This is a genomic window from Klebsiella sp. JN_Kp122 (genome assembly GCF_040062085.1).
GTDB lineage: Bacteria > Pseudomonadota > Gammaproteobacteria > Enterobacterales > Enterobacteriaceae > Klebsiella > Klebsiella aerogenes.
In genome coordinates, this window is sequence record NZ_JBEAHW010000019.1 from 1 (window position 1) to 57,671 (window position 57,671).

Genomic DNA, 57,671 nt, shown 5'->3' on the forward strand with positions numbered 1-57,671 from the left:
TCCGATTGAGAGTTTACTCACTTAGTCCCGTGTCCACTATTCATGGGTAGGATCAAACAACAGGTAAATAACAATCTGGTAGGAGTCAGTACCGATGAGGCCAGTTTTCTTCAAAGAAACTATGGAATGATTGCCGGAATAACGACTGCAGGAGATAAAATTTTTGGTGCTGTCGGGGATGCTGGAGAAAAATACTTCAAAGCTATAGAAACCACGCTAAAAAAAATAGAGGCCAGCTATCAAAATCAGTTTCGGACACAAGGTACGCTTATAGGACAACAGTTCTTTGTTGAGAGAAATCAACTACTGGCTGAACTTAAAATATTAGTTAATAAACCTATTATTAAATATTTAGCAAAACACTCAATCAAATTCCGACCATATGAGGATATGCGAAGAGCATTAAACCTATCCAGTCGTTCAATTGTCCATGAATGGTCAACGGTTGGAGTAGGTGCTATCCCTGGATATGCCACCTATACCGGTAATGCTGCCAGAGCGGCCCGTTTTTTAAAGTATGGCGGATATATTGGCATTGCATTTTCGTTTGCTGGGGCAACAAATAACGTTATAAAATCTTGTACTACTGGAAGAGAAAGTGAATGTGGTAATACAGCATTTAAAGAATATTTTAAATTTGGTGCAAGTACGACGTTAGGTTTAGCCGGAGGTGCTTATGGCTCCACCGGCGCAGTAGCCCTTTGCGTGGGCGTAGGGCTAGCAACAGCTGGAACAGGGGCATTGCCATGCGCGATTATCGGGGGTCTTGCCGGAGGATATATAGGTGGTAAGTTTGGCGAGTACTCGTCAAAAAAAATATTGGAATTAACAGGATACTAGTAATATGCAATACCTGAGCTATGCGTTATTGATTTGTTGTGTGATAGGCATCCTGTTAATGATCGTCTCGTATTTCATATTCATTTCTCACAGAAAAGAATATAGTGCCATCTTAGAAAGTTATTTAGCAAGCAAGCTTGAATTTCCAATGCTATACAACATCCAATCGATGACTGGTTTTTTTGGAGCTTATCCTGTATCACGTTTCTTTCTGGGATTAAAAGAAAATAAAAAAATCCTTTTCATCACAAAAGAAAGCAACGCATATTCATTCTTCTTACAAAAACCAACATTATCAATAGAATGGATGAAGAAATTCTGTTTTTTCTGGAAGACATCTGTAATGTTAGTTCTTATTCCTTGTATTACCGCTTCAATTATTCACGTACTAAGTTTGGCATAACTTTCGTTTTCTTCACCATCAGTAAAGCGCCAGCAATGTTTCCAGCAGGTTTAAGTCAAAGCCACTTTCAGCGAAAATGGCTTTGACGATGGCGACAACAATGTTAGCCGCTTACAAACGCCCCTGCGCCTGTAGCCATTCACGCACCAGAAACAGCGCGCTGACGTTACGCGCTTCATTGAAGTCTTCTTCTTCCAGTAGCGACATCAGCTGCGACAGCGGCCAGCGCACCTGCGGCAGCGGTTCCGGCTCATCGCCCGGCAGCGATTCCGGATAGAGATCTTCCGCCACCATAATGTTCATTTTGCTGGAGAAATAAGATGGCGCCATGCTGAGCTTCTTCAGGAAGGTCAATTGACGGGCGCCGAAACCCACCTCTTCTTTCAGCTCGCGGTTGGCGGCTTCCATGGCCGTCTCGCCGGGGTCGATAAGCCCTTTGGAGAAACCCAATTCGTAGGATTCGGTACCGACCGCATATTCGCGGATTAAAATAATGTGGTCGTCAACAATCGGCACAATCATTACGGCTTCACGCGCGGTGGGCCGCATGCGTTCATAAACGCGACGCACGCCGTTGCTGAACTCCAGGTCCACGCTTTCAACATTAAAAAGACGCGAACGCGCTACCGTTTCAACGTTGAGAATGGTGGGTTTTTGTAATGATTTGCTCATTGTCATCGGTCTATGCTGTGATTACAGAAGTCATTGTGCGATACGCAGCACGGTTTCGGCAATCCAAATTGCCACTAATTTACATAGTTGCAACGTTTTGCTTGCAATGCAAAGATTCATAAAGATAAAAAAGTCAATAGGTTGAATTTGTTTTGAGAATTTACCGATTCCTGAGTTTTCCCGTTTTTGATAAGCTTACATGCTGCTGCATTGCACAATAAAATTTCCTGCATTAGACAACATGTGCCGATAAACAATTAAAATTACTATGACGATGGGATGGGCATGGGCACCTTTCTGACCTTTTTCACAGCTCTGCTACTCTGTGTCTTGCTTATCGGGTGGTGGTATCGATCTCATGCCAGACGTCGTCGCCTCCCCTTACTGCAAGCCTTTAGCGACGCGACGACCCGCAAGCTTTCTGATGATGAACGCCAGGCGGTCGAAAAGTATCTCGATGGCCTCAGCCAGTCGCAACAGGTACCGGCGACCGGCGCCAGCGTCGCGCCTGTCGCCCTGAAACTGAATGAGCAGAGCGACACCGTTTATACCGTCACCCGCGCCGTCACCCGCTATGGCATTTCGTCTGATGAGCCCAACAAATGGCGATACTTCCTCGACTCGGTGGAGGTTCACCTGCCGCCGTTCTGGGAACAGCATATCAACGACGAGAACAGCGTCTCGCTGATCCCAACCGACAGCCTGCCGCTGGTGATTGTTCTCAATGACCACACCTTGCGCGACTATCCGCAGGAAGCCCGCAGCTACGCGCTTGAACGCGCATCGGCTACCCAGGCGTCGATTCGCGGTGAGGAGAGCGAGCAGGTCGAGCTGCTGAACATCCGCCAGGAAACTCAGGAAGAGCATGCTCTCAGCCGTCCTGACAGCCTGCGCGAAGGGATTATGATCGTCGCAGCCTTCCTGCTGTTCTATTGCTGCCTGATCTCCCCTGACGTCTTTGCGCCGTGGCTGCTCGGCGGCGGCGTACTGTTGTTGGCAGCGGGCTTATGGGGCATCTATGCGCCGCCGCTGGCCGGTTCGCTACGCGAGATCCACTGCCTGCGCGGAATGCCGAAACGTTGGGGACTGTTTGGCGAGAACGATCAGGAACACGTCAATAATATTTCGCTGGGGATTATCGACCTTATCTATCCGCGCCACTGGCAACCGTGGATCGCCCAGGACCTGGGGCAGCAAACCGATATTGATATTTATCTTAACCGCCATGTGGTTCGCCAGGGGCGCTTCCTGTCGCTGCACGATGAAGTGAAAAACTTCCCGCTGCAGTACTGGCTACGCAGCGCGATTATCGCCGCCGGCGCGCTGCTGGTCGTCATCATGCTGTGGATTAGCGTCCCGCTGAATATGCCCTTTAAATTCACGCTCTCCTGGCTTAAGGGGGCGCAGACCATCGAAGCCACCACCGTCGGCCAGCTTGAGAAGGCGAAAGTCCGCATCGGCGACACGCTGCAGTTAAAAGGTACCGGAATGTGCAACATCCGTACGCCGGGCGCCTGGAGCGCGAAAGAAGCCTCACCGTTTACGCCGTTCGATTGTTCGCAGATCATCTGGAACGACGCGCCTCCCCTGCCGCTGCCGGAGTCCGATATCGTCGGTAAAGCCACGGCGCTGGTCCAGGCGGTACAGCGCCAGTTGCATCCTGACCCGGACGACGATTCACACGTTAGCCCGGCATTACGTTCGGCAATTCAAAAATCAGGAATGGTACTGCTGGATGACTTCGGCGATATCGTGCTGAAAACCAACGAGCTCTGTTCGGCGAAAGATGATTGCGTGCGTCTGAAGAACGCGCTGGTCAACCTTGGCAATACCCGCAACTGGGAAGCGCTAACCAAACGCGCCACTGCCGGTAAGCTCGATGGGGTAAACGTGTTGCTGCGGCCGGTGAGCGCCGAATCGCTGGAGAATCTGGTGACCACCTCAACCGCGCCGTTTGTGATGCGTGAAACCTCCCGCGCGGCGCAGGCGCTAAATAGCCCGGCCCCTGGCGGATTCCTGATCGCCAGCGATGAAGGCAGCGAACTGGTCAATCAGCCGTGGCCGGCTATCAGCCTGTACGATTATCCCGCCCACGAGCAGTGGGGCGAGCTGCAGCGTCTGGCGGGTATGCTGATGCATACACCATTCCATGCGGAGGGGATTGTCACCAATCTTTATACCGACGCCAATGGCACCCAGCATATCAATCTGCACCGCATTCCCGATCGCAGCGGGCTGTGGCGCTATCTTGGCACCACTCTGCTGCTGCTGGCGATGCTTGGCTGTATGTCGTGGCACGGCGTGCAGGCGATCCGCCGCTATCAGCGCCAACGTCAGCGCATGGAAGAAATTCAAAAATATTATGAAAGCTGCCTGAATCCGGTTCTCATCCCTTCCCCGGATCATCAAGATTAATTCCTACGCGGCAGGGTGTGATACCCTGTCGCGCATTTCCCCCCTCGCTGGAGACTCACCATGCAAATCAATATCGCGTGGCAGGAGGTTGATACCGTTCTGCTGGATATGGATGGCACGCTGCTCGACCTCGCCTTCGACAACTACTTCTGGCAAAAACTGGTCCCGGAAACCTGGGGCGCCGCGCGCGGACTCAACCTGCAGGAAGCCAAAGCGGCAATGCATCAGGAGTATCACGCCGTGCAGCATACGCTAAACTGGTACTGTCTTGATTACTGGAGCGAGCGACTGGGTTTGGATATTTGTGCGATGACCAGCGAGCAGGGGCCGCGGGCAAAACTGCGGGAAGATACCGTGCCATTCCTTGATGCGCTGCGGGCCAGCGGCAAGCGCCGCATCCTGTTGACCAATGCGCACCCGCATAATCTGGCGGTGAAGCTCAAGCACACCGGTCTGGACGCGCACCTTGATTTATTACTTTCCACCCACACATTTGGTTATCCGAAAGAGGATCAGCGCCTGTGGCGCGCGGTGGCGGAAGAAACCGGACTTGATGCGCGCAAAACGCTGTTTGTCGATGACAGCGAGGCTATCCTGGACGCGGCGGCGCAGTTCGGCATTCGTTATTGCCTGGGCGTCACCAATCCGGATTCAGGCCTGGCGGAAAAACAGTATACCCGCCATCCCGGCGTGAACGATTACCGGCGGCTGATCCCTTCCCTGACTCCGGAGGAGAGGCCATGAAAGATAAGCCCGCAGAAAGCGTCAGGCTGGACAAATGGCTTTGGGCAGCCCGCTTTTATAAAACCCGCGCCATCGCGCGCGAGATGGTTGAAGGCGGCAAGGTGCACTACAACGGACAACGTAGTAAGCCGAGCAAAATCGTCGAGCTGAATGCCACCCTGACTCTGCGTCAGGGCAACGACGAGCGTACCGTTATCGTCAAAAGCGTTACCGAACAACGCAGGCCAGCCAGCGAAGCCGTTATGCTGTACGAAGAGACGGCGGAGAGTATTGAGAAACGCGAAAAAGTGGCGCTGGCGCGTAAGCTGAATGCGCTAACGATGCCGCACCCAGACAGACGTCCGGACAAAAAAGAGCGCCGCGACCTGATGAGATTTAAACACGGTGACAGCGAATAGCGCTGCCGCCAGCAAGAGAGATGATTATGACTCAACACGATCAATTACATCGTTATCTGTTTGAAAACTATGCCGTGCGCGGTGAACTGGTCACCGTATCGGACACGTTGGAACAGATCCTGGCCAACCATAGCTACCCGCAGCCGGTGAAAACCGTTCTGTCGGAGCTGCTGGTCGCCACCAGCCTGCTGACCGCCACGCTGAAGTTCGCCGGCGATATTACCGTTCAGCTGCAGGGCGACGGCCCGCTCTCGCTGGCGGTGATCAACGGCAATAACCAGCAGCAGCTGCGCGGCGTCGCTCGCGTTCAGGGCGAAATCCCGGAAGGCGCGGACCTGAAAACGCTGGTCGGCAACGGCTACCTGGTCATTACCATCTCTCCACAGGAAGGCGAGCGCTATCAGGGCGTTGTTGGCCTGGAAGGCGATACCCTGGCGGCATGCCTGGAAGATTACTTCCAGCGTTCCGAACAGCTGCCGACCCGACTGTTCATTCGTACCGGCGAGCACGACGGTAAAGCGGTGGCTGGCGGCATGCTGTTGCAGGTGATGCCGGCTCAGGACGCGCAGCTTAACGACTTCGAGCATCTGGCGACCCTGACCGAGACCATCAAGGCGGAAGAGCTGTTCACCCTGCCGGCGACCGATGTATTATGGCGCCTGTACCATGAGGAAGAGGTGACGGTATACGACCCGCAAGACGTCGAGTTCAAATGCACCTGTTCTCGCCAGCGCTGCGCCGATGCGCTGAAGACGCTGCCGGATGAAGAAGTCGACAGCATCCTCGCCGACGAAGGCGAAATTGATATGCATTGCGACTACTGCGGTAATCATTATCTGTTCAACGCGATGGATATCGCCGAGATCCGCAATAACGCCTCGCCGGCGGATCCGCAGGTACACTAATTGCCCCTCTCGCCGGGCGTTGCCGGGTTTTTCTGGCCCGCCGCGCCTGGCGTCAACTATTTCGACCGCGTGTTGAATCGATTTTCACTGAAAGAGTTACGTAACTTTCTTTCAAGAAAGCGATTACATTCACATTTCAGCAGTTTTTTTAATTACTTTTTAACCATTCGGAAACATCTATCGCCACCTGCGGCCGTTTTCCTGAGATAATCACGCGCACTTCGTGACAGGAGTCACTGTGTTTTTCGTAAGAAAGGCGTTTGTCGAGATACGTAAATCTATGAGCCTGGTCGCGGTCTATTCCCTGAAAGAAACCCTACAATTTAAAGCAGTACATATTGGCTAAGGAGCAGTGACATGCGCGTTAATAGTTTAACCCCGCAGGATCTCAAGGCTTACGGTATCAATGACGTCCAGGAAATTGTCCACAACCCGAGCTTCGATACGCTGTATCAGGAAGAGCTCGACCCAAAACTGGAAGGTTATGAGCGTGGCGTATTAACCAATCTTGGCGCCATCGCCGTCGATACCGGCATTTTCACCGGCCGTTCGCCGAAAGATAAATATATCGTCCGTGACGATACCACTCGCGATACCGTGTGGTGGTCTGATAAAGGCAATGGCAAGAACGACAACAAGCCGCTCTCCCAGGAAACCTGGCAGCACCTGAAAGGCCTGGTGACTCACCAGCTGTCGGGCAAACGCCTGTTTATCGTCGACGCCTTCTGCGGCGCCAACGCCGACACCCGCCTCAGCGTGCGCTTCATTACTGAAGTCGCCTGGCAGGCACACTTTGTTAAGAACATGTTCATTCGCCCGAGCGAAGAAGAACTGGCAGCCTTCGAGCCGGACTTTATCGTCATGAACGGCGCGAAGTGCACCAACCCGCAGTGGAAAGAGCAGGGTCTGAACTCCGAAAACTTCGTGGCTTTCAACCTGACCGAGCGCATCCAGCTCATCGGCGGCACCTGGTACGGCGGCGAAATGAAGAAAGGGATGTTCTCGATCATGAACTACCTGCTGCCGCTACAGGGCATCGCTTCGATGCACTGCTCCGCTAACGTCGGCGAAAAAGGCGATGTCGCCGTGTTCTTCGGCCTCTCCGGCACCGGTAAAACCACCCTCTCCACCGACCCGAAACGCCGCCTGATTGGCGATGACGAGCACGGATGGGATGATGACGGCGTATTTAACTTCGAAGGCGGCTGCTACGCGAAGACCATTAAGCTGTCGGAAGCCAACGAGCCGGATATCTATCACGCGATCCGCCGCGATGCGCTGCTGGAAAACGTCGTGGTACGGGCTGACGGCACCATCGATTTTGATGACGGTTCGAAGACCGAGAACACCCGCGTCTCCTACCCGATCGACCATATCGAAAATATCGTTAAGCCAGTGTCGAAAGCCGGTCACGCCACCAAGGTTATCTTCCTGACCGCCGACGCCTTTGGCGTATTGCCGCCGGTTTCACGCCTGACCGCTGACCAGACTCAGTACCACTTCCTGTCTGGCTTTACCGCCAAGCTGGCCGGTACCGAGCGCGGCGTCACCGAGCCGACCCCAACCTTCTCCGCCTGCTTCGGCGCCGCGTTCCTGTCGCTGCACCCGACGCAGTACGCTGAAGTGCTGGTGAAACGCATGCAGGCTTCCGGCGCCCAGGCTTACCTGGTCAACACCGGCTGGAACGGTACCGGCAAACGTATCTCAATTAAAGATACCCGCGCGATTATCGACGCTATCCTCGACGGTTCGCTGGATAACGCCGAAACCTTCACTCTGCCGATGTTCAACCTGCAGATCCCAACCGAGCTGCCGGGCGTCGATACCCATATCCTCGACCCGCGTAATACCTACGGTTCTCCGGAGCAGTGGCAGGAGAAAGCCGATCAGCTGGCGAAACTGTTTATTGAGAACTTCGAGAAATATACCGATACCCCGGCCGGCGCTGCGCTGGTTGCGGCCGGTCCGAAGCGTTAATCAGGTCACAGAGACAACAAAGCCGGGCGATGCCCGGCTTTTTTATTTTTATACGCTAATCAACTCTCTTTCGCAGGCTTCGCCGGCGACAGCGCGCGATGCACCGGAATTGGTAGCCAGGCGCGGATCAGCAGGCCGCCGCGTTCGCTGGTGCCAATCTCCAGGCGACCGTTATGATTGTCGATAATACGCTGCACTATCGCCAGCCCCAGCCCGGTGCCGCTGGTGCTACGGGCGCTATCGCCACGCACAAACGGCTGGAACAGATGTTCGCGCTGTTCCGGTTTAATTCCCGGGCCGTCATCTTCCACCTGGAACCAGGCACGGCTGGCTTCGCTGCCGCTGCTGACTTTAATCCAGCCCTTACCGTAACGAGCGGCGTTCACCACCATATTGGCTAGCGCGCGTTTAATCGATAGCGGATGCAGGCGCAGCGGAATTTCTCCGGCCTGCAGATCGGTGGCGATTTCCCGCTCGTAGCCGCTTTCGGCGGCGATCACTTCGCCTAACACGGCATTGAGATCCGCAAGCTCCATCGGCATCTCCTGGCCGGTGCGCAGGTAATCAATAAACTGCTCGATGATGGCGTTGCACTCTTCGATATCTTTATTGATCGACTCGGCAAGATAGCCGTCCTGTTCGCCCATCATCTCCGTCGCCAGCCGGATCCGCGTCAACGGCGTGCGCAAATCGTGGCTGACCCCGGCCATCAGCAGCGTACGGTCATCCGCCAGCTGTTTGACCCCGGCGGCCATATGGTTGAAGGCGCGGGTTACCGAACGCACTTCCGACGCGCCGTACTCGCGTAGGGGCGGCGGAATAATCCCACGTCCGACCTGCAGCGCGGCGTGCTCCAGATCGACCAGCGGCCGGTTCTGGATACGGATGAATAGCCACGCGCCGCCAATGGCCAGCAGCATTATCGCCAGCGTATAACGGAATAGCGGCGAGAAATCGCCCTGATGGATTTCAGTCAGCGGCACCCGCACCCAGATATTCGGCGAAAGCCAGGTCTTCAGCCACACCACCGGCGAGCTTTTGTTGACCTCAACCCGCACTTCGGTCGGCCCGCCAAGCTGGTGCGCCATCTGCTGGCTTAAGAATTCATAATGCTGCGCCCAGCGCAGCCCTGCGTCTTCCGCCGCCTCATTGGAATAGAGCGAAATCCCCAGCTCGCGGTAAATTTCGCGGCGAAACGCCGGCGGAACCACCAGTTGGGTGCCGTCTTCCAGCTGCAGTTTATCGGTCATCAGCATACGGACTTCGTATGCCAGCACCTTATTAAACTGCTGCAGACTCGGCAGGATCGCGAAATTCAGCACCACCAGATAGGTCGTCACCAGGCTGACGAACAGCAGGGTGACGATCAGTAACAGGGTGCGGGCAAATGAGCTTCGCGGCGAAAAACGCACGCGCTTCATGCCTTAGAACCGTCCGGCACGAAGACGTAGCCCAGTCCCCAAACGGTCTGGATGTAGCGCGGATGCGCCGGATCTTCTTCCACCATGCGGCGCAGGCGGGAGATTTGTACGTCGATGGAACGCTCCATCGCCGAGTACTCGCGGCCGCGGGCAAGGTTCATCAGCTTATCGCGGGACAGCGGTTCACGCGGATGGCTAACCAGCGCTTTTAATACCGCGAACTCACCGCTGGTGAGCGGCATCGGCTCATCTTCACGGAACATCTCGCGGGTGCCGAGGTTCAGTTTAAATTTGCCAAAAGCGATCACCGCTTCTTCTTGCGATGGCGCGCCCGGCAGCTCGTTCGCCTGGCGGCGCAGCACGGCGCGGATACGGGCCAGCAGTTCACGCGGGTTAAACGGTTTAGGAATGTAGTCATCGGCGCCGATTTCCAGCCCCACGATACGATCCACTTCTTCCCCTTTCGCCGTCACCATAATGATCGGCATCGGGTTGCTCTGACTACGCAGACGGCGGCAGATAGATAAACCATCTTCGCCCGGCAGCATCAGATCCAGCACCATCAGGTGGAAGGATTCACGGGTCAGCAGGCGATCCATTTGTTCAGCGTTCGCCACGCTACGAACCTGGAAGCCCTGCTCGGTCAGATAACGTTCCAGCAGCGCGCGCAGGCGCATGTCGTCATCCACAACCAGAATCTTATAATTCTCTTGCATTGTTTGTACTCCCAAAGGTTCACTGCAATCGTTAGTGCGTATTCTTAAAAACCCACGCTAATACGACCAGCCAAATCTGGTATATATTCTAGTCGAAATTGTTACAAAGCATATTAAACAGCAATTTATACCCGTCATTCTTCAAGTTGCACGTGCGTTGGCTGCGTGCGCTCACCCCAGTCACATAGTTATCTATGCTCCTGGGGATTCACACACTTGCCGCCTTCCTGCAACTCGAATTATTTAGGGTAAACCCGTCATTCTGAGCAAAATTTACCACCGGCGCGACAAAAAAGAAAAAGGCGGAGGGTCTCCTCCGCCTTTTTAGCTAATTTTGCCGCTTACGCGCGTCGTTGGCTCATGCCGTACCACAGCACCACCAGGAAGCATAGCAGCGGCAACCCATAGGCCAGCGCGGTGCTGTAGCGGTCGGCCAGCGCCCCCATAAAGTAAGGCATAATCGCCCCGCCGACGATGGCCATAATCATAAACGAGCTGGCGCGTTTGGTATGGCTGCCCATATTTTTAACGCCCAGCGCGAAAATGGTCGGGAACATAATCGACATAAAAAAGAAGACCGCAATCAGCGCCACCACCGACACGCCGTCGATACTCATCATCACCAGACCGCAGAGCACGATATTGACCAACGAATACACCATCAGCAGCGTCGCCGCCTGCACCCGCCCCATCAGCCAGGTACTGAAGAAACGACCGACCATAAAGCTAATCATCGCAATCGACAGCAGATAGGAAGCGTGCTGGTTTGTCACGCCATGCCAGTGCTCGGTCGCATAGTTGATAAAGAACGCACCCACGCCGACCTGCGCGGCAACATAAAAGAACTGGGCGATAACCCCGCCGGTAAAGTGGCGATGCTGCCACAGCCCCTGCGCCGCTTCTTGCTGACTGCCCTCCTCTTCGCGAATATCCGGCATCGGCGTGCGGCGGAACAGCAACGCGATGGCCAGCACCAGCACGGCGATAGCGACATAGGTGATTTTTACCGAGCTCTGATCGCCGGTATCGCCCTGAGTAGCTGAAAAGAACAGCGTGCCGCCGATCAGCGGGCCAATAAATTGCCCCAGTCCGTTAAACGACTGCGCCAGATTCAACCGCCGCTCGGCGCCTTTACTATCGCCAAGTACCGTCGCATAAGGGTTCGCCGCGGTCTCAAGACAACCTAATCCACAGGCAATCACAAACAGCGCGAACAGGAACAGCGCAAAGCTATTCACGCTCGCCGCCGGCACAAACAGCAGCGCGCCAAGCGCATACAGGCACAAGCCGACCAGGATCCCCGCTTTATAACCGCGTTTATCCATAAAGTAGCCGGCGGGCAGCGCCACCAGGAAGTAGGCGCCAAAATAGGCCGCCTGCAGTAAACCGGACTGCGCTTTGGTGACGTGCAGGGTCTCCTGAAAATGTTTATTGAGAACATCGAGCAGGCCGTAAGAGAGCCCCCACATAAAGAACAGGCTGGTGACCAGCATAAATGCCCAGCGCAGATTAGGGGTCGCCCCGGCGCGGGCCGCCAGCGGCTCCGCCGTTTTATTCACTAGCATGGTGAGATCCTCAGTAGAGTACAGAGTTGTTTTATTGATCCTGCAAAGAGAATATGCGCTCCATCGACACCCATTTTTCGCCTGCCGGCGTCCAGGGGGTGGGAACCTGGTATTGCCACATCAGCGCTTCCCAGCGCTGAATGACCGGGTGGTTCAGGCTGTGCTGAGCAAAGCGTTCGCCATCGAAATCCCCGGCGACCTCCATCACCATAAACAGCCGCGTGCCAAGCCGGTAAATCTCCATATCCAGCACGCCATGGGCGCGCAGATGCCCGGCGACTTCCGGCCAGATACGTTCATGCAGACGCTGGTATTCGGCAATTTTCTCCGCCGAATCGACCAAATCCAACGCCTGACACAGTCGCCGCCGCGCGGCGGTAACGCTCATGACAGCGCCCTATCGAGATGCAAATATCCGCCGTCCACCGATAGCCACTGCCCGGTAGTGTGCGACGCACGCGAGGAGATAAGAAACACCACGGTATTGGCGATCTCTTCCGGCGTGGTCATGCGTTTGCCCAACGGGATGCGTTGGTTAATCGCCGCCATCTGCCGCTGCGGGTCAGGGAAGGTATTTATCCAGCGCTGGTACTGCGGCGTCAGCACTTCTGCCGGCACCACCGCGTTGACCCGCACGCCGCTCTCGCGCAGCGATACCGCCCATTCACGGGTTAATGCCAGCACCGCCCCTTTCGCCGCGGTATAGCCGCTGGTGCCGCCCTGGCCGCTGAGCGCGGTTTTCGAGGCGATATTGACGATAGCCCCCCGCGCCACCTCTAACGCTTCGCGGCATAGGTGGGCCATCTGATAGTAGTGGATCAGGTTTTTTTCAAGCGATCCGAGAAACGCCTCACGCCCGGCCTCGAGCCCTACGCCATCGTTCACTCCGGCGTTATTCACCAGCGCATCAATACGACCAAAGCGCACCAGCACCTGGCTCACCGCCCTGGCGCATTCAGCCTCCTGGCACAGGTCGGCGATAATCAGCTCACTTTGCGGCGCGATTTGCTTCAGCCTATCCATAAACCCCTGCTCTGGCTGGGCGTTAGTGACGATGACCGGCACCGCCCCCTCTTCCGCCAGCAGTTGCGTTACCGCCGCGCCGATCCCCGAGCCGCCGCCGGTGACGATAACCACTTTGTCTTTAAGAAATAGATCCACGCTTCGCCTCCGTTAAACCATAAACCCGACAGGCAGTGCCGCCCCAGATAGCTGACCGCTGCGTTTCCGTCAGCGGGGCCAGCGCCGTTTCGCACAGCTGGTAAACCTGGCGGTACTCCGCCGCCAGCAGGCATACCGGCCAGTCGGAACCAAACATCAGCCGCTGCGGGCCAAACAGCTCCAGCGCGGCGTCGAAGAAAGGCAGCAGTTGCTGCTCGGTCCAGCATCCGCCCGCGGCCTCGGTCACCAGACCAGAAAGCTTAAGCGCCACGTGCGGTAGCGCCGCCAGCGGCCGCGCCTGTTCAGCCCAGTAGGCCGCGCCGCGCGCGATATCCGGCTTGCCGAAATGGTCGAGTACCAGCCAGTGATCATCGTGGCGGGCGGCAAAGCGTGCCGCCGCCGCGAGATGACGATGGGTAACCAACAGATCCCAGCTATAGCCCTGGCGCTGCAACTGCTGCATTCCTCGCGAGACCGCCTCGCGCTCAAGCCACGCTGCCGGATCGGCTTCATCCTGCACCTGATGGCGCAACCCGCACAGCTGGTCGCGCCACTGCGTCAGCTTGTCCTCGAGATCCGCGGCGGTAATATCCAGCCAGCCCACTACGCCGCATACGCCAACCGCCTGAGAAACCTGCGCCACCAGCCAGGCGGTTTCGTTTTCATCATGACGCGCCTGCACCACCACCGCGCCATCGAGCCGGTGCTGCGCCAGCAGCGGCTGGAGCTGCGGGGGGTAAAAATCCCGGCGCAGTTGCGGCATGTCGTCATCAATCCACGGGTAATCCTGTGGCTGATAGCGCCAGTAGTGGTGGTGGGCGTCAATGCGCAACATGCGCTTCTCCACGGTAGCGGTACTGCTCGATAGAAGCCTGATGCATTTCAATCGAGTAGCCCGGCGCCTGCGGCGGCATATAAGCTGCGCCGCGGATTTCGCAAGGGTGCAAGAAGTGCTCGTGCAGATGGTCAACAAACTCAATCACCCGCCCTTCATGGGTACCGGCGATGCACAGGTAGTCAATCATCGACAGGTGCTGGACGTATTCGCACAGTCCGACGCCGCCGGCGTGCGGGCAAACCGGCAGGTTGTACTTCGCCGCCATCAGCATCACCGCCAGCACTTCGTTGACGCCACCTAACCGGCAGGCATCGATCTGCACCACGTCAATCGCGCCGCGCATAATGAATTGTTTGAACATAATCCGGTTCTGGCACATCTCGCCGGTGGCGACCTTCACCGCGCCGATGTTTTCGCGGATCTTGCGGTGGCCTTCGATATCATCCGGGCTGGTCGGCTCTTCGATAAACCACGGGTTGGCGAAGGCCAACGCTTTGACCCATGGAATGGCGGCGTCCACTTCCCATACCTGGTTGGCGTCAATCATCAATTTCCGCTCGGGGCCAATCACTTCCCGGGCGATGCGCACGCGGCGGATGTCATCTTCAATGTCGCGCCCGACCTTCAGCTTGATATGCGAGAAACCGGCATCAACCGCCTGCTGACAAAGACGACGCAGTTTTTCATCACCGTATCCCAGCCAGCCCGCTGAGGTGGTGTAGCACGGATAACCCTGCGCCTGTAGCTGTTCGAGACGCTGGGCTTTGCCCTCCTCACGGCTTTCCAGCAGGCGCAGCGCCTCCTCCGGGGTAATGCAGTCGGTGATGTAGCGAAAATCGATACAGCGCACCAGCTCGGCCGGGCTCATATCGGCGACCAGTCGCCAGACCGGTTTGCCTTCGGCCTTCGCCCACAGATCCCACACCGCATTGACCACCGCGCCGGTCGCCAGGTGAATCGCCCCTTTGTCCGGGCCAATCCAGCGCAGCTGGCTATCGCTGGTAAAGCGCCGCCAGAAGGCGCCCATATCGGCGGCGATCGTCTCGAGTTGCTCGCCGACGATTAAATGCTCCAGCGCCTGAATCGCCGCGCAGCAAATTTCGTTGCCGCGGCCTATGGTGAAGGTCAACCCGTGACCGGTGAGCTTAGGATTGTCGGTTTCGAGGATCACGTAGGCGGCGGAGTAATCCGGGTCGGGATTCATCGCATCGGAGCCGTCCAACTGCTGCGAAGTGGGGAAACGAATATCCTCTACCCGCAGGGCGGTAATTTGCGTCATTGTTTGTCCTCCACGGTCAGCTGCTGCTGTTCGCCCAACCCTTCAATGCCCAAACGAATAGTCTGGCCGGCGCGTAAATAAACCGGCTGCGGTTTCTGGCCCATACCCACCCCCGGCGGCGTACCGGTGGAGATGACATCGCCCGGCTGCAGGCTCATAAAGCGGCTCAGGTAGCTGATGATATAGGGCACTTTGAAAATCATGGTGCGGGTGTTGCCGTCCTGATAGCGCTTGCCATCGACCTCCAGCCACAGGTTAAGCGCGTTGGGATCGGGGATTTCATCAGCGGTGACCAGCCAGGGGCCGGTCGGCCCGAACGTGTCGCAGCCTTTGCCCTTATCCCAGGTGCCGCCGCGCTCGATTTGATACTCACGTTCGGAGACGTCATTAATCACGCAGTAGCCAGCAACGTGCTGCATGGCGTCGCGCTCGTCGATATAGCGCCCACCTTTGCCAATCACTACCCCTAATTCGACTTCCCAGTCGGTCTTTTGCGAACCGCGCGGGATAATCACGTTGTCGTTAGGCCCGACCACCGCGCTGGTCCACTTGCTGAATACCACCGGTTCCTGCGGAATATCGGCGCCGGTCTCCGCGGCGTGATCGGCATAGTTCAGGCCGATGCAGATAAACTTACCGATACCGCCAACGCAGGCGCCAATACGCGGATTGCCTTCAACCAGCGGCAGGCTGTAGAGATCCAGCTGGCGCAGACGCGCCAGACTCTCCGGCAGCAGCGCGTCGCCGCGCAGGTCGCTAATATATTGCGATAGGTCGCGCAAGCGGCCGTCGTTATCGAGTACGCCCGGACGCTCGCTGCCGGGATTGCCAAAACGAAGTAATTTCATGCGTTTTCCTGATAGTGAAATAAAGCGCCGCGCGGTTAGTTGCTCCAACCGCCGTCAATAATCTGCACCGTGCCGGTGGTGTAGGCGCTGGCGTCGGAAGCCAGGTACAGCGCCAGTTGGGCGATCTCTTCCGGCTTGCCGATGCGGCCAATGGGCTGGCGGGCGACAAACGCCTCATAAACCGCCTCTTCGCTCAGCCCCTGCTCGCGCGCCTGCTCGGCAATACGTCCGCGTAGGGAAGGTGAATCGACGGTACCCGGACAAATCGCATTACAACGAATGCCCTGGGTGACGAAATCCGCCGCTACCGAGCGGGTCAGGCCAATGACCGCCGCTTTACTGGCGCTGTAGGCGAAGCGGTTAGGTACTCCTTTCACGCTGGAAGCCACCGATGACATGTTGATAATCGAGCCGCCGCCGCGGGCGATCATCGCCGGCAAAAAGGCGCGAATCGTGTGGAACATGGCGGTGACGTTCAGATCGAGGGCGAACTGCCACTCCCGCTCGCTACATTCAAGAATGCTGCCGCTATGTACCACCCCGGCGCAGTTGAACAACACATCCAGCGGGCCCAGCGTTTCCGCGGCGGCGGCAATCGCATCCGCGCGGGTGACATCCAGCTTCAGCGGCTGTACGCCGGGGATATCGCTCAATCCGGCAATGTTGATATCGCTGGCAATCACTTCCGCGCCGGCGGCGGCAAATAGCCGCGCGCAGCTATTGCCAATCCCCTGCCCTGCGGCGGTAATCAGAACGCGTTTTCCGGTTAGTTCCATTTCTCTCCCCTGGTCTAAAGGACTAATGGTCAGGCCATTGGTGGTAGTCAAAGGCCTGACCTTTCGCATGACAAGTCAGGCATAACCCGCTATCGTGAAGCTTAGATGTTGCAAAAACGGCCACAAACGGCACATTGGTTAACCAATTAATTACACTCGACTAACAAACACTCAAGTGTGCTGGCCAATATTTGTGCGCTTTATCACTGTCTATCGCATGAGCAAAGGTGAAACATGCCGATTACCAGACTGGAAAACCCAAGGATTTACAGACAGATAGCAGACCAACTCAAGCGATTAATTGAGAACAACGAATTTCCGCCCGGCAGTCGTCTTCCGTCTGAGCGAGATTTAGCCCAGCAATTGAACGTCAGCCGCGCATCGGTGCGCGAAGCGCTGATTGCGTTGGAGGTGATTGGCCTGGTGGACGTGCGCGTCGGCAACGGGGTAATCGTCAAATCGCAAACGCCGCTCGTCGCCACCAAAGAGCCGGTGATGGCGCAGGCCGGTCGCGACCAGTGGACGGAGATCGACGACGAACTCAACATAGACCTCGATTTTAACGCCGAACTACCGCCCTTTTCTCTGCTGCAGGCGCGCCTGTTAATCGAACCGGAAACTGCCGCGCTGGCGGCACGCCACGCCAGCCCCGAAGAGCTGGCCGCTATCCGCGAGGCCTTTGAGCAAAACTGTCGCGATAACCGCGCCGGTTCGACCACCCATCCCGGCGACCGCCTGTTCCATATCCGTATCGCTCAGGCCAGCGGCAACCCGGCGTACGCGTTTATCATCGGCCACCTGCTCGGCCACCGCTATGGCAGTATGTTCCGCATGCTGCAGCGCCATTACACCCCGGACGATATGCCGCATCGCTCGGAACAGGAGCATCGCGCGATCCTTGAAGCCATTGAGGCCCACGACGTCCGTGCGGCAAAGAAAGCAATGAAAAATCATATTGATCAGGTGATTACCATTTTTACCCGCAGCCAGTAGCCGTGATTTCTGCGCCTGGCGCTTTACCTTGCCGAAACGGCTGGTTAAGGTACGGCGGGACGAGATTATTTTGGATGAACCACAGATGAAAACGCCGCTGATCACCCGTGAAGGGTATGAAAAACTGAAGCAAGAGATGGATTACTTGTGGCGTACAGAGCGCCCGGAAGTCACCAAGAAAGTGACCTGGGCGGCGAGTCTTGGCGACCGCAGTGAAAACGCCGATTATCAGTACAATAAAAAGCGCCTGCGCGAAATTGACCGCCGGGTGCGTTATCTCACCAAGTGTCTGGAAAATCTCAAAATCGTCGATTATTCCCCGCAGCAGGAAGGCAAAGTGTTCTTCGGCGCGTGGGTGGAGATCGAGAACGACGATGGCGATACCAAGCGCTTTCGCATTGTCGGCTACGATGAAATCTTCGGCCGCAAAGACTATATCTCCATCGATTCGCCAATGGCGCGCGCTTTACTGAAGAAAGAGGTGGGCGACCTGGCTATCGTTAACACTCCGGCGGGCGAAGCCAGCTGGTACGTCAATGAAATTGAATACGTGAAATAGCGCCGGAACATTCCGAGAGAACCCGGTCGCGGCTGGCATTTTAGCCTGGCAGCCCGTATAACTATCCCCTGATTTTTGACCCTAATGATGAATAAAACCGATGATGAATGATTCGCTCTGCCGCATTATTGCGGGTGAACTTCAGGCCAGAGCCGAACAGGTAGAAGCTGCCGTTCGCCTGCTTGATGAAGGGAACACCGTGCCGTTTATTGCACGTTATCGTAAGGAAGTCACCGGCGGTCTGGATGACACGCAGCTGCGTAATCTGGAAACTCGCCTCGGGTATCTGCGCGAACTGGAAGATCGCCGCCAGGCGATCCTCAAATCGATCGGCGAACAGGGCAAGCTCAGCGAAGCGCTGGAAAAAGCCATCAACGCCACCCTCAGCAAAACCGAGCTCGAAGATCTCTACCTGCCGTACAAACCTAAACGCCGCACCCGCGGGCAAATCGCCATTGAAGCCGGTCTCGAACCGCTGGCCGATCTGCTGTGGAATGAGCCTTCCCACGATCCGGAAACCGAAGCGGCAAACTATATCGATGCCGATAAAGGCGTGGCGGATAGCAAAGCCGCTCTCGACGGCGCGCGCTATATCCTGATGGAACGCTTCGCGGAAGACGCCGCCCTGCTGGCGAAAGTACGTGATTATCTGTGGAAAAACGCCCATCTGGTGGCCAGCGTCGTCAGCGGCAAGGAAGAAGAAGGCGCTAAATTCCGCGATTACTTCGACCACCATGAACCGATCGCTTCCGTGCCGTCGCACCGCGCGCTGGCGATGTTCCGCGGGCGCAATGAGGGCGTGCTGCAGCTGTCGCTCAACGCCGACCCGCAGTTTGATGAGCCACCGAAAGAGAGCCACTGCGAGCAGATCATTATCGATCATCTCGGCCTGCGCCTGAATAACGCCCCGGCGGACAGCTGGCGCAAAGGCGTCGTCAGCTGGACCTGGCGCATCAAGGTGCTGATGCACCTCGAAACCGAATTAATGGGCACCGTGCGCGAACGCGCGGAAGACGAAGCGATTAACGTATTCGCCCGTAATCTCCATGACCTGCTGATGGCCGCGCCTGCCGGCCTGCGCGCCACCATGGGACTTGACCCAGGCCTGCGTACCGGCGTCAAAGTGGCGGTAGTCGACGGCACCGGCAAACTGGTGGCCACCGATACCATCTACCCGCATACCGGCCAGGCGGCTAAAGCCGCCGTCGTGGTGGCGGCGCTGTGCGAGAAACATAACGTTGAGCTGGTGGCTATCGGCAACGGTACCGCTTCCCGCGAGACCGAGCGTTTCTTCCTCGACGTGCAAAAGCAGTTCCCGAAAGTGACCGCCCAGAAAGTGATCGTCAGCGAAGCCGGCGCGTCGGTCTACTCGGCTTCCGAACTGGCGGCGCAGGAGTTCCCGGACCTCGATGTTTCCCTACGCGGCGCGGTCTCTATCGCCCGCCGTCTGCAGGATCCGCTGGCCGAGCTGGTGAAAATCGATCCGAAATCAATCGGCGTCGGTCAGTATCAGCATGACGTTAGTCAGACGCAGCTGGCGCGTAAGCTGGATGCGGTAGTAGAAGACTGCGTAAACGCCGTTGGCGTCGACCTTAACACCGCCTCGGTGGCGCTGTTGACCCGCGTCGCGGGCCTGACCCGCATGATGGCGCAGAATATCGTCGCCTGGCGCGACGAGAACGGCCAGTTCCACAACCGCCAGCAGTTGCTGAAGGTAAGCCGTCTGGGGCCAAAAGCCTTTGAACAGTGCGCCGGCTTCCTGCGTATTAACCACGGCGACAACCCGCTGGACGCCTCAACCGTTCACCCGGAAGCCTACCCGGTGGTCGAGCGTATTCTGGCCGCTACCCAGCAGGCGCTGAAAGATCTGATGGGCAACAGCAGCGAGCTGCGCAACCTGAAAGCCTCTGATTTTACCGATGATAAGTTCGGCGTGCCGACGGTATCCGATATCATCAAAGAGCTGGAAAAACCGGGCCGCGATCCGCGCCCTGAGTTTAAAACCGCTCAGTTCGCCGACGGCGTTGAGACGATGAACGACCTGCTGCCGGGGATGATTCTGGAAGGTGCGGTCACCAACGTCACCAACTTTGGCGCCTTCGTCGATATCGGCGTGCACCAGGATGGCCTGGTCCACATCTCTTCGCTGTCGAATAAGTTCGTTGAAGACCCGCATACCGTGGTCAAAGCGGGCGATATCGTCAAAGTGAAGGTGATGGAAGTGGACCTGCCGCGTAAACGCATCGCGTTAACGATGCGCCTCGATGAACAACCGGGCGACAGCAACACGCGCCGCGGCGGCGGCAACGATCGCCCGCAGGGTAACCGCCCGGCGGCAAAAGCGGCGAAGCCGCGCGGTCGCGATGCTCAACCAGCCGGCAACAGCGCGATGATGGATGCGCTGGCGGCCGCGATGGGCAAAAAACGCTAATCCTTCCCTGCCCCTCTTCGAGGGGCAATTTTCCGCTTTTTAATGCCTGAGCCTCGATTAATATATTCCAGTAACCTTTCAATAAGTTCGAAATTTATAAAGTTTCATTCTGTTAACTAATGAAACCTTTATTAAACATTAAGTGAATAAATTAATTTTTGACTTATTTTTGGCTACAACAGGGTTCTTGCGTCATATCAAAAAATAAGCAAATACCTATGAAAAACGCATTTATTATCCATGCCATGTATTGATGATACAAACCATTCTCATTATCATCGTTATCAATGACGTTTTATTCTTCTTCGTTGGCTATAGTCCCCAGCGCCGCTTTAATAGCCGCGCCTGGAAATTCTCTTTTCGGTTAGCGATAACAAGTAGGCCCTATGCAATTCACTCCTGATAGTGCGTGGAAAATCACCGGTTTTTCCCGCGATATTAGCCCGGCTTATCGGCAGAAACTGCTCTCCCTGGGAATGTTGCCCGGCTCTTCGTTTCATGTCGTGCGCGTGGCGCCGCTGGGCGATCCTATTCATATTGAGACCCGGCGCGTGAGCCTGGTATTACGTAAAAAAGACCTCGCGTTAATTGAACTGGAAGCGGTTGCGCAATAACACCTGACCCGGCACTAAGAGTCTGAAAAATGAAAAAATTAACCGTTGGTTTAATTGGTAATCCTAATTCCGGCAAAACAACGTTATTTAATCAGCTAACCGGCGCGCGCCAGCGGGTGGGTAACTGGGCGGGGGTCACCGTTGAGCGTAAAGAAGGCGCCTTCACCACCACCGACCACCAGGTTACTCTGGTTGACCTGCCGGGCACCTATTCGCTGACCACCATCTCCTCGCAAACATCGCTCGATGAACAAATTGCCTGTCACTATATTCTCAGCGGCGATGCCGACCTGCTGATTAACGTCATCGACGCCTCGAACCTGGAACGTAACCTCTATCTGACCCTGCAGCTGCTGGAGTTGGGTATTCCCTGCGTCGTCGCGCTAAACATGCTCGATATTGCCGAAAAACAGCAAATCCGCATCGACGTCGACGCGCTGGCGGCCCGTCTCGGCTGCCCGGTGATTCCGCTGGTCTCCACCCGCGGTCGCGGCATCGAAGCGCTGAAAATGGCGCTTGACCGCCATGAGCAAAATCAGCCGCTGGAACTGGTGCACTATCCGCAATCCCTGCAGCGCGAAGCCGATATGCTGGCGCAGGCGATGCCTGCTGATATGCCGCTGCGTCAGCGCCGCTGGCTGGGGCTGCAGATGCTGGAAGGCGATATTTATAGCCGCGCCTTTGCCGGCAACGCCGCCGACAAACTGGATCTGGCGCTGACCAACCTGAGCGGCGAGATGGACGATCCGGCGCTGTATATCGCCGATGCCCGCTATCAAAGTATCGCCGCGGTATGCGATGCCGTCAGTAACACCCTGACCGCTGAGCCAAGCCGCTTCACCACGGCGATGGATAAAATTATCCTTAACCGCTTCCTCGGCTTACCGATCTTCCTGTTCGTGATGTACCTGATGTTCCTGCTGGCTATCAACATCGGCGGCGCCCTGCAGCCGATTTTCGACGCCGGCTCGGTGGCTATCTTCATCCACGGCATTCAGTGGTTGGGCTACACTCTGCACTTCCCGGACTGGCTGACCGTGTTCCTCGCGCAAGGGCTGGGCGGCGGTATCAATACCGTGCTACCACTGGTGCCGCAAATCGGCATGATGTACCTGTTCCTCTCTTTCCTTGAGGACTCCGGGTATATGGCGCGCGCGGCCTTCGTAATGGACCGCCTGATGCAGGCGTTAGGCCTGCCGGGGAAATCCTTCGTGCCGCTGATCGTTGGTTTTGGCTGTAACGTGCCTTCCGTTATGGGCGCCCGTACGCTGGATGCGCCGCGTGAACGGCTGATGACTATCATGATGGCGCCGTTTATGTCCTGCGGCGCCCGATTGGCGATTTTCGCGGTCTTTGCCGCCGCCTTCTTCGGCCAGAACGGCGCGCTGGCGGTCTTCTCACTGTACGTACTGGGCATCGTGATGGCGATCCTCACCGGCCTGATGCTCAAATACACCATTATGCGCGGTGAAGCCTCGCCGTTCGTGATGGAGCTGCCGGTGTATCACGTACCGCACATCAAGAGCCTGGTTATCCAGACCTGGCAGCGCCTGAAAGGCTTCGTCCTGCGCGCCGGTAAGGTCATTGTGATTGTCAGTATTTTCCTCAGCGCGCTGAACAGCTTCTCGCTCAGCGGCAAAGTGGTCGATAACATCAACGACTCGGCGCTGGCTTCGGTTAGCCGAGTGATTACCCCGGTGTTTAAGCCCATTGGCGTGCACGAAGATAACTGGCAGGCAACCGTCGGCCTGTTTACCGGCGCGATGGCGAAAGAAGTGGTGGTCGGTACGCTGAACACCCTCTACACCGCGGAAGATATCCAGAATGAAGAGTTTAACCCACAGGAGTTTAGCCTTGGCGACGAGCTGTTAGCCGCCGTCGATGAAACCTGGCAGGGGCTGAAAGACACCTTTAGCCTGAGCGTGCTGGCGAACCCGATTGAAGCAAGCAAAGGCGACGGCGAAATGGAAACCGGCGCCATGGGGGTGATGGGCAGTAAATTCGGCAGCGCCGCCGCCGCGTACAGCTACCTGATCTTCGTCCTGCTCTATATTCCATGCATTTCCGTGATGGGAGCGATTGCCCGTGAGTCCAGCCGCGGTTGGATGATGTTCTCGGTGTTGTGGGGGTTGAATATCGCCTACTCGCTATCGACGCTGTACTACCAGACCGTGAGCTTTAGCCAACACCCGCGCTACAGCCTGGTGTGTATTCTGGCGGTAATTCTGTTTAACGTCGTGGTCTTTGGCCTGTTGCGTCGGGCGCGTAGCCGGGTGGATGTTTCCCTGCTGGCGACGCGTAAAACCCCGACGTCCTGCTGCCAGAGTCCGGCCGGCGACTGCCACTAAGGAGCAATCATCATGGCATCGTTAATTGACGTTCGCGATATGCTGGCCCTGCAGGGGCGCATGGAAGCCGCACAGCTGAGCGCCCGCCTGCATACGCCACGGCCGCTGATCGACGCCATGTTAAGCCGCCTGGAAGCAATGGGAAAAGCGGTCAAGATGATCGAAGATGCCGATGGCTGCCTTTCCGGCAGCTGTAAAAGCTGCCCGGAAGGGAAAGCCTGCCTGCGGGAGTGGTGGTCTTTGCGCTGAATGGATATCCCCGGATAGCGACTAGCTCCTTATCCGGGGAGCACCTGATTTACTTATACACGTCGGCGTTCGCGTGAACCGTCTTCTCGTTCTTCTCGCCGGCAATCACTACGAAGTACTTACCACCCAACTCATCCGCTTTCTTCGACAGATCGCGCTTCGCGTCCATCGGCGACGTGGTACGGGAAGTCGTGATGCTACCGACCTTGGTCAGATTCATCTTCGCGACTTCATCTTTTTGAATCTCTTTCGCCGCGAACGCGCCAAAAGAGAGGGAGCCTATCACCAGAGATGCAACAATACCTGTAACAAGTTTCATAGCCTTTACTCTCCATAAGGTTGTTATTTTTAGTTTGCGGCGGCAAAAACGAAATAATCAACCACCGCAACAACCTAAGTATTGCCCGATCCTGATGATTTACCACGCAGCGCTAAAAATAATTATTCAGCCGGTTTTTCAGCGCGATGAGAGGCTCACAGAATGGCTGGGGATGCGAAATAAACGGTGCGTGGGCCGCCTTTTCGAAGACAACAGACTCACTTTGCGGCCACAGCTCATCCAACAGAGGAACGATTTTACGCGGCACCAGCCCATCCAGTCGGCCATAGAGGCGCAAAAACGGCATGGTCAGCGCGGCGAGCGGTTGACGCAAATCGGCGGTTTTGAGGATTTCCAGCCCGCCGTTGAGAACCTCAGCAGGCGGCATCGGCAGCGACAGAACGGTGCTTTTCAGCGCCCGGGCGTCCTGGCGCGCGCTTTCGGTGCCCATGGTTTGCAGGGCGAGAAAACGCTCGACGGTACGCTGGAAATCTTCACTCAGCTGTTGCTGGAAGCCGCTCAGCACTTCCGGTTTAATCCCCGGCCACTGGTCGCGCGCGCCAAAACACGGCGAAGAAGCGACGGTCACCAGCGCCTGCACGCGTTGCGGGTGCTGCAGCGCCACCAGGCTCGCTACCAGCCCGCCCAGGCTCCAGCCAAGCCAGATAGCCTGCTCCGGCGCTTTTTCAACGACCTGCTGCGCCATCTCTTCAAGCGTTAAGGCGCCAAAACCACCGCTGCGGCCATAGCCCGGTAAATCCACCAGGTGAAGGGTAAAATGCGTAGCCAGTTCCGGCGTGATGCAATCCCATACGTTGGCATTCAGCCCCCAGCCGTGCAGCAGCACAAGATGACAATTTCCTTCGCCCGTGGTTTGCCACCAGATGTCATTCATCAGTTACTGTTCTCTTTCCATCACTATGAGGGGAATTATGCTAACAGCACACAGCTTATGCTGGCTATGCCAAATGCCGCTGGCCATGGCTCACTGGGGGATGTGCTCTCGCTGCACCGCCTCGCTGCTCGTCACGCCATCGCTCTGCCCGCAGTGCGGTTTACCGGCATTGGCGCCCGCCTTGCCCTGTGGACGCTGCCTGCAAAAACCACCGCCCTGGCAGCGGCTGGTGACGGTGAATAGCTATGCCCCACCGCTAAGCGGGCTGGTACACCAGTTTAAGTTTGCCCGTCATCCGGAACTCGCGGCGGCGCTGGCGCGACTGCTTCTTTTACGCCTGCGCCTTAATTGCGGGCTGCCGCCAGTGGATCGGATTGTCAGCGTGCCGCTGTGGCAGCGCCGTCATTGGCGTCGGGGATTTAACCAAAGCGAGGCGCTATGTCGCCCGCTGGCGCGCTGGATGGGCTGCGCCTGGCGCGGCGATGCGCTGACGCGAAGCCGGCGTACCGCAACGCAGCATCAGTTAAGCGCCAGATTACGTAAGCAGAACCTGAAAAATGCTTTCCAGGTTGAATTATCCGTTCGGGGCCTCCATATCGCCATTGTGGATGATGTCGTCACAACCGGAAGCACCGTCGCCGAGATTTCCCGCCTGCTTTTGCGAAACGGCGCCGCGACGGTTCAGGTATGGTGTTTGTGCCGTACCTTGTAGACCCCCGCTGATGGGCGTATTATAACCCAGTAAAATAGTCAACTATTAGGCCAACGCTATGATCCGTATTTCCGATGCTGCACAAGCGCACTTTGCCAAACTGCTGGCAAATCAGGAAGAAGGGACGCAAATTCGCGTATTTGTGATTAATCCCGGCACCCCAAACGCTGAGTGCGGCGTATCCTATTGCCCACCGGATGCGGTGGAAGACACCGACACGGCGCTGAAATTTGAACAGCTGACCGCGTATGTTGATGAACTCAGCGCACCTTATCTGGAAGATGCTGAAATCGACTTCGTCACTGACCAGCTCGGTTCCCAGCTGACGCTGAAAGCGCCGAACGCCAAAATGCGTAAGGTTTCCGACGATGCCCCGCTGATGGAGCGCGTGGAGTACCTGCTGCAGTCGCAGATCAACCCACAGCTGGCCGGTCACGGCGGTCGCGTTTCGCTGATGGAAATCACCGAAGACGGTCTGGCTATCCTGCAGTTCGGCGGCGGTTGCAACGGCTGCTCAATGGTCGATGTGACCCTGAAAGAAGGGATCGAAAAGCAGCTGCTGAACGAATTCCCGGAGCTGAAAGGCGTGCGCGATCTGACCGAACACCAGCGCGGCGAGCACTCCTACTACTAAGCTTCCCCCTCTCGCCCGGCAACAATCCGTTTGCCGGGCGACTTCTCCCTTCAGCATGTTACCGCACAACATTTCTGACTAGCCATCACGGCAAAAACCCGGCAGAGAGTATGACTTAAGTCTCATATTTAAAATTTACCCCGCGCAGGGCATTCTCAAAGCTCACATGTTACCCGTATCATCCACAGCAAGCACCACCGACAAAAAAATAGCCAGCTATCCTTTCTCTGGGTCAGGAATAAGCCAGCTTTACGGTGCAAGACATCCTTGTTCCTCTGTGGAACGGATACTGTAGATGTTCAGACTTTAACGTTACCCATAACAAGTTAAGGCCAGGTAAATCATGCCATTAGTCATCGTAGCTATCGGGGTTGCCCTGTTATTGTTGCTGATGATCCGTTTCAAAATGAACGGCTTCATCGCTCTGGTTCTGGTGGCGCTCGCCGTCGGATTAATGCAGGGTATGCCTCTGGATAAAGTCATCGTATCCATCAAAAACGGCGTCGGGGGCACGCTCGGCAGCCTCGCACTGATCATGGGCTTCGGCGCTATGCTCGGTAAAATGCTGGCGGACTGCGGCGGCGCGCAGCGTATCGCCACTACCCTGATTGATAAATTCGGTAAAAAACATATTCAATGGGCCGTTGTACTGACCGGTTTCACCGTCGGTTTCGCCCTGTTCTATGAAGTCGGTTTCGTGCTGATGCTGCCGCTGGTCTTTACCATCGCCGCTTCCGCGCGTATCCCGCTGCTGTACGTTGGCGTACCGATGGCCGCGGCGCTCTCCGTCACCCACGGTTTCCTGCCGCCACACCCGGGCCCGACCGCTATCGCGACAATTTTCCACGCCGATATGGGCAAAACGCTGCTCTACGGGACAATTCTGGCTATCCCGACGGTTATTCTCGCCGGCCCGGTTTTCGCCCGTTTCCTGAAAGGTATTGATAAACCGATCCCGGAAGGCCTGCACAACCCGAAAACCTTCACTGAAGAAGAGATGCCGGGCTTTGGCGTCAGCGTCTGGACCTCTCTGGTACCGGTGATCCTGATGGCGATGCGCGCCGTTGCCGAGATGGTTCTGCCGAAGGGCCACGCCTTCCTGCCGGTGGCCGAGTTCTTCGGCGATCCGGTAATGGCGACCCTGATTGCGGTGCTGATCGCGCTGTTCACTTTCGGCCTGAACCGCGGCCGTTCCATGGAGCAGATCAACGATACGCTAACCTCCTCTATCAAAATCATTGCCATGATGCTGTTGATCATCGGCGGCGGCGGCGCCTTCAAGCAGGTGCTGGTGGATAGCGGCATGGATAAGTACATCGCCTCTATCATGCACGAATCCAATATGTCACCGCTGTTTATGGCGTGGTCTATCGCTGCGGTGCTGCGTATTGCGCTGGGTTCAGCTACCGTTGCCGCTATCACCGCGGGTGGTATCGCCGCGCCGCTGATTGCCACCACCGGCGTTAGCCCGGAGCTGATGGTTATCGCCGTGGGTTCCGGTAGCGTTATCTTCTCGCACGTGAACGATCCAGGTTTCTGGCTGTTCAAAGAGTATTTCAACCTGACCATTGGCGAGACCATCAAGTCCTGGTCGGTACTGGAAACCATCATTTCCGTGTGCGGCCTGGTTGGTTGTCTGCTGCTGGGGATGGTGGTGTAACCTTCGTTCCCTGAGATAAAAAAGGCCGGGTGCGCATCATGCGCCCCGGCCTTTTTTGTTCTTCGTTTCCCGGATAGCGGCGCAAAGCGCCTTATCCGGGCTACCCGCGGTGCCGTTTTTGTCGGGTGGCGCTGCGCTTACCCGACCTACGGTCCTGGGGATGGTGGTGTAATCCTCGTTCCTTTTTTGTTCTTCGGCTCTCAACCGTAGCCCCGGTAAGCGCAGCGCCACCGGGGAATTCTCGCTGGATTAACGGGCTTTGCGGCGCTTATCCAGATCTTTAATCAGCTTATTCACCTGCGCATCGGCAAACATCTGCTCGAGCGTCACGCTAAGCTTACGCCGCCAGTTGGGATACTCGGTACTGGTGCCCGGGATGTTGACTGGCGAAGCCATCTCCAGCCAATCTTCCGGCTGCAGCCCAAGCAGGGCGCTGTTACTGTCGGCGATGTAGCGCTGCATCCCGCGATTGAGCGTTGAGGTCATCGCCATCAGCGAGGCTTTATGTCCAGCGCGCTTCGGCAAACAGCCGTGCCGATGCAGCGCATCCAGCAACCCCTGCTTTGCTTGTTCGCGATCGGCATATAAGCCGCGCAGCACCACTTCATCCGGATACAGACCCAGCGTCTTCCCGAGCGTCAAATCGCCGCTCTCCCAATAGCCGCGCAGCGTCGGGAGATCGTGGGTCGTTGCGACCGCCATCGACTGCTGTGGATAAGCCTTCGGCGCGCGGAACGTTTTATCAGGGCCATTTTCGAAATAGAGCACTTTATACGAGTAAACACCGCTTTTGCGCAGCTTGCCGACGATTTCAACCGGTACGGTACCGAGGTCTTCGCCAATGACCATGCAGCGGTGCCGCTGGCTCTCCAGCGCCAGGATCGCCAGCAGGTCATCCACGGGATACTGCACATAGGCGCCATGGTCGGCGGTTTCGCCATACGGTATCCACCACAAACGCAGCACCGACATCACGTGGTCAATACGCAATGCGCCGCAGTTTTGCATATTCGCCCGTAGCAGTTCGATAAACGGCTCGTAGGCGCGGGCAACCATTACATGCGGATCCATCGGCGGCAGGCCCCAGTTCTGTCCCAGCGGGCCGAGGATGTCCGGCGGCGCGCCGACGGAAGCCTTGAGGCAATACAGCTCGCGATCGCACCACGTCTCCGATCCGCCTTCGGCGACGCCGACCGCCAGATCGCGATACAGGCCAATCGGCATCCCGTCCTGCTGGCTGGTGTGCCAACAGGCGGCGAACTGCGTATATGCCAGCCACTGCAGCCATAGATAAAAGCTCACCTCATCGGCATGCTCCGCACAGAAGGTTTTCACCTGCGGGCTGCTCGTGCTCTGATACGCTTCCGGCCATGCCGGCCAGCCCCAGCGCATCGGATCCTGACGGCTTTGCCAGGCATGCAGCGCATCAAACGCCGCCTGCCAGTAGAGACTTTCGCCCTCGCGCAGCACGAACTGACGGAACTCCGCCATTTGCTCATCTTCACGCGTAGAAAACTCGGCCCACGCCAGACGCAGCGCGGTCAGCTTCAGCGCGGTGACAGCGGTATAGTCGACATCAGCGGTCTGCCGCGCGGCCTTCAAGGCCTGCTGGGTTTCCGCAAGCTGCCACCATGCCTGCGCGGCAGGGCTACGCTGGAAATCCTCCACCGCGTTAACGTCGATATAGATGACGTTAAGCCAGCGGCGCGAGGACGGACTGTACGGACTGGCGCTCTCCGGGTTCGCCGGATAGAGCGCGTGAATCGGGTTGAGGCCGATAAACGCGCCGCCGCGACGGGCGATTTCCGGCAGCATGGCGCGTAGATCGCCGAAGTCGCCGATGCCCCAGTTATTCTCAGAACGTAGGGTGTAGAGCTGGACGCAGGCGCCCCATAGCTTTTTGCCCTCTTTTAGCGCCTGCGGTTCGTAGCAACGCGCCGGGGCGACGATCGCCCGGCAGTGCCAGCGTTCGCCGTCCCGCGTGAGGGTCAGGGTGTGATAGCCCGTCGGCAATCGCCCAGGCAAAGCGAGCGTTTCGCCGCCGCGCGTCTCACCCTGATACTGCTTACCTTCTTCGGTCGTCAGCAGCCAGTGAAACGCGCCGCTTCCCGCTACCGGCAACTGCATTTTTTTACCGTGAGTAAAAACCTTGACGCTGGGCAGCGGTTCTACTGCCGCTTTCGCGGCAGTAGAAGTACGATGCATAGCATCCAGCAAACGTTGTTTGGTGGCCGCCGCGATCGACTGCGGCTGGCCGTGCGCGTTGATATAGCTGGGGCTGATCCCCGCCGCCAGCGCGGCATTATCAAGGCGTTTATTCTCCATAGGCCTGTCCTTAGCGTTTTGCCTGCCAGATACGTTGCTGATAATCACGAATAGAGCGGTCGGAGCTGAACATGCCGCAGCGCGCGGTGTTGAGGATCGCCGCACGGGTCCAGGCTTCCTGGTCGCGATACAGTTCGTCTACCTGCTTCTGCGCCGCGACGTAAGCGCTAAAGTCAGCCAGCACCAGGTACGGATCGCCGCCTTGCAGCAGGCTATGCAGCATCTGATCAAAGGCGTGTTTGTCGCCGCCGCTATATTTACCGCTTTCCAGCTCTTTCAGCACCGCGTCCAGCAGCTTATCTTTCTTGCGCCATTTCAGCGGATCGTAGCCTTTCGCCTTCAACGCCTTAACTTCTTCCACGGTATGGCCGAAGATAAAGATATTGTCCTCGCCAACCTGCTCGGCGATTTCAACGTTGGCGCCGTCAAGAGTGCCGACGGTCAGTGCGCCGTTCAGCGCCAGCTTCATGTTGCCGGTACCAGAGGCCTCTTTACCCGCCGTGGAAATCTGCTCGGAGACGTCCGCCGCCGGGATCAGCATTTCCGCCGCCGATACGCAGTAATCCGGCAGGAAGACCACTTTCAGCTTATCTCCCACCAGCGGATCGTTATTGATCGCCTCGGCCACCTTGTTGATCGCCAGAATAATATTCTTCGCCAGGTAGTAGCCCGGCGCGGCTTTAGCGCCAAAAAGGAAGACGCGCGGTACGCGGTCGGCCTGCGGGTTTTCGCGGATCTCTTTATACTGCGCCAGAATATTCAGCAGGTTGAGGTGCTGGCGTTTGTATTCGTGCAGGCGCTTAATCTGGATATCAAAAATCGCCTGCGGGTTGATGTCGATACCGGTACGCCGCTTCACGAACTCAGCGAGACGCACTTTATTCGCCTGCTTAATGTCGCGATAAACCTGACGGAATTTGGCATCGTCGGCGTACTTCTCCAGCTTGATCAGCTGGTCGAGATCGTTGGCCCACTCTTTCTTCAGCGTCTTATCGAGCAGGGCAGCCAGCGCCGGATTACACTGTTTAATCCAGCGACGCGGCGTAATACCGTTGGTTACGTTATGGAATTTGTTCGGCCACAGCTGGTGATATTCCGGGAACAGATCCTTCACCACCAAATCGGAGTGCAGCGCCGCGACGCCGTTCACCGCAAAGCCGCTCACCACGCACATGTTGGCCATGCGAACCTGTTTATCATGGACCACCGCCAGCTTCGCCCACACCTGCTTATCGCCCGGCCAGGTTTTCTCCACCAGCAGTTTAAATCTGTCGTTAATCTCTTTGATTATCTGCATGTGGCGCGGCAGCAGCGCCTTGACCAGCTTCTCATCCCAGCACTCCAGCGCTTCCGGCATCAGAGTATGGTTGGTGTAAGCGAAGGTTTTGCTGGTGATGGCCCACGCATCGTCCCAGCTCATCTGGTGCTCATCAAGCAGCACGCGCAGCAGTTCCGGGATAGCGATGGTCGGGTGGGTGTCGTTCAACTGGATCACTTCATAATCCGCCAGCTCATGCAGCTTGCGGCCAGCCAGATGGTGACGACGCAAAATATCGGCCACCGAGCAGGCGCACTGGAAGTACTGCTGCATCAGGCGCAGTTTTTTCCCCGCCAGATGGTTGTCATTCGGATACAGCACCTTAGTCAATTTTTCGGCGTCGATACCTTGCTGCTCCGCGCGCAGGAAATCGCCGTCGTTGAATTTGGTCAGGTTGAACGGATGGGCATGTTTCGCCTGCCACAGGCGCAGCGGCTGCGCGACGTTATTGCGATAGCCAAGCACCGGTAAATCCCAGGCTTCGCCGGTAATCACGAAAGCCGGTTGCCATTCGCCGCTTTTGCTGACTTTACCGCCGATACCCACCTGCACATCCAGCGCTTCGTTGTGGCGGAACCACGGATAGCTGCCGCGTCCCCAGTCATCCGGCGCTTCCATCTGCTGACCGTCAGCGAAGGATTGACGGAACAGACCGTACTGGTAGTTCAGGCCGTAACCGGTCGCCGACTGGCCGACGGTGGCCATAGAATCCAGGAAGCAGGCCGCCAAACGGCCCAGGCCGCCGTTGCCCAGCGCCGGATCGGTCTCTTCTTCCAGCAGGTCGGTCAACTGGATGTCGTACGCCTTCAGCGTCTCGCTCACTCCTTCATACCAGCCCAGGTTGAGCAGGTTATTACCGGTCAGGCGACCGATCAGGAACTCCATCGAAATGTAGTTAACGTGGCGCTGTCCTTTAACGGCTTCCGCCGCCGGTTGCGCCGCCAAAAGCTCCGCCAGCGCGCCGCTGACCGCGCGCCACCACTGGCGTTGGGTCATCTCTGCGGCTGACGATAAACCGAAACGCTGCCACTGACGCGTCAGTGCAGCCTGAAACTGAGCCTGGTTAAAAGAAGTCTGTGACATAAGAAATCCTGGTCCTTTACTAAAACGTTAGCCTTAGTGTGCCGACCTCCTGATGCCGCTGCCTCCTCCCGAGGGGGATTAGACAGGGAGGAGTAGCGGGGATGAGCGAAAATTGTGATCGCGGCCACTTTAACGTTAGCTCGTCGTCGGGAATTCGCCGCCTTATTGCGCGTGTAGAACAATAATTTCGCCAGCGCAACGAACGGCAAATTTGTTACAGCGCAATTCATATCGCCAGGCAAAATTCGCTCGTACCATTATCGTGAAATAAAAAACAAACCACTGACAGAATAAAAAGATGCCATGACAAAAATACGTGAAATAGATTAACCCTAAGAATCCACTGACGATAATTTAATAAAAACAATCAACTACGAAAAACACTGTGTAAAGTAATTTCGTCCCGGACGAAACCGTCGTAAACCGAGGCATGGCGCGTACTGGTACCGGTTTAAAGCTAATTAAAAACCGAAGCGAGAAATTGTGACCGAGAGCAAATTCAAGAGCATCAATTTTGGACATAACTTGCAATAACTTTCATTATCGCCGACCTTAGGAGTCATTAATTACGAAGCGCAAAAAAAATCCCCATCCCTTTCTTGCACAGCGAAAAAGTGAACTATGTTGATTCCGTCAAAATTAAGTCGTCCATCCCGTCTTGAACACACTGTGGTTCGCGAACGGTTGCTGGCGAAACTTTCCGGCGCGAACAATTATCGTCTCGCGTTGGTGACCAGCCCGGCAGGTTACGGCAAAACCACGCTCGTTTCGCAGTGGGCTTCGGGTAAGCATGACCTTGGCTGGTTTTCGCTCGATGAAGGCGATAATCAACAAGAGCGCTTCGCCAGCTATCTGATTGCGGCGATTCAACAGGCGACAGGCGGCCACTGCGCCGCCAGCGAAGCCATGGTGCAAAAGCGCCAGTACGCCAGCCTGCCGTCGCTGTTTGCGCAGCTGTTTATTGAGCTTGCCGACTGGCAGCGCCCGCTGTACCTGGTCATTGATGACTATCACCTGATCACCAATCCGGTAATCCACGATGCCATGCGCTTCTTCTTGCGCCATCAGCCAGAGACCATGACGCTGGTAGTGCTGTCGCGCAACCTGCCGCAGTTGGGGATCGCCAACCTACGGGTGCGCGAGCAGTTACTGGAAATCGGCAGCCAACAGCTGGCTTTTACTCATCAGGAGGCGAAACAGTTCTTTGACTGCCGCCTCGCCTCCCCCATTGAAGCCGATGACAGCAGTCGCCTGTGCGATGACGTCGCCGGCTGGGCCACCGCCCTGCAGCTCATCGCCCTCTCCGCCCGGCAGAAAAACACCTCAGCCCAGCACTCCGCCCGTCGTCTCGCCGGGATTAACGCCAGCCACCTTTCCGACTATCTGGTCGATGAAGTGCTGGATAACGTCGATGCCCGTACCCGCAGCTTCTTGTTAAAAAGCTCGCTGCTGCGCTCGATGAATGACGCGCTTATCGTCCGCGTCACCGGCGAAGAGAACGGCCAGATGCAACTGGAAGAGATCGAACGTCAGGGGCTGTTCCTGCACCGGATGGATGACTCCGGCGAGTGGTTCCGCTATCACCCGCTATTCGGCAACTTCCTGCGCCAGCGCTGTCAGTGGGAAATGGCCACCGAGCTACCGGAAATTCACCGCGCCGCCGCCGAAGCGTGGATGGCGCAGGGGTTCCCCACCGAAGCCATCCATCATGCGCTTGCCGCTGGCGATGCCGCCATGCTGCGCGATATTTTGCTCAACCACGCCTGGGGCATGTTCAACCATAGTGAGCTGGGTCTGCTGGAACAATCGCTGGCGGCGCTGCCGTGGTCGAACCTGCTGGAAAACCCGCGGCTGATCCTGTTACAGGCCTGGCTGATGCAGAGCCAGCATCGCTATAGCGAAGTGAATACCCTGCTGGCCCGCGCCGAGCAGGAGATGGATGTCGAAATGGATACCGCGATGCACGGCGATTTCAACGCCCTGCGCGCGCAGGTCGCAATCAACGCCGGCGATCAGGACGAAGCCGAGCGTCTGGCAATGGTGGCGCTGGATGAACTGCCGCTGGCGAGCTATTACAGCCGCATCGTCGCCACTTCCGTTCACGGCGAAGTGCTGCACTGCAAAGGCCACCTGAGCAAATCGCTGGCGGTGATGCAGCAAACAGAACAGATGGCTCGCCGTCATGACGTCTGGCACTACGCCCTGTGGAGCATGATCCAGCAGAGCGAGATTCTGTTTGCCCAGGGCTTCCTGCAGGCGGCATGGGAGATTCAGGATAAAGCTTTCCAGCTTATCCGCGATCAGCATCTTGAACAGCTGCCGATGCATGAGTTCCTGTTGCGCATCCGCGCGCAGCTGCTGTGGGCGTGGGCGCGTCTTGATGAAGCAGAAGAAAGTGCCCGCAGCGGCATCGCTGTGCTGGCAAACTACCAGCCGCAGCAGCAGTTGCAGTGCCTGGCGTTGATGGTGCAGTGCTCGCTGGCGCGCGGCGATCTCGACAACGCCCGCAGCTTATTAAACCGCCTGGAAAATCTGCTGGGCAACGGCCACTATCACAGCGATTGGGTCTCTAACGCCGACAAAGTGCGGGTGATCTACTGGCAGATGACCGGTGATAAAACCGCAGCGGCCAACTGGCTGCGCCAGACGCCGAAACCTGAATTCGCCAATAACCACTTCCTGCAAAGCCAGTGGCGCAACATTGCCCGCGCACAGATCCTGCTCGGTGATTTTGATTCCGCCGAAATGGTGCTGGAAGAGTTAAATGAAAATGCCCGCTCGCTGCGGCTGATGAGCGATATCAACCGTAACCTGCTACTGTTGAACCAGCTGTACTGGCAGGCGGAGCGCAAGGGCGAGGCGCAAAAAGTGTTAATGGAAGCTTTAACCCTCGCTAACCGCACCGGCTTTATCAACCACTTCGTGATTGAAGGCGAAGCCATGGCCCAGCAGCTGCGCCAACTGATTCAACTGAATACGCTGCCGGAGCTGGAGCAGCACCGCGCCCAGCGTATCCTGCGCGATATTAACCAGCATCATCGACATAAATTCGCCCATTTCGACGAGAGCTTCGTCGAACGGCTGCTGAACCACCCGGAAGTGCCGGAGCTTATCCGCACCAGTCCGCTGACCCAGCGCGAGTGGCAGGTGTTAGGGCTTATCTATTCCGGTTACAGCAACGAGCAGATCGCCGGCGAACTGGATGTCGCGGCCACCACGATTAAAACGCATATTCGCAATCTATATCAGAAACTGGGCGTCGCGCACCGCCAGGATGCCGTTCAGCATGCCCAGCGGTTGCTCAAAATGATGGGATACGGCGTATAACGCCGTTTAGCACAGCTCCAGCTGCAGGTTGTTGTCTTTAATCACCTTCAGCACGCCTGCGGGCGGCATGATATCGGTATAAACCGCATCGACCATACTAATGCTGCCCATGTTCACCATCGCATTACGGCCAAACTTCGAGTGATCCACCACCAGCATCACGTGGCGCGAGTTTTCGATAATCGCCCGCTTGGTGCGCACTTCATGGTAATCAAACTCCAGCAGCGAGCCGTCGCTATCAATACCGCTAATACCAAGAATGCCGAAGTCGAGGCGGAACTGGGAGATAAAATCGAGCGTCGCTTCGCCGATGATCCCGCCGTCGCGGCTACGCAGCTCACCACCGGCGAGGATAATGCGAAAATCGTCTTTCACCATCAGCGTATTCGCGACGTTGAGATTGTTGGTCACAATCCGCAGGTCATTATGATCGAGCAACGCATGGGCCACCGCTTCCGGCGTCGTGCCAATGTCGATAAACAGGGTTGCGCCGTCGGGTATTTCGCTCGCCACTTTCCGCGCGATGCGCTCTTTTTCCGCCGTCTGGGTCGCTTTCCTGTCGTGCCACGAGGTGTTGACCGAGCTTGAAGGCATCGCCGCGCCGCCGTGGTGGCGGAGGATCATTTTTTGTTCCGCTAAATCATTCAGATCGCGACGAATAGTCTGCGGGCTGACGGCAAACTGCTCCACCAGCTCTTCGGTACTGACGTATCCCTGTTTTTTTACCAGCTCGATAATCGCGTCATGACGTTGTGTTTGTTTCATGAAATATCCCTGGGAATCTCTACGTTCGTTTTCGCACATTTAGCGTATCGACAAACGCCATTGCCAGCCCGACTGCCAGGCCCGCCACGTGCGCGCCATTGGCGATCGACATGCCGAAAACATCAAACCATCCTGCCACTAACCACACTAAAGAGAAGAGGATCAGACCGCGTTGCAGATAAATACCGCTCTGCGGGTCGCGCTCGCCGCGCAGCCAGACATAGCCCATTAATGCATAGACTACCCCAGACAAACCGCCGAACCACGGGCCGCTAACCTGATGCTGGACGAATCCGCTCAGCAGAGCGCTGATAATGGTAATCACCACCAGTTTGCCGCTACCGATGCGCTTCTCCACCGCACCGCCGAGGTACCACCACCATAGCAGGTTAAACAGAATATGCATCAGCGAGAAGTGCATGAAAGCATGGGTAAGATAGCGCCAGGCTTCGAATTTCAGCGAAGGATCGTAGGGCCAGGCAAGCCAGATCATCATCGTCTGATCGCCCAGAACGTTTTGCAGTATGAAGACCAGGATACAGGCCAGCAAAATCGCCCACGTAAACGGCCCGGCGTTGTTACGCAAGGTAGCTAAAAACGGGAAGCGTTGATAATGCAATCCGCTATTGGTATGCCCCGATTGCCAGCTGGCGGCGAGATAGCGCGGGTCGGCCGGGTTTTCGAGAAAACGGGCCAGCTCGGCCTGCACCCGCGCGGCCTGGCTTTCATCAGCCAGCCAGACATCGCTCTGCGTGTGCTGTTGGATAGTCAGGATGACCCCCTGCGTCGCCATATAGTCGACAAACGCCTGGGCCACGCGCGGGTTGGCAAAAGAGGTAATCATTAACATACAGCGGATCGCTTATTCCACACAAAGGGGGCTAGTATATACCGTACCGCGCTTATAGCGAGCCGTGTGCAACTTCCGCCGGGAAATGACGATGCCAGGCGTCAAAACCGCCGTCGACGCTGTAGACTTTCTCGAAGCCCTGCTGCAGCAGATACTGCGCGGCGCCTTTACTGCTGTTGCCGTGGTAGCACATCACCATCACCGGCGTCTCAAAATCGTTATCGCGCATAAAAGCGCCCAGGGTATCGTTGGTCAGATGAAACGCGCCCGGCGTGTGCCCCATGGCATAGCTTTGCGGGTCGCGGATATCGACCAGCACCGCCTTCTGCTGATGCAGTTTCTGATGCGCTTCTTCTACATTGATACATTCAAATTGTTCCATGGTTCTCTTCTCTATTGCACTTCATGACGGGCGGTGACCGACCCTGATTTTACCCGCTAGTGTACCGTCAGACGGTAAATAAACGCCAATATGTTACATGCATCACTCTGAAATGTTTTTTTGATGTTACCAAAAGCGCGTTTGTTTGCTATAGTGAGCGATATCGAACATTTATGAGCTTAAACGAAAGTGAACGAGGTGCGAGCGTGGAAATCAAAGATCTGATTGTGATAGGCGGAGGCATCAACGGTGCCGGTATCGCGGCAGACGCCGCCGGGCGTGGTTTATCCGTGCTGATGCTGGAAGCGAGAGACCTTGCCTGCGCCACCTCAAGCGCCAGCTCAAAACTGATTCACGGCGGCCTGCGCTACCTGGAACACTACGAATTCCGCCTGGTCAGCGAAGCGCTGGCGGAGCGCGAGGTGTTATTAAAAATGGCGCCGCATTTGGCCTTCCCGATGCGCTTCCGCTTACCACATCGCCCGCATCTGCGCCCGGCGTGGATGATTCGTATCGGTCTGTTTTTATACGATCACCTCGGCAAACGCACCAGCCTGCCGGGCTCGACCGGTTTGCGCTTTGGCGCGGAATCGGTACTTAAGCCGGAAATCGTGCGCGGTTTCGAATATTCCGACTGCTGGGTCGACGATGCGCGTCTGGTTCTTGCCAACGCCCAGATGGTGGTACGTAAAGGCGGCGAGGTTCGCACCCGCACCCGCGCTATCTCGGCAAAACGCGAAAACGGCCTGTGGGTGGTGGAAGCGGAAGATATCGATAGCGGCGAAAAATTCACCTGGCACGCGCGCGGCCTGGTTAACGCCACCGGCCCGTGGGTGAAACATTTCTTCGACGAAGGCATGCATCTGCGCTCGCCGTATGGCATCCGTCTGATCAAAGGCAGCCATATCGTGGTGCCGCGCGTGCACACCCAGAAGCAGGCCTATATCCTGCAAAACGAAGATAAACGCATCGTGTTTGTCATCCCGTGGATGGATGAGTTCTCGATTATCGGCACCACCGACGTCGAGTACAACGGCGATCCAAAAGAGGTGGCGATCGATGATAAAGAGATCAACTACCTGCTGAACGTCTACAACGCGCACTTTAAAAAGACGCTGTCGCGCGACGATATCGTCTGGACTTACTCCGGCGTGCGTCCGCTGTGCGACGATGAATCCGACTCGCCGCAGGCGATTACCCGCGACTATACCCTCGATATTCACGATGAGAACGGTCAGGCGCCGCTGCTGTCGGTATTCGGCGGCAAGCTCACCACCTACCGTAAACTGGCGGAACATGCGCTGGAAAAGCTGACGCCGTATTATCAGGGGATTGGCCCGGCGTGGACCAAAACCGCCGTTCTGCCCGGCGGCGATATCGGCGGCGACCGCGACGACTACGCGGCGAAACTGCGCCGTCGCTTCGCGTTTATCAGCGAATCAATGGCCCGCCACTACGCCCGCACCTACGGCAGCAACAGCGAGTGGATCCTTGGCGAAGCGACTTCGCTTGCCGATCTGGGAGAAGATTTTGGCCACGAGTTTTATGAAGCCGAGCTGAAGTACCTGGTCGAACACGAGTGGGTTCGCAGCCTGGATGACGCTATCTGGCGCCGAACCAAACAGGGGATGTGGCTGAATGCCGAGCAGCAGGCGCGTATCAGCGAGTGGCTGGCGCAACACACGGGAAAGTCTGAACTGTCGTTAGCGTCCTGACATACCCCGGGCGGCGGCTGACGCCTGGCCCGGGCTACATCACCGCACACACAAAAACGGGGCCAACTGGCCCCGTTTTACTGATGCTTAACCGATTACAAACGAACCGGGTCGATATGCCAGATATGTTTGGCGTACTCCTGGATCGTGCGGTCGGATGAGAAATAGCCCATGTTGGCGATGTTCATCATCGCTTTATTGGCCCACTCCTCCGGATGGCGGTACAGTTCGTCCACCTTATCCTGGCAATCAACGTAGCTGCGGTAGTCCGCCAGTACCTGATAGTGGTCGCCAAAGTTGATCAGCGAATCCAGCAGGTCGCGGTAGCGGCCAGGCTCCGAAGGACTGAACAGGCCGGTGCCAATCTGCGTCAACGCCTGATGCAGCTCCTCATCCTGCTCATAATAGTCGCGCGGTTTATAGCCGTTGCTGCGCAGGGCTTCTACCTGTTCCGCGGTATTACCGAAGATAAAGATATTGTCCTCGCCGACGTGCTCCAGCATTTCAACGTTAGCGCCATCCAGCGTACCAATGGTTAGCGCGCCGTTGAGCGCAAACTTCATATTGCTGGTACCGGACGCTTCCGTTCCCGCCAACGAAATCTGCTCGGAGAGATCCGCCGCCGGGATAATCAGCTGCGCCAGGCTCACGCTGTAGTTGGGGATAAACACCACTTTTAGCTTATCGCCAATCTGCGGATCGTTGTTTACCACCGCCGCTACATCGTTGATCAGATGAATAATATGCTTCGCCATGTAGTAAGCCGACGCGGCCTTGCCGGCGAAGATATTCACCCGCGGCACCCACTCCGCCTGCGGATCGGCTTTGATCCGATTGTAGCGGGTGATGACGTGCAGGATATTCATCAGCTGGCGTTTATATTCGTGGATGCGTTTGATCTGCACATCAAACAGCGCCTTAGGATTGACCACCACGTTCAACTGCTGGGCGATATAGTTCGCCAGCCGCTGCTTATTCTCAAGCTTGGCGCGGCGTACCGCCTGGTTCACCGTCGGATAATCAATATGCTGCTGCAGATCGCTTAGTTGGCTTAAGTCGGTGCGCCAGGTGTGGCCGATATTCTCATCCAGCACCTGCGACAGCGGCGGGTTCGCCAACGCCAGCCAGCGTCGCGGCGTGACGCCGTTGGTGACGTTGGTAAAGCGCATCGGGAAAATCTTCGCAAACTCGGCAAACAGCGACTCGACCATTAAGCGAGAATGCAGCTCTGACACGCCGTTGACTTTATGGCTGACGACAACCGCCAGCCACGCCATGCGCACCCGGCGACCATTGGATTCATCAATGATCGAGGTACGGCTCAGCAGAGCAGTATCGTTGGGATACTGCTCCTGCAGCGTCTTGAGGAAGTAATCGTTAATCTCGAAGATAATCTGCAGATGGCGCGGCAGGATTTTCCCCAGCATATCGACCGGCCAGGTCTCCAGCGCTTCGCTCATCAACGTATGGTTGGTATAGGAGAAGACCTGACAGGTCACCTCGAAGGCTTCATCCCAGCTAAATTTGTGCTCATCGATCAGCAGACGCATCAGCTCAGGAATCGACAGCACCGGGTGGGTGTCATTGAGGTGAATGGCGATTTTCGCCGCCAGATTGTCGTAGGTGCGGTGCAGCTGATAGTGGCGGCTGAGGATATCCTGTACCGTCGCCGAGACCAGGAAATACTCCTGACGCAGGCGCAGCTCGCGCCCGGAATAGGTGGAGTCATCCGGGTACAGCACCCGCGAAACGTTCTCGGAGTGGTTCTTATCTTCCACCGCCGCAAAGTAGTCGCCCTGGTTGAATTTACCGAGGTTGATTTCGCTACTGGCCTGCGCGCTCCACAGACGCAGGGTGTTAGTGGCATCGGTATCGAAACCGGGGATAATCTGATCGTAGGCTTCGGCGATAATCTCTTCGGTCTCTATCCAGCGGGTATTTTTCCCTTCCTGCTGCACGCGGCCGCCGAAACGCACTTTATAGCGCGTATTGTGCCGTTCGAACTCCCACGGGTTGCCGTACTCCAGCCAGTAATCCGGCGACTCTTTCTGCCGCCCGTCGACAATGTTCTGCTTAAACATCCCATAGTCGTAGCGGATACCGTAGCCGCGGCCCGGCAGGCCCAGTGTCGCCAGAGAATCGAGGAAGCAGGCGGCCAGGCGCCCTAAACCGCCGTTGCCTAAACCGGGGTCGTTTTCTTCATCAATAAGCTCTTCCAGATCGAGCCCCATATCGGCCAGCGCATTATTCACATCTTCATAAATCCCTAACGACAGCAGCGCGTTAGAGAGGGTGCGGCCAATCAAAAACTCCATCGACAGATAGTAAACCTGCCGCACTTCCTGCGACAGCTGGGCGCGGTTTGAACGCAGCCAGCGCTCGACCATGCGGTCGCGAACGGCGAACAGGGTGGCGTTCAGCCATTCGTGTTTGTTGGCGATCGCCGGATCTTTGCCGATGATAAACATCAGCTTATACGCGATAGAATGCTTTAACGCCTCAACGCTCAGCGTGGGTGATGCATAACTAAAGGGTGCATTCATAGCCATAGCTCCTGTGGTTACATCAAGCGTTGATAGAGTTCACGATAGGATTTCGCCGCCACCTGCCAGCTAAAGTCCATATTCATCGCCTGACGCTGAACGTAGCGCCACAGCGATGGCCGCGACCACAACACAAAGGTGCGCCGGATGGCCCGCAGCAACGACACCGCGTTACTGTCCTCAAAGACAAAGCCGCTGGCGACGCCGTCGGCGAGGTTTTCCAGCGAACAGTCGGCCACGGTATCGGCGAGACCGCCGGTGCGGCGCACCAGCGGCAGGGTGCCGTATTTCAGGCCATACAGCTGAGTCAGGCCGCACGGTTCAAAGCGGCTGGGAACCAGAATCACATCGGCGCCGCCCATGATGCGGTGCGAAAACGCCTCGTGATAGCCAATCTGCACGCCGACCTGGCCCGGATGTTCGGCGGCGGCGGCGAGGAAGCCCTCCTGCAGGACCGGATCCCCGGCGCCGAGCAGCGCCAGTTGCCCGCCCTGCTCCAGCAGGCCCGGCAGCGCCTCCAGCACCAGATCCAGCCCTTTTTGGCTGGTCAGGCGGCTCACCACGGCGAACAGCGGCGCTTTGTCATCCACCTTCAGCCCCATGGCGATTTGCAGCTGCCGTTTATTCTCGGCTTTCTCTTCCAGGCTATCGCGGTCATAGCGCGCCGCCAGCAGCAGATCGCTTTGCGGATTCCAGATAGCATCATCGACACCGTTAAGGATGCCGGACAAGCGGCCCTCGTGTTGGCGCTGGCGCAGCAACCCTTCCATGCCGTAGGCATATTGCGGTTCGGTGATTTCCCGCGCGTAGGTTGGACTCACCGCCGTGATATGGTCGGCATAGTACAGCCCGGCTTTGAGGAACGAGATCTGACCGTTAAATTCGAGGCCGTGCATGTTATAGAACGACCACGGCAGTTCTATCTCATTCATATGCCAGGAGTAAAACATTCCCTGGTAGGCGAGATTGTGCACCGTAAACACCGATCTCGCCGGACGGCCGCGCGCCGCCAGATAGGCCGGCGTCAGGCCCGCGTGCCAGTCATGGGCGTGCACCACCTCCGGGCGCCAGAATGGATCCAGCCCGCAGGCCATTTCGCTCCCCACCCAGCCGAGCAGCGCAAAGCGCAGCACGTTGTCGGTATAGGCGTTCATGTTGGCGTCGTGATACGGGCTCCCCGGACGATCGTAGAGATGCGGCGCGTCGATCAGATAGATACCGACGCCGTTAAAATGGCCGAACAGCAGGGTGATGCGCCCGGCAAAGGTATCCCGGCGGGTGACGACCTGCGCGTCGGTAATCCCGCGGCGGATATCCGGATACCCCGGCAGCAGCACGCGGGTATCCACGCCGTCTGCGATCTGCGCCGCAGGCAGCGCGCCGATAACGTCAGCCAGACCGCCGGTTTTTAACAACGGGAACATCTCTGAACATACGTGTAAAACCTGCATTATCGCTCCTGTTTGTGCCCCAGTTTTCGCAGCATGTCGCGCGTAACCAGCACGATCCCTTCTTCTGAACGATAGAAGCGGCTGGCATCTTCTTCCGCATTCTCCCCAATGACCATCCCTTCCGGGATGACGCAGGCGCGATCTATCACGCAGCGGCGCAGGCGGCACGAGCGCCCGACCCAGACATCCGGCAATAAGACTGCCGAATCAATGTTACAAAACGAATTCACCCGCACTCGCGGGAACAGCACCGACTGCACCACCACCGAGCCCGAGATAATGCAACCGCCGGAAACCAGCGAGTTCAGCGTCATGCCGTGGCTGCCGGAGCGGTCCTGGACGAACTTCGCCGGCGGCAGCGATTCCATATGGGTACGGATAGGCCAGTGCTGGTCGTACATATCCAGCTCCGGCGTCACCGAGGCCAGATCGAGGTTGGCCTTCCAGTAGGCTTCCAGCGTCCCGACATCGCGCCAGTACGGCTCGGCTTGCGGGTCGGATTGCACGCAGGAGAGCGGGAAAGGATGTGCATAAGCCATGCCAGCTTCGGTAATTTTCGGGATGATATCTTTGCCGAAGTCGTGGCTGGAGTTTTCGTCGAGATCGTCGGCGGCCAGCAGTTCATAAAGGTAATCCGCATCAAAGACATAGATGCCCATACTGGCAAGCGAGCGGGTAGCGTCGTTCGGCATCGCCGGCGGGTTGGCCGGTTTCTCGACGAACTCGATGATCTTCTCGCTTTCGTCGACCGCCATCACGCCAAAGGCGGATGCTTCTTCGATGGGCACCGGCATACAGGCGACGGTGCAGCGCGCGCCTTTTTCGACATGGTCGATCAGCATACGCGAGTAATCTTGTTTGTAGATGTGGTCGCCGGCGAGGATCACCACATATTCGGCTTTATAGCGACGAATAATGTCGAGGTTCTGCGTCACCGCATCGGCCGTACCGCGATACCAGTTTTCACCGTGTACCCGCTGCTGCGCCGGCAGCAGATCGACGAATTCATTCATCTCTTCGCTGAAGAAAGACCAGCCGCGCTGGATATGCTGCACCAGAGTGTGCGATTGATACTGGGTAATCACGCCGATGCGGCGAATACCTGAGTTAAGACAGTTAGATAACGCGAAGTCGATAATACGGAACTTACCGCCAAAGTGGACGGCAGGCTTCGCGCGCTTAATGGTTAAATCCTTAAGCCGGGTACCACGCCCGCCAGCAAGGATCAGCGCCACCGATTTGAGAGGAAGTTGACGCGCCAGCATCAACGGATCGTTCTTTTCTAGCCCAACCATGATTAACTCCTTTTGATTCCCCTGCTTCACGGCCCATTCATCATGAACGCGCCGAAAACCCCCAGGGACTACGACCTTTGAAATACGCAAACTCCGTGCGCGGGCCCATGCCAGACAGCCATGATGACCGGATTATCCTCTCCGGCGAATGGAGGAACGGCGCGCCACTCCCCCGCAGGTAAAACCATATCCGCCACCTCCGCGGTGGCATTCAGCGCGATCAGCCAGCGATCGGATAACAGGATTTGCAGCCGCGCGGCGCCATGTTGCCACTCGTCGGCGTTTAACGGTTCTCCGCGCTGATTGAGCCAGCTCACGTTGCCGTCATGCTCCTGCCACCACTGATTACGGGTTAATGCCGGAATGCGCCGACGCAGGTGGATAAGCGCGGCGACAAACGCGGTTAACCCGTGATTTGCCCGCCGCCAGTCCAGCCAGGTCAAGGCATTGTCCTGACAGTACGCATTATTGTTGCCGTGCTGGCTATGGCCATGCTCATCGCCCGCCAGCAGCATCGGCGTTCCTTGCGACAGCAGCAGCGTGGTCAGGAGCGCATGTACGCTATCGCGCCGCCGCTCAATCACGGCAAGATTGGCTTCTAATCCCTCTATACCATGATTATTGCTGTAGTTATTGTTAGTCCCATCGCGATTCTCTTCGCCGTTCGCCTGATTGTGTTTCTGATTGAAACAGACGCAATCACGTAGGGTGAATCCATCATGCGCCGTGATCAGATTGATCGTCGCCCCAGGCCGTTTGCCATCGCGAGCAAAGAGATCGCTGGAGGCGGCGAAGCGCTGGGCGAAGTCACCCAACGACACGTTTTGTTGCAACCAGAAACGGCGCGCGGTATCGCGAAAATGGTCGTTCCATTCGGCAAACAGCGGCGGGAAGTTCCCCACCTGATAACCGCCCTGGCCAATATCCCAGGGTTCGGCAATCAGCTTGAGCACCGACAATACCGGGTCGCGGCGAATGGCCTCAAACAGCGGCGCGTCCTGACGAAATTCCGGTGTGCGCCCCATCACCGACGCCAGGTCGAAGCGAAAACCGTCGACGTGGCATTCATCAACCCAAAAGTGCAGGCACTGCAGGGCATACTCCACCACGCCGGGATGACTGAGGTTGAGCGTGTTACCGCAGCCGGTCCAGTTGTGATAATCGCCGTCGTCCCTGATCCAATAATAGCTGCGGTTATCGATACCGCGCAGGGAGACTGTCGGCCCTTCAAGATCGATTTCCGCACTATGGTTCAGCACGATATCGAGGATCACCTCGATGCCCGCCGCGTGCAGCGCCTTCACCGCATCGCGGAACTCATCGAGCGCCCGCTGCGGCTGGCTGGCGTAGCGCGGCTCCAGCGCAAACAGCGCCAGCGGGTTGTAGCCCCAGTAGTTGCTCAGCCCCATCCGCTGCAGGCGAGGTTCGCTGGCGAACTGCGCCACCGGCATCAGCTCCAGCGCGGTAATACCCAGACGGCGAAAATAATCGATCATCAGCGGATGGCCCAGCGCCTGATAGGTGCCGCGGATCGCCTCCGGCAGCTCCGGATGCAGCCAGGTCAACCCTTTGACGTGGGCTTCATAAATGACCGTTTCGCCCCAAGGCGTGCGCGGCGGTTTATCACCGAGCCAGTCGTAATGCAGATCGACCACCTGGGATTTTGGCGCAATGGCTGCGCTATCGCGGGCATCCGGCTCATACATACCGCCATGCAGACGCTCGTCGTCCAGCAGTTCGCCCGCCACCTGATGCGCGCAAGGGTCGAGCAGCAGCTTGGCCGGATTGAAGCGATGCCCCTGCGCCGGATCCCACGGCCCGTGCACCCGATAACCGTAGCGTAGCCCCGGACGCGCATCGGCCAGCCAGCCGTGCCAGATATCGCCGCTGCGCGCCGGGAGGTCGTAGCGCCGCTCGTTGCCCTGATGGTCGAACACGCAGAGCTCCACCCGCTCGGCGTGGGCGGAAAACAGGGTGAAGTTCACCCCTTTGCCGTCATAGCTGGCGCCCAAAGGCGTCGGTTTTCCTGCGGCAAGCGTCGTCATCAGGCCTCCCGTACCAGCCAGATGGTCGCCAGCGGCGGCAGGGTAATCGACAACGAATGCTGACGGCCATGGCTGGCGACGGGCTCGCTCTCAACCACTCCGCCATTTCCGGCGTTACTGCCGTGATAATGCATCGAGTCGGTGTTCAATTCTTCGCGCCAGCGTCCCGGCTGGTTGATGCCGAAACGGTAGTTGTGCCGCGGCACCGGGGTAAAGTTGCTGGCGACGATAATCTCATTGCCGGCTTTATCGCGGCGCACAAAGATAAATACCGAACGCTCATGATCGTCGACCACCAGCCATTCGAAGCCGTAGGGATCGAAATCAAGCTCGTGCAGCGCTTTATGGTGACGGTAGGTGTGGTTCAGGTCGCGCACCAGTCGCTGGACGCCGTGGTGCCAGTTGTCGCCGCCCTCCAGCAGATGCCAGTCGAGACTGGCGTCGTGGTTCCACTCGCGGCCCTGGGCGAATTCATTGCCCATAAACAGCAGCTTTTTGCCCGGAAAGGCAAACAGCCAGCCGTAGTAGGCGCGCAGGTTGGCAAAGCGCTGCCATGCGTCCCCCGGCATGCGGTCGAGAATCGATTTTTTGCCGTGCACCACTTCATCGTGGGAGAGCGGCAGCACGAAGTTCTCGGTGTAGTTGTAGAGCATGCCGAAGGTCATTTTGTCGTGATGGTAGCGACGATGGACAGGATCGAGCTTCATATAGTCCAGCGTGTCGTGCATCCAGCCGAGATTCCATTTGAACCAGAAGCCGAGGCCGCCGTCGGCGGGCGGGCGCGTCACGCCGGCAAAATCGGTGGACTCTTCCGCCATCGTTACCGCCCCTGGCGTCTGCTCGCCGAGAATACGGTTGGTGTTACGCAGAAACTCGATCGCTTCGAGATTTTCCCGCCCGCCGTATTCGTTGGGGATCCACTCGCCCGCTTTACGGCTATAGTCGCGGTAGATCATCGACGCCACCGCGTCGACGCGCAGCGCATCAATGCCGAAGCGCTCGATCCAGTACAGCGCGTTACCCACCAGGTAATTGCTGACTTCGCGGCGGCCGTAGTTATAGATAAGGGTATTCCAGTCCTGGTGATAACCTTCGCGCGGATCGCTGTGTTCATACAGCGAGGTGCCGTCAAATGAGGCCAGCGCAAAATCATCCGCCGGAAAATGACCCGGAACCCAATCGAGTATTACGTTAAGGCCCGCGGCGTGGGCGGCATCGATGAAATAGCGGAAATCTTCACGGGTGCCGAAGCGGCGGGTCGGCGCGTAGAGGCCGGTCGGCTGGTAGCCCCAGCTGCCGTCGAACGGGTGTTCGTTCACCGGCAGCAGTTCGAGGTGGGTGAAACCCATCCATTTTGCATATGGCACCAGTTGGTCTGCCAGTTCGCGGTAGCTAAGCCAGAAGTTATTGTCGGTATGGCGGCGCCAGGAACCGAGGTGCACTTCATAAATAGAGATCGGCGCATCAAACTGGTTCGCGGCTTTGCGCGCCGCCGGCTGTTCGACTTTCGGCGGCAAATCGCAGATAAGCGACGCGCTTTCCGGGCGCATCTGCGACTCAAAGGCGTAAGGATCAGCTTTGACGCGTAGATTGCCATGAGCGTCGATCAGCTCGAATTTATACAGCTGGCCATTAAGCGCGCCGGGAATGAAGAGTTCCCAGATACCGGACTCTTTACGCAGGCGCATGGGATGGCGTCGGCCATCCCAGTAGTTAAATTGCCCCACCACCGAGACCCGGCGGGCGTTTGGCGCCCAGACCGAAAAGCGCGTACCGGTGACGCCATCCATAGTGTCGGCGTGCGCGCCCAGGGTTTCGTAAGGGCGCAGGTGCGTTCCCTCGGACAACAGCCAGGCATCAACGTCCTGCAGCAGCGGGCCGAAACGGTAAGGGTCGTCAATCAGGTTTTGCTGTCCGTGCCAGGTGACGGCCAGCTGGTAGCGAAAAGCGTTTTTACGCCGCGGCAGCAGGCCGCTAAAGAATCCGCGCGAGTCGAGGCATTCGAGTTTGCCGACTTTACGCCCGGTTTTCGGTTCAATAACCCACACTTCGGTGGCATCTGGTAATAATGCGCGAACTTCCAGCCCCGCCTCGGTGCGGTGCATGCCAAGCACGGAAAAGGGATCCGCGAAATGACCTGCAATAAGCGCATTAATCACGTCTCTATCGATTCGATTCGACATGCTTTCATCCTGTTGTAAGTGTCGCCCTTTCCTGTAACCGGCGACTTTTTTGACCTGAACGGCGCAGCACCAACGTGCATCCTCCTGCTCCGTCCCACCTTCAGGTAAGGAACTCCTTACTTAAAGCATAGCCAAGGCTGCGTTACCTCCGTGGGGAAAAATCCAACATCCGCGTTTACTCCTTGTATTACGCAAAAAAAAGGGGTGTATCCACACCCCTTATCGTTTGTCCTGCGTTTACGCCAGCTGTTGTAGCATGCGGCGCAACGGTTCGGCGGCGCCCCACAGCAGCTGGTCGCCGACGGTAAAGGCCGACAGATACTCAGGACCCATGTTCAGTTTACGCAGGCGCCCTACCGGGGTGGTCAGGGTGCCGGTCACCGCGGCTGGGGTCAGCTCGCGCATGGTGATGTCGCGATCGTTTGGCACCACTTTAGCCCACGGGTTATGCGCGGCCAGCAGTTCCTCAACGGTCGGGATAGAAACATCTTTCTTCAGCTTGATGGTAAACGCCTGGCTGTGGCAGCGCAGCGCGCCGACGCGCACGCACAGACCATCGACCGGGATCGGCGACGCGGTGGCGAGAATTTTGTTCGTCTCCGCCTGGCCCTTCCACTCTTCGCGGCTCTGGCCGTTATCAAGCTGTTTGTCGATCCATGGGATCAGGCTGCCCGCCAGCGGCACGCCAAAGTTATCGACCGGCAGGTCGCCGCTGCGGGTCAGCGACGTCACTTTGCGCTCGATATCGAGAATCGCGGAAGCCGGGTTCGCCAGCTCGCTTGCCACGTGGCCATGCAGTTGGCCCATCTGGCTCAGCAGTTCGCGCATATGACGCGCGCCGCCGCCGGAAGCCGCCTGGTAAGTCGCCACGCTGACCCACTCTACCAGGTCATGGGCAAACAGGCCGCCGAGGGACATCAGCATCAGGCTCACCGTACAGTTGCCGCCGACGAAGGTTTTGATGCCGTTATTCAGGCCAGCGGTAATGACATCCTGGTTAACCGGGTCGAGAATAATGATCGCATCGTCTTTCATGCGCAGCGAAGACGCCGCGTCAATCCAGTACCCCTGCCAACCGCTTTCGCGCAGCTTCGGGTAAATCTCGTTGGTGTAATCGCCGCCCTGGCAGGTAACAATAATGTCCAGCGCCTTCAGCGCTTCCAGATCGAATGCATCCTGAAGCGTACCACCGGTACTGCCGCCGAATGACGGCGCGGTCTGTCCCAGCTGAGAGGTGGAGAAGAAAACAGGGCGAATGGCGTCGAAATCACGCTCTTCCACCATGCGTTGCATGAGAACAGAGCCGACCATTCCACGCCAACCGATAAAACCAACATTTTTCATAACGTATTCCTGCGAGGTGTGTGCTGTTAGTGCCAGGCCAGTTTCCAACTGGGATGTCCTTCACATTACAAAATGCAGCTAAAGTCGCAAGTGAAATTAATCAATGATTGCGCGCCAATCAGAAAAGCAACTTATCCCACACTCCGCCCACCGTCGCTGGTAGTCATAAAAAGCGTAAAGATTATCGGGCAAATAACCCGCGTAATGGAATATTTTCCGTCGCTATTTTATTGATCCTGATTATGGATTCAGCACGAAAAATATCGCTTTCACGCTTGCGAAAAAAAACGGATAAAGCCTTGTGTCGCAAGGCCTGACGAGCGATACGATCATTGTCGTAGCGCTGATATTCACGGCAGAAGGAAGTGGAAAAGAGGGGAAAAAAGCGTGTTAACGAAGAGAATTCAGGATAAGCGGCATTACCCTGATTTTTCCCCGGATACCGTGGTGGTGTCCGGGGAAATTATTTTTGCTTAGCTCAGCAGCTGGAAGGCAATCATCCCGACGATGGCGCCGGTGGTGCCAAGGATGGTTTCCATCATCGTCCAGGTTTTCAGCGTCTGCGCTTCGCTGGCGCCGGTAAACTTACCGAACAGCCAGAAGCCGGCATCGTTCACGTGGCTCACTACAATCGAACCACCTGCGATACAGATGGAGAGAGCCGCCATTTGCGCGCCGCTGTAGTTCAGTTGCTCAATGACCGGCATCACCAAGCCGACCGCCGTCAGACACGCCACGGTCGCGGAGCCCTGAATAATACGTACGGCAGCCGCCAGCACGAAGCAGGTAATCGCAATCGGCAGACCCAGACCAGTCAGCGCTTCGCCGAGCGCCGGGCCGACGCCGGAGTCCACCAGCACCTGCTTGAAGACGCCGCCTGCGCCAATCACCAGCAGAATAATACCCGCCGGCTGCAGCGCCGCGCCGCAGATCTCCATCACGCGATCTTTCTCCATCCCCTGACGTACCGCCAGGCCGTAAATCGCTACCAGGCAGGCAACCAGAATCGCGGTGAATGGGTGGCCGATAAACTCGAACCATTCATAGGCGGTGGATCCCACCGGCACAAAGCGCGCGGCGATGGTTTTCAGGCCGACCAGCACCAGCGGCAGCAGAATCAGCGAGAGGCTAAAGCCGAAGGACGGCATTTTACCTTCGCCGAGATGCGGTTCGCTGATATCGTCAGGAATGTGCAGCTCAACGTAGCGGCTGATGAAGTTACCCCACAGCGGGCCGGCGATAATCATCCCCGGAATAGCGGCGCAGAGACCAATCAGGATCATCCAGCCGAAATCGGCGTGCATCTGCGAAGCCAGCAGCATCGGCGCGGGCCCCGGCAGCAGGAATGCCGCGGCGGCGGCTACGCCGGCGAACAGCGGGATCACCAGCTTCACGAGGTTAGTGCCGGTATGGCGCGCCATGGAGAACGCGACGCTAATCAGCAGCACGATCGCCACTTCGAAGAACAGCGGCAGCGCGCAGATAAGGCCGGCCAGGCCAATAGCATAGTGCGCGCGGTTGTGGCCGAAGGACTTCAGCATTTTCACCGCAATTTGGTCGACCGCGCCGGTTTCATGCAAAATTTTACCGAACATCGCGCCCAGCGCGACGACTATCGCCAGGAAGCCCAGCGTGCCGCCCATCCCTTTTTCCATCGTCGCCGCGATTTTATCCAGCGGCATACCGGAAAAGAGACCTGCGCCAATAGAAACCACCATCAAAGCCACGAAGGCGTGCATACGCGCCTTCATGACTAAAAACAGCAGCAGCAATACCGAGCCGACTGCTGTTAAAACAAGCGTTAAAGTACTCACTAGTTACTGCCTTTGTTAATCACCTCAATGGTGCTGGCGACCACGCCTTCCAGTGACTGGTCGATATCGACGATAAGCACATCGCTTTCGTCAGCGCCTGGTTCCTGCAGTGTTTCAAACTGCGTCACCAACATTTGGGTTTTGAAGAAGTGCCCTTTACGCGCCTTCAGACGGCTTTCAATCACGTCGAAGTCGCCTTTCAGGTAGATAAAGGAGAGGTTCGGATTGCCCTTGCGCAGAATGTCGCGGTAGCTTTTTTTCAGCGCTGAGCAGACGATCAACGAAACTTTGTTGGTGCGCTGCATGGCAAATGCCGCGTCATTCAACGCCTGCAGCCACGGGGTGCGATCATCGTCGTTCAGCGGCTCGCCGGAAGCCATCTTGGTGATGTTGCTGCGCGGATGCAGAAAATCGCCATCGAGAAACGCGGCTTTCAGTTGATGCGCCACTTCGCTGGCGACGGCGGATTTACCACTGCCGGAAACGCCCATCAGGACATAGACGTGGTGATCATGGTTAGTCGTGCTCAAAGCGTCCTCCCACTGGACTGGTACGCCGCGCCGGGGCTGACTGATACAGCGCGAAAGCGGCGTACTGGTTAATGATTACGGGCAAGTGTTACGGGTAACTGTTATCGGTAACATTGTCATGCCGGACCCTGGGAGAAGCAATAACCATTCGTGCCAGATGTGAATATGTGTGATCTACTTCAAACTTGTCGGTTTAAATAGATCCACCCGGTGACAATGTGAAACCTAAATCTAACATCTTAGGGGTAATCGTCTCACCGCGGATGCGCGCCAGCAGACGCTCGGCGCCGATGCGCCCCATGCGCTCACGCGGGGTCAGTACGCTGGCGAGACGCGGCTCCATCACCTGACCGATATCGTGACCGTGGAAACCGGCTATCGCCATGTCGTCCGGGATTTTCAGCCCCAGACGCTGACACTCGAACGCCGCGCCGACCGCGAGGTCATCGTTGGTGCAGAAGATGCCGTCGAGCTGCGGATATTCGCGACGCGCTTGACGCATCAGCTCAATCCCTGACGAGTAGGAAGAGGATTGCTCCACCATCACGCTGTAGGGCGTCATGCCGGCATCGAGCATCGCCTGCTCGTACCCCTTCTGTTTGATGATAGTACGTTCATCCAGACGCGCGCCGAGATAAGCAACGTGGCGGTGACCGCGGGCGATAATCGCCGCCGTCATCTGCCGCGCCGCTTCGAAGTTATCGAAACCGACGGCAATGTCGAGGCACGGAGACTGGCTGTCCATCAGCTCAACCACAGGGATCCCGGCCACTTCAATCATTTTCAACGTGCGCGGCGTGTGGGTACGTTCAGTGAGGATCAGGCCGTCAATATTCCAGGAGAGCATCGATTCGAGACGCTTCTCTTCCATCTCCGGCTTATAGCCGTAGTGCGCCAGCATGGTTTGATAACCGAAGGCGTCGGTGACGCTTTCAATGCCGCGTAGCACTTCCGAGAAGACCTGGTTGGTTAACGAGGGCAGCAGCACGCCGATGGCGCGGCTGGTGGCGTTGGAGAGAATATCAGGAGCACGATTGGGAATATAACCCAGCTCATCGAGTGCAACGGCAATCTTGCCACGCAGGGCCTCAGAAACCTGTTCCGGGTTACGTAAATAGCGACTGACCGTCATTTTGGTCACGCCGACAAGATCGGCTACATCCTGAAGTACGGGTCTTTTCTTTTTCATCGTCCTGACTGTGATCGGCTGGGAAACATTTTCTCAGTTTATCACGGACAAAGCGCAACCTTCCCGGAGAAAAAAGGGCCAAAAGATTTATTTAGAGTTAATACGCAAAATCATTCAAGTTGCATTGAGGCGGCAACGCAACGAATCCCCGGAAGCGTACAAAGGGTACGCGACCGGGGTGAGTGAGGAGAGCCAACAAAAATGCGGCTTGAAGGATGACGCGTATCAAACCGGCGGCAGATCGAACAGCAATATTTCGCTATCGCTGTCGGCGTGAACCGAAATCGCCTGCTCGTCCCAAATCGCCAGACCATCGCTGGTGGTGGCTTTGGTGCCGTTAATCGTCACTTCGCCTTTCACTACCTGGATCCACACGCGACGTTCCGCGGCAATCTGGTGAACCGACTGCTCATCTTTCAGCAGCGCCCAGCGATACAGTTCCATATCCTGATGCACTTTCAGCGACCCTTCGCGCGCATCTGGCGACAGCACCAGCTGTTTGCCCTGCGCGGCATCAAAGCGGCGCTGCTCGTAGCGCGGCGTAATGCCGGTTTCTTCTGGAATAATCCAGATCTGATACAAACGCAGGCGGTCGGTGCTGCTCGGGTTGTACTCAGAGTGACGCACGCCGGTACCCGCGCTCATGATCTGGAACTCGCCAGCCGGAACCTGCTCTTTGTTACCCATGCTGTCCTGGTGCTCAACCGCGCCTTCCAGCACATAAGTCAGGATTTCCATGTCTTTGTGCGGGTGGGTGCCAAACCCCTGGCCGGCGTCGATTACGTCATCGTTAATCACGCGCAGCGCGGAGAAACCCATAAAGTTCGGGTCGTAGTAGTTGGCGAAAGAGAAAGTATGCCAGGAATCCAGCCAGCCATGGTTAGCGTGGCCACGTTCGTTAGCTTTGCGTAAGTAGATCATGTTGCACCCCCGTATGTTTTCGATGGAGTAAGTGTGGACCCATTCCGCCGGCAATCATAGAGGGTGAAAATTGACTCCTCTGTTCAAAAAATATGAACAAGCGGCGAGGAGCCAGATTTTCTTATTTTGCGAGGGTAATAGTAGCCGGAGAAGGTTGTTCAAAACCGCGCTGCAGAATCTCCATATTGGTGAGAACTTCAGATTCCTTGACGTAATTCGGCTGGCCGTTAACGAGGGTGTCATACAGCGCGTCATACACTCGTCCGTAGTCGCCGGTTTCCAGCGGCACCTCTTCACGTACCTCCACGCCCGCCTCGTTGATGTAGACCAGTTGCCCTACGCTGTCATCAGCGCCGAACCCCGCGTCGCCCGGCATAATGTTGGCCTTCAGGCTGGTCTCCTGCTGGTCAATGCCGTATTTCACAAACGAGCCTTTATGGCCATGAACGATAAATTTCGGGTAGTCAATCTGCACCAGATGGCTGGTTTTGACGATCGCTTTCAGGTCGCCATAAAACAGTTGAGCTTCAAACGTGTCATCGGGATTGGCTTTATTACGTAGTGAGCGCAGATCGTAGGAAACATGATCCGGGCGACCAAACAGCGAAATGATCTGGTCCATGGTATGCACCCCGAGGCCATAGAAATCGCCGCTTTGCGGTCCCCCCTGGATGGTTTCCGCCACCGGTCGGTAGTTATCAAAATGACTTTCAATTTCCACCAGTTCGCCGAGCTTCCCGCTTTCAATCACCTTTTTGGTGGTCAGGAAACAGGAGTCGAAGCGGCGGTTCTGATAAGGCGTCACCGTCAACCCTTTGCTTTTCGCCAGCGCAAACAGGGCTTTCGCCTCTGCCAGCGTCGGAGTAAAGGGTTTTTCGACCAGTACGTTTTTCCCCGCTTCCAGCGCCCGCTTCGCGTATTCGAAGTGGCTATCGGCATGGGTGCAGACCACCACTAGTTTGACCTGCGGGTCGTTCAGCACTTCATCGAGGTCGCTGGTGAAGTGGATATGGGAATACGCCGGCGCCTGTTCTTCCGGCCTGGCGCTGCGGCGATAAATATGCGCGACGTGCCAGCGGTCTTTGCGATGCAGGACGTAAGGAAGGTGGTAGCGGGTCGTGCTTTTACCAAAGCCAATAAATGCGCAGTGCAGAATCATAACGCTGTCCTTAGTTGATGTGCTGCCTTTAACCATAGCGCAAGCCAGGGGCTCACTTCATCCTCCTTTTCCTCTGAGCTGGAAAATTCACCGGCAAAATATTTCGGTTATCACTCATACACAATTATTAATAAGTGATTGATTAATAAGTCATTAAATTTCAGTTTTTCAACAGAAAGTCTTGATCCCAATGACGAAACTGCGGATAAGTGAAGGGCAAAACCAGGACGTTGCTAAAGACTAACGGAGTAGCCAGCCGCTGCTGATGGAAAAAAAGTATCTCGCCATAAACTGCGCCATTTTTTTCTGGCTTCTTGCACTGATCGCCTGGTTTAGCGATGAGGCCGCGCTGGCGCGCCTGGCGGCGGCCTGTACCCTTTTCGCTTTCCTTACTCATACCCAACGGGAAAAAATTAACGCTATGTTTATGAAGAAAAATAAAACCGAAGCGCAGGCTGCTGAAGTCGCGGCGCCAGCCGTGGCGGCAACAGAGCCAGAAACGGCAAGCGTCAAAAAACAGGAAACCACGGTGATCGCCAGCGGCGTGCATTTTGTCGGCAACATCGTCGCCAGCGGCCATGTCTATATCCACGGCCAGGTCACCGGCAACATTGAGGCCAAAGAACATCTCATTAAGGTGATGCGCGAAGGTGAGGTTGAGGGCAATATCAGTTGCCGCGAGCTGATCGTCGACGGCAAGGTTCATGGCCAGTGCCGTGGCGATAGCATTGCTATTGAGGAACATGGCAACCTCGACGGCACCCTCGCCTATCGCGCGCTGGCGATTAAAAAGGGCGGCCTGTTTACCGGCAGCGCGGAGGTGTTAGCCGCGGCGGAGAGCAAAAATAAAAGTAATATCGTCGGCCTGGTCGCAGAAGAAGCGGTGAAATCCGCCAAATCGCAACATGCCTGAAATGAGCGCAAAAAAAAGCCAGCACCCGGCTGGCTAAAGTAATACTGGAAGCAATGTGAGCAATGTCGTGCTTTCAGGCTTTCCGCAAGGGTCTCCCTGAATGCAGGACAATAATAATCATTCTCATTCGCACTTGTCTACTTTTTT

General features: G+C 56.8%; 46 protein-coding genes. 18 read left to right on the top strand and 28 right to left on the bottom strand.

Annotation, left to right across the window (positions count from 1 at the left end):
- Positions 1–42: 42 nt before the first annotated feature.
- The gene (locus tag ABLU78_RS07400) at positions 43–840 is read left to right on the top strand and encodes a hypothetical protein (RefSeq protein WP_048229992.1); all 798 of its coding nucleotides are present in this window, start codon (positions 43–45) and stop codon (positions 838–840) included.
- A gap of 514 nt (positions 841–1,354) precedes the next feature.
- On the opposite strand, the gene nudE is transcribed toward ABLU78_RS07400, so the two are convergent.
- Positions 1,355–1,915, bottom strand: a complete 561-nt coding sequence (nudE, locus tag ABLU78_RS07405) for an ADP compounds hydrolase NudE (RefSeq protein ID WP_015703662.1) — start codon at positions 1,913–1,915, stop codon at positions 1,355–1,357.
- A 285-nt stretch (positions 1,916–2,200) separates the two neighbouring features.
- On the opposite strand from nudE, the gene ABLU78_RS07410 reads away from it, so the two are divergent.
- From ABLU78_RS07410 to pckA, 5 genes are all read left to right on the top strand, one after another.
- Entirely contained in the window at positions 2,201–4,330 is a 2,130-nt protein-coding gene (locus ABLU78_RS07410; RefSeq protein WP_015703663.1) for an intracellular growth attenuator family protein, read from the top strand.
- Between the two features lie 60 nt (positions 4,331–4,390).
- Positions 4,391–5,074, top strand: a complete 684-nt coding sequence (gene yrfG, locus ABLU78_RS07415) for a GMP/IMP nucleotidase (protein ID WP_015703664.1) — start codon at positions 4,391–4,393, stop codon at positions 5,072–5,074.
- Positions 5,071–5,472, top strand: coding sequence for a ribosome-associated heat shock protein Hsp15 (hslR, locus tag ABLU78_RS07420; RefSeq protein WP_015369376.1), 402 nt, complete (start codon positions 5,071–5,073; stop codon positions 5,470–5,472). Before yrfG ends, hslR begins: the two co-directional genes overlap by 4 nt.
- A gap of 26 nt (positions 5,473–5,498) precedes the next feature.
- On the top strand, positions 5,499–6,377 hold the full coding sequence (gene hslO / locus ABLU78_RS07425) for an Hsp33 family molecular chaperone HslO (RefSeq protein WP_015703666.1): 879 nt from the start codon (positions 5,499–5,501) through the stop codon (positions 6,375–6,377).
- 357 nt (positions 6,378–6,734) lie between these two features.
- Complete coding sequence (gene pckA, locus ABLU78_RS07430) at positions 6,735–8,354, top strand: phosphoenolpyruvate carboxykinase (ATP) (protein ID WP_015703667.1); 1,620 nt, start codon at positions 6,735–6,737, stop codon at positions 8,352–8,354.
- A 59-nt stretch (positions 8,355–8,413) separates the two neighbouring features.
- Here the strand turns inward: pckA and envZ are convergent, their stop codons facing one another.
- The 9 genes from envZ to ABLU78_RS07475 all read right to left on the bottom strand — a co-directional run bounded on the left by envZ (position 8,414) and on the right by ABLU78_RS07475 (position 16,958).
- The gene (gene envZ, locus ABLU78_RS07435; RefSeq protein WP_015369373.1) at positions 8,414–9,775 is read right to left on the bottom strand and encodes a two-component system sensor histidine kinase EnvZ; all 1,362 of its coding nucleotides are present in this window, start codon (positions 9,773–9,775) and stop codon (positions 8,414–8,416) included.
- On the bottom strand, positions 9,772–10,491 hold the full coding sequence (ompR, locus tag ABLU78_RS07440; RefSeq protein ID WP_001157751.1) for a two-component system response regulator OmpR: 720 nt from the start codon (positions 10,489–10,491) through the stop codon (positions 9,772–9,774). Before ompR ends, envZ begins: the two co-directional genes overlap by 4 nt.
- 341 nt (positions 10,492–10,832) lie before the next feature.
- The gene (fucP, locus tag ABLU78_RS07445; protein WP_020077794.1) at positions 10,833–12,056 is read right to left on the bottom strand and encodes an L-fucose:H+ symporter permease; all 1,224 of its coding nucleotides are present in this window, start codon (positions 12,054–12,056) and stop codon (positions 10,833–10,835) included.
- Between the two features lie 31 nt (positions 12,057–12,087).
- Positions 12,088–12,444 (bottom strand): L-rhamnose mutarotase, encoded by a 357-nt coding sequence (locus ABLU78_RS07450; protein WP_015369371.1) that lies wholly within the window; start codon positions 12,442–12,444, stop codon positions 12,088–12,090.
- Positions 12,441–13,217, bottom strand: a complete 777-nt coding sequence (locus ABLU78_RS07455) for an SDR family oxidoreductase (protein WP_048229990.1) — start codon at positions 13,215–13,217, stop codon at positions 12,441–12,443. Before ABLU78_RS07455 ends, ABLU78_RS07450 begins: the two co-directional genes overlap by 4 nt.
- Complete coding sequence (locus ABLU78_RS07460) at positions 13,201–14,052, bottom strand: amidohydrolase family protein (RefSeq protein WP_015703670.1); 852 nt, start codon at positions 14,050–14,052, stop codon at positions 13,201–13,203. The genes ABLU78_RS07455 and ABLU78_RS07460 overlap by 17 nt, the downstream gene beginning before the upstream one ends.
- Positions 14,039–15,334 (bottom strand): L-fuconate dehydratase, encoded by a 1,296-nt coding sequence (locus ABLU78_RS07465; RefSeq protein ID WP_015369368.1) that lies wholly within the window; start codon positions 15,332–15,334, stop codon positions 14,039–14,041. Before ABLU78_RS07465 ends, ABLU78_RS07460 begins: the two co-directional genes overlap by 14 nt.
- Positions 15,331–16,182 (bottom strand): fumarylacetoacetate hydrolase family protein, encoded by an 852-nt coding sequence (locus ABLU78_RS07470; protein WP_015369367.1) that lies wholly within the window; start codon positions 16,180–16,182, stop codon positions 15,331–15,333. Before ABLU78_RS07470 ends, ABLU78_RS07465 begins: the two co-directional genes overlap by 4 nt.
- Before the next feature lie 35 nt (positions 16,183–16,217).
- On the bottom strand, positions 16,218–16,958 hold the full coding sequence (locus ABLU78_RS07475) for an SDR family oxidoreductase (RefSeq protein ID WP_045361174.1): 741 nt from the start codon (positions 16,956–16,958) through the stop codon (positions 16,218–16,220).
- A gap of 234 nt (positions 16,959–17,192) precedes the next feature.
- On the opposite strand from ABLU78_RS07475, the gene ABLU78_RS07480 reads away from it, so the two are divergent.
- From ABLU78_RS07480 to feoC, 6 genes are all read left to right on the top strand, one after another.
- Positions 17,193–17,951: a FadR/GntR family transcriptional regulator gene (locus ABLU78_RS07480; RefSeq protein ID WP_015369365.1), complete on the top strand. Its 759-nt coding sequence runs from the start codon at positions 17,193–17,195 to the stop codon at positions 17,949–17,951.
- 85 nt (positions 17,952–18,036) lie between these two features.
- On the top strand, positions 18,037–18,510 hold the full coding sequence (gene greB, locus ABLU78_RS07485; RefSeq protein ID WP_015703675.1) for a transcription elongation factor GreB: 474 nt from the start codon (positions 18,037–18,039) through the stop codon (positions 18,508–18,510).
- A gap of 100 nt (positions 18,511–18,610) precedes the next feature.
- Complete coding sequence (locus ABLU78_RS07490) at positions 18,611–20,941, top strand: Tex family protein (RefSeq protein ID WP_015369363.1); 2,331 nt, start codon at positions 18,611–18,613, stop codon at positions 20,939–20,941.
- 386 nt (positions 20,942–21,327) lie between these two features.
- Entirely contained in the window at positions 21,328–21,555 is a 228-nt protein-coding gene (feoA, locus tag ABLU78_RS07495; protein WP_015703677.1) for a ferrous iron transporter A, read from the top strand.
- A 29-nt stretch (positions 21,556–21,584) separates the two neighbouring features.
- Positions 21,585–23,903, top strand: a complete 2,319-nt coding sequence (gene feoB, locus ABLU78_RS07500; RefSeq protein WP_048229986.1) for a Fe(2+) transporter permease subunit FeoB — start codon at positions 21,585–21,587, stop codon at positions 23,901–23,903.
- Positions 23,904–23,915: 12 nt separating this feature from the next.
- The gene (gene feoC, locus ABLU78_RS07505) at positions 23,916–24,152 is read left to right on the top strand and encodes a [Fe-S]-dependent transcriptional repressor FeoC (protein WP_032709300.1); all 237 of its coding nucleotides are present in this window, start codon (positions 23,916–23,918) and stop codon (positions 24,150–24,152) included.
- A 49-nt stretch (positions 24,153–24,201) separates the two neighbouring features.
- Here feoC and ABLU78_RS07510 read toward each other — a convergent pair whose 3' ends face one another.
- Positions 24,202–24,471, bottom strand: coding sequence for a YdgH/BhsA/McbA-like domain containing protein (locus tag ABLU78_RS07510; RefSeq protein ID WP_015369359.1), 270 nt, complete (start codon positions 24,469–24,471; stop codon positions 24,202–24,204).
- A gap of 112 nt (positions 24,472–24,583) precedes the next feature.
- Positions 24,584–25,366, bottom strand: coding sequence for a pimeloyl-ACP methyl ester esterase BioH (gene bioH / locus ABLU78_RS07515; RefSeq protein ID WP_032713170.1), 783 nt, complete (start codon positions 25,364–25,366; stop codon positions 24,584–24,586).
- A 37-nt stretch (positions 25,367–25,403) separates the two neighbouring features.
- On the opposite strand from bioH, the gene gntX reads away from it, so the two are divergent.
- The 3 genes from gntX (at position 25,404) to gntT (ending at position 28,372) form a co-directional block, all read left to right on the top strand.
- Positions 25,404–26,078 carry a DNA utilization protein GntX gene (gene gntX, locus ABLU78_RS07520; RefSeq protein WP_032706492.1) on the top strand — a complete coding sequence of 225 codons (675 nt, stop codon included), beginning with the start codon at positions 25,404–25,406 and terminating at the stop codon, positions 26,076–26,078.
- 58 nt (positions 26,079–26,136) lie between these two features.
- On the top strand, positions 26,137–26,712 hold the full coding sequence (gene nfuA / locus ABLU78_RS07525; protein ID WP_015369356.1) for a Fe-S biogenesis protein NfuA: 576 nt from the start codon (positions 26,137–26,139) through the stop codon (positions 26,710–26,712).
- Between the two features lie 343 nt (positions 26,713–27,055).
- Positions 27,056–28,372 (top strand): gluconate transporter, encoded by a 1,317-nt coding sequence (gene gntT / locus ABLU78_RS07530; RefSeq protein ID WP_015369355.1) that lies wholly within the window; start codon positions 27,056–27,058, stop codon positions 28,370–28,372.
- A 249-nt stretch (positions 28,373–28,621) separates the two neighbouring features.
- Here the strand turns inward: gntT and malQ are convergent, their stop codons facing one another.
- Positions 28,622–30,697, bottom strand: a complete 2,076-nt coding sequence (gene malQ / locus ABLU78_RS07535; RefSeq protein ID WP_032715210.1) for a 4-alpha-glucanotransferase — start codon at positions 30,695–30,697, stop codon at positions 28,622–28,624.
- A 10-nt stretch (positions 30,698–30,707) separates the two neighbouring features.
- Complete coding sequence (malP, locus tag ABLU78_RS07540) at positions 30,708–33,098, bottom strand: maltodextrin phosphorylase (RefSeq protein ID WP_032709305.1); 2,391 nt, start codon at positions 33,096–33,098, stop codon at positions 30,708–30,710.
- 621 nt (positions 33,099–33,719) lie between these two features.
- Between malP and malT the strand changes: the two genes are divergently transcribed.
- Positions 33,720–36,425 carry an HTH-type transcriptional regulator MalT gene (malT, locus tag ABLU78_RS07545; RefSeq protein ID WP_015369352.1) on the top strand — a complete coding sequence of 902 codons (2,706 nt, stop codon included), beginning with the start codon at positions 33,720–33,722 and terminating at the stop codon, positions 36,423–36,425.
- A gap of 6 nt (positions 36,426–36,431) precedes the next feature.
- Here malT and ABLU78_RS07550 read toward each other — a convergent pair whose 3' ends face one another.
- The 3 genes from ABLU78_RS07550 to glpE are packed head-to-tail and all read right to left on the bottom strand — an operon-like array spanning position 36,432 to position 38,422.
- Positions 36,432–37,190, bottom strand: a complete 759-nt coding sequence (locus ABLU78_RS07550) for a DeoR/GlpR family transcriptional regulator (protein ID WP_015369351.1) — start codon at positions 37,188–37,190, stop codon at positions 36,432–36,434.
- A gap of 19 nt (positions 37,191–37,209) precedes the next feature.
- Complete coding sequence (glpG, locus tag ABLU78_RS07555) at positions 37,210–38,040, bottom strand: rhomboid family intramembrane serine protease GlpG (RefSeq protein ID WP_015703685.1); 831 nt, start codon at positions 38,038–38,040, stop codon at positions 37,210–37,212.
- Positions 38,041–38,092: 52 nt separating this feature from the next.
- On the bottom strand, positions 38,093–38,422 hold the full coding sequence (glpE, locus tag ABLU78_RS07560) for a thiosulfate sulfurtransferase GlpE (RefSeq protein WP_048229982.1): 330 nt from the start codon (positions 38,420–38,422) through the stop codon (positions 38,093–38,095).
- A gap of 206 nt (positions 38,423–38,628) precedes the next feature.
- Between glpE and glpD the strand changes: the two genes are divergently transcribed.
- Positions 38,629–40,137, top strand: a complete 1,509-nt coding sequence (gene glpD, locus ABLU78_RS07565) for a glycerol-3-phosphate dehydrogenase (protein WP_020077778.1) — start codon at positions 38,629–38,631, stop codon at positions 40,135–40,137.
- Positions 40,138–40,232: 95 nt separating this feature from the next.
- Here glpD and glgP read toward each other — a convergent pair whose 3' ends face one another.
- The 11 genes from glgP to ABLU78_RS07620 all read right to left on the bottom strand — a co-directional run bounded on the left by glgP (position 40,233) and on the right by ABLU78_RS07620 (position 56,611).
- Complete coding sequence (gene glgP / locus ABLU78_RS07570) at positions 40,233–42,680, bottom strand: glycogen phosphorylase (RefSeq protein ID WP_015369347.1); 2,448 nt, start codon at positions 42,678–42,680, stop codon at positions 40,233–40,235.
- 17 nt (positions 42,681–42,697) lie between these two features.
- Complete coding sequence (glgA, locus tag ABLU78_RS07575) at positions 42,698–44,131, bottom strand: glycogen synthase GlgA (protein WP_048229976.1); 1,434 nt, start codon at positions 44,129–44,131, stop codon at positions 42,698–42,700.
- Positions 44,131–45,426, bottom strand: a complete 1,296-nt coding sequence (glgC, locus tag ABLU78_RS07580) for a glucose-1-phosphate adenylyltransferase (RefSeq protein WP_015703688.1) — start codon at positions 45,424–45,426, stop codon at positions 44,131–44,133. Before glgC ends, glgA begins: the two co-directional genes overlap by 1 nt.
- Before the next feature lie 68 nt (positions 45,427–45,494).
- Complete coding sequence (glgX, locus tag ABLU78_RS07585) at positions 45,495–47,471, bottom strand: glycogen debranching protein GlgX (RefSeq protein WP_048229974.1); 1,977 nt, start codon at positions 47,469–47,471, stop codon at positions 45,495–45,497.
- A complete protein-coding gene (glgB, locus tag ABLU78_RS07590) occupies positions 47,471–49,654 on the bottom strand; it encodes a 1,4-alpha-glucan branching enzyme (RefSeq protein ID WP_015703690.1) in 2,184 nt (727 codons plus the stop codon). Before glgB ends, glgX begins: the two co-directional genes overlap by 1 nt.
- Before the next feature lie 237 nt (positions 49,655–49,891).
- A complete protein-coding gene (gene asd, locus ABLU78_RS07595; RefSeq protein WP_048229972.1) occupies positions 49,892–50,998 on the bottom strand; it encodes an aspartate-semialdehyde dehydrogenase in 1,107 nt (368 codons plus the stop codon).
- A gap of 473 nt (positions 50,999–51,471) precedes the next feature.
- Entirely contained in the window at positions 51,472–52,812 is a 1,341-nt protein-coding gene (gene gntU, locus ABLU78_RS07600) for a gluconate transporter (RefSeq protein ID WP_048229970.1), read from the bottom strand.
- Complete coding sequence (gene gntK, locus ABLU78_RS07605; RefSeq protein ID WP_015369339.1) at positions 52,812–53,342, bottom strand: gluconokinase; 531 nt, start codon at positions 53,340–53,342, stop codon at positions 52,812–52,814. Before gntK ends, gntU begins: the two co-directional genes overlap by 1 nt.
- 193 nt (positions 53,343–53,535) lie before the next feature.
- The gene (gene gntR, locus ABLU78_RS07610; protein ID WP_015369338.1) at positions 53,536–54,531 is read right to left on the bottom strand and encodes a gluconate operon transcriptional repressor GntR; all 996 of its coding nucleotides are present in this window, start codon (positions 54,529–54,531) and stop codon (positions 53,536–53,538) included.
- Between the two features lie 225 nt (positions 54,532–54,756).
- The gene (locus ABLU78_RS07615) at positions 54,757–55,452 is read right to left on the bottom strand and encodes a pirin family protein (RefSeq protein ID WP_015369337.1); all 696 of its coding nucleotides are present in this window, start codon (positions 55,450–55,452) and stop codon (positions 54,757–54,759) included.
- Between the two features lie 121 nt (positions 55,453–55,573).
- Positions 55,574–56,611: an oxidoreductase gene (locus ABLU78_RS07620; protein ID WP_042893928.1), complete on the bottom strand. Its 1,038-nt coding sequence runs from the start codon at positions 56,609–56,611 to the stop codon at positions 55,574–55,576.
- 265 nt (positions 56,612–56,876) lie between these two features.
- On the opposite strand from ABLU78_RS07620, the gene ABLU78_RS07625 reads away from it, so the two are divergent.
- On the top strand, positions 56,877–57,524 hold the full coding sequence (locus tag ABLU78_RS07625) for a polymer-forming cytoskeletal protein (RefSeq protein WP_032715216.1): 648 nt from the start codon (positions 56,877–56,879) through the stop codon (positions 57,522–57,524).
- Positions 57,525–57,671 lie beyond the last annotated feature (147 nt).

Coding starts and splice junctions, on each gene's coding strand:
- ABLU78_RS07400 (WP_048229992.1), top strand. CDS start 43: ATGGGTAGGATCAAACAACAGGTAAATAACAATCTGGTAGGAGTCAGT.
- nudE (WP_015703662.1), bottom strand. CDS start 1,915: ATGAGCAAATCATTACAAAAACCCACCATTCTCAACGTTGAAACGGTA.
- ABLU78_RS07410 (WP_015703663.1), top strand. CDS start 2,201: ATGGGCACCTTTCTGACCTTTTTCACAGCTCTGCTACTCTGTGTCTTG.
- yrfG (WP_015703664.1), top strand. CDS start 4,391: ATGCAAATCAATATCGCGTGGCAGGAGGTTGATACCGTTCTGCTGGAT.
- hslR (WP_015369376.1), top strand. CDS start 5,071: ATGAAAGATAAGCCCGCAGAAAGCGTCAGGCTGGACAAATGGCTTTGG.
- hslO (WP_015703666.1), top strand. CDS start 5,499: ATGACTCAACACGATCAATTACATCGTTATCTGTTTGAAAACTATGCC.
- pckA (WP_015703667.1), top strand. CDS start 6,735: ATGCGCGTTAATAGTTTAACCCCGCAGGATCTCAAGGCTTACGGTATC.
- envZ (WP_015369373.1), bottom strand. CDS start 9,775: ATGAAGCGCGTGCGTTTTTCGCCGCGAAGCTCATTTGCCCGCACCCTG.
- ompR (WP_001157751.1), bottom strand. CDS start 10,491: ATGCAAGAGAATTATAAGATTCTGGTTGTGGATGACGACATGCGCCTG.
- fucP (WP_020077794.1), bottom strand. CDS start 12,056: ATGCTAGTGAATAAAACGGCGGAGCCGCTGGCGGCCCGCGCCGGGGCG.
- ABLU78_RS07450 (WP_015369371.1), bottom strand. CDS start 12,444: ATGAGCGTTACCGCCGCGCGGCGGCGACTGTGTCAGGCGTTGGATTTG.
- ABLU78_RS07460 (WP_015703670.1), bottom strand. CDS start 14,052: ATGTTGCGCATTGACGCCCACCACCACTACTGGCGCTATCAGCCACAG.
- ABLU78_RS07465 (WP_015369368.1), bottom strand. CDS start 15,334: ATGACGCAAATTACCGCCCTGCGGGTAGAGGATATTCGTTTCCCCACT.
- ABLU78_RS07470 (WP_015369367.1), bottom strand. CDS start 16,182: ATGAAATTACTTCGTTTTGGCAATCCCGGCAGCGAGCGTCCGGGCGTA.
- ABLU78_RS07475 (WP_045361174.1), bottom strand. CDS start 16,958: ATGGAACTAACCGGAAAACGCGTTCTGATTACCGCCGCAGGGCAGGGG.
- ABLU78_RS07480 (WP_015369365.1), top strand. CDS start 17,193: ATGCCGATTACCAGACTGGAAAACCCAAGGATTTACAGACAGATAGCA.
- greB (WP_015703675.1), top strand. CDS start 18,037: ATGAAAACGCCGCTGATCACCCGTGAAGGGTATGAAAAACTGAAGCAA.
- ABLU78_RS07490 (WP_015369363.1), top strand. CDS start 18,611: ATGATGAATGATTCGCTCTGCCGCATTATTGCGGGTGAACTTCAGGCC.
- feoA (WP_015703677.1), top strand. CDS start 21,328: ATGCAATTCACTCCTGATAGTGCGTGGAAAATCACCGGTTTTTCCCGC.
- feoB (WP_048229986.1), top strand. CDS start 21,585: ATGAAAAAATTAACCGTTGGTTTAATTGGTAATCCTAATTCCGGCAAA.
- feoC (WP_032709300.1), top strand. CDS start 23,916: ATGGCATCGTTAATTGACGTTCGCGATATGCTGGCCCTGCAGGGGCGC.
- ABLU78_RS07510 (WP_015369359.1), bottom strand. CDS start 24,471: ATGAAACTTGTTACAGGTATTGTTGCATCTCTGGTGATAGGCTCCCTC.
- bioH (WP_032713170.1), bottom strand. CDS start 25,366: ATGAATGACATCTGGTGGCAAACCACGGGCGAAGGAAATTGTCATCTT.
- gntX (WP_032706492.1), top strand. CDS start 25,404: ATGCTAACAGCACACAGCTTATGCTGGCTATGCCAAATGCCGCTGGCC.
- nfuA (WP_015369356.1), top strand. CDS start 26,137: ATGATCCGTATTTCCGATGCTGCACAAGCGCACTTTGCCAAACTGCTG.
- gntT (WP_015369355.1), top strand. CDS start 27,056: ATGCCATTAGTCATCGTAGCTATCGGGGTTGCCCTGTTATTGTTGCTG.
- malQ (WP_032715210.1), bottom strand. CDS start 30,697: ATGGAGAATAAACGCCTTGATAATGCCGCGCTGGCGGCGGGGATCAGC.
- malP (WP_032709305.1), bottom strand. CDS start 33,098: ATGTCACAGACTTCTTTTAACCAGGCTCAGTTTCAGGCTGCACTGACG.
- malT (WP_015369352.1), top strand. CDS start 33,720: ATGTTGATTCCGTCAAAATTAAGTCGTCCATCCCGTCTTGAACACACT.
- ABLU78_RS07550 (WP_015369351.1), bottom strand. CDS start 37,190: ATGAAACAAACACAACGTCATGACGCGATTATCGAGCTGGTAAAAAAA.
- glpG (WP_015703685.1), bottom strand. CDS start 38,040: ATGTTAATGATTACCTCTTTTGCCAACCCGCGCGTGGCCCAGGCGTTT.
- glpE (WP_048229982.1), bottom strand. CDS start 38,422: ATGGAACAATTTGAATGTATCAATGTAGAAGAAGCGCATCAGAAACTG.
- glgP (WP_015369347.1), bottom strand. CDS start 42,680: ATGAATGCACCCTTTAGTTATGCATCACCCACGCTGAGCGTTGAGGCG.
- glgA (WP_048229976.1), bottom strand. CDS start 44,131: ATGCAGGTTTTACACGTATGTTCAGAGATGTTCCCGTTGTTAAAAACC.
- glgC (WP_015703688.1), bottom strand. CDS start 45,426: ATGGTTGGGCTAGAAAAGAACGATCCGTTGATGCTGGCGCGTCAACTT.
- glgX (WP_048229974.1), bottom strand. CDS start 47,471: ATGACGACGCTTGCCGCAGGAAAACCGACGCCTTTGGGCGCCAGCTAT.
- glgB (WP_015703690.1), bottom strand. CDS start 49,654: ATGTCGAATCGAATCGATAGAGACGTGATTAATGCGCTTATTGCAGGT.
- asd (WP_048229972.1), bottom strand. CDS start 50,998: ATGAAAAATGTTGGTTTTATCGGTTGGCGTGGAATGGTCGGCTCTGTT.
- gntR (WP_015369338.1), bottom strand. CDS start 54,531: ATGAAAAAGAAAAGACCCGTACTTCAGGATGTAGCCGATCTTGTCGGC.
- ABLU78_RS07615 (WP_015369337.1), bottom strand. CDS start 55,452: ATGATCTACTTACGCAAAGCTAACGAACGTGGCCACGCTAACCATGGC.
- ABLU78_RS07620 (WP_042893928.1), bottom strand. CDS start 56,611: ATGATTCTGCACTGCGCATTTATTGGCTTTGGTAAAAGCACGACCCGC.
- ABLU78_RS07625 (WP_032715216.1), top strand. CDS start 56,877: ATGGAAAAAAAGTATCTCGCCATAAACTGCGCCATTTTTTTCTGGCTT.